Source organism: Verrucomicrobium sp. (genome assembly GCA_028283855.1).
In the GTDB taxonomy this organism is placed as follows: Bacteria; Verrucomicrobiota; Verrucomicrobiia; order Methylacidiphilales; family GAS474; genus GAS474.
In genome coordinates, this window is record JAPWJX010000005.1 from 222,738 (window position 1) to 273,148 (window position 50,411).

General features: G+C 66.1%; 48 protein-coding genes and 2 pseudogenes (1 of these 50 only partly in view). 28 read left to right on the forward strand and 22 right to left on the reverse strand.

Features of this window, described 5'->3' with window-relative positions:
• The 3 genes in view from PW734_10655 to PW734_10665 are tightly spaced (at most 2 nt apart) and all read left to right on the forward strand, a layout consistent with a single transcriptional unit that may run on beyond the window.
• A protein-coding gene (locus PW734_10655; protein ID MDE1171647.1) for a peptide ABC transporter substrate-binding protein crosses the window boundary here: on the forward strand, positions 1-30 show its final stretch. It extends 1,539 nt beyond the left edge of the window; only the last 30 of its 1,569 coding nucleotides appear in the window; the start codon falls outside the window, past its left edge; its stop codon occupies positions 28-30.
• The gene (locus tag PW734_10660) at positions 27-944 is read left to right on the forward strand and encodes an ABC transporter permease (protein MDE1171648.1); all 918 of its coding nucleotides are present in this window, start codon (positions 27-29) and stop codon (positions 942-944) included. Before PW734_10655 ends, PW734_10660 begins: the two co-directional genes overlap by 4 nt.
• A gap of 2 nt (positions 945-946) precedes the next feature.
• Entirely contained in the window at positions 947-1,831 is an 885-nt protein-coding gene (locus PW734_10665; GenBank protein ID MDE1171649.1) for an ABC transporter permease, read from the forward strand.
• On the opposite strand, the gene PW734_10670 is transcribed toward PW734_10665, so the two are convergent.
• Positions 1,773-2,459, reverse strand: coding sequence for an aminotransferase class IV (locus tag PW734_10670; protein MDE1171650.1), 687 nt, complete (start codon positions 2,457-2,459; stop codon positions 1,773-1,775). The two genes, PW734_10665 and PW734_10670, sit on opposite strands and share 59 nt — an antisense overlap.
• Before the next feature lie 35 nt (positions 2,460-2,494).
• Here PW734_10670 and PW734_10675 point away from each other — a divergent pair, with 35 nt between their 5' ends.
• Positions 2,495-3,046 (forward strand): pseudouridine synthase, encoded by a 552-nt coding sequence (locus PW734_10675; protein ID MDE1171651.1) that lies wholly within the window; start codon positions 2,495-2,497, stop codon positions 3,044-3,046.
• On the opposite strand, the gene PW734_10680 is transcribed toward PW734_10675, so the two are convergent.
• Genes PW734_10680 through lptB form a run of 6 tightly spaced genes read right to left on the reverse strand, consistent with a single transcriptional unit; the run spans position 3,027 to position 11,400 of the window.
• Positions 3,027-4,568 carry a hypothetical protein gene (locus tag PW734_10680; protein ID MDE1171652.1) on the reverse strand — a complete coding sequence of 514 codons (1,542 nt, stop codon included), beginning with the start codon at positions 4,566-4,568 and terminating at the stop codon, positions 3,027-3,029. The genes PW734_10675 and PW734_10680 overlap by 20 nt on opposite strands.
• A complete protein-coding gene (locus PW734_10685; protein ID MDE1171653.1) occupies positions 4,565-6,190 on the reverse strand; it encodes a glycosyltransferase in 1,626 nt (541 codons plus the stop codon). Before PW734_10685 ends, PW734_10680 begins: the two co-directional genes overlap by 4 nt.
• Positions 6,191-7,792 (reverse strand): glycosyltransferase, encoded by a 1,602-nt coding sequence (locus tag PW734_10690; GenBank protein MDE1171654.1) that lies wholly within the window; start codon positions 7,790-7,792, stop codon positions 6,191-6,193.
• 1 nt (position 7,793) lies between these two features.
• Positions 7,794-9,764: an ATP-dependent helicase gene (locus tag PW734_10695; GenBank protein MDE1171655.1), complete on the reverse strand. Its 1,971-nt coding sequence runs from the start codon at positions 9,762-9,764 to the stop codon at positions 7,794-7,796.
• Positions 9,765-9,781: 17 nt separating this feature from the next.
• Positions 9,782-10,648, reverse strand: a complete 867-nt coding sequence (locus PW734_10700; protein ID MDE1171656.1) for a 50S ribosomal protein L11 methyltransferase — start codon at positions 10,646-10,648, stop codon at positions 9,782-9,784.
• Positions 10,645-11,400, reverse strand: a complete 756-nt coding sequence (gene lptB, locus PW734_10705) for an LPS export ABC transporter ATP-binding protein (GenBank protein ID MDE1171657.1) — start codon at positions 11,398-11,400, stop codon at positions 10,645-10,647. The genes PW734_10700 and lptB overlap by 4 nt, the downstream gene beginning before the upstream one ends.
• A gap of 108 nt (positions 11,401-11,508) precedes the next feature.
• Between lptB and PW734_10710 the strand changes: the two genes are divergently transcribed.
• From PW734_10710 to PW734_10730, 5 genes are all read left to right on the forward strand, one after another.
• A complete protein-coding gene (locus tag PW734_10710; GenBank protein MDE1171658.1) occupies positions 11,509-12,330 on the forward strand; it encodes an MBL fold metallo-hydrolase in 822 nt (273 codons plus the stop codon).
• On the forward strand, positions 12,327-13,214 hold the full coding sequence (locus PW734_10715; GenBank protein MDE1171659.1) for an NAD(P)-dependent oxidoreductase: 888 nt from the start codon (positions 12,327-12,329) through the stop codon (positions 13,212-13,214). Before PW734_10710 ends, PW734_10715 begins: the two co-directional genes overlap by 4 nt.
• Positions 13,215-13,397: 183 nt before the next feature.
• Positions 13,398-13,787, forward strand: a complete 390-nt coding sequence (locus PW734_10720) for an RNA-binding protein (protein MDE1171660.1) — start codon at positions 13,398-13,400, stop codon at positions 13,785-13,787.
• 68 nt (positions 13,788-13,855) lie between these two features.
• Positions 13,856-15,028 (forward strand): NAD(P)/FAD-dependent oxidoreductase, encoded by a 1,173-nt coding sequence (locus PW734_10725; GenBank protein MDE1171661.1) that lies wholly within the window; start codon positions 13,856-13,858, stop codon positions 15,026-15,028.
• Positions 15,029-15,032: 4 nt separating this feature from the next.
• Positions 15,033-16,073 (forward strand): tRNA-dihydrouridine synthase family protein, encoded by a 1,041-nt coding sequence (locus PW734_10730; protein ID MDE1171662.1) that lies wholly within the window; start codon positions 15,033-15,035, stop codon positions 16,071-16,073.
• Positions 16,074-16,092: 19 nt separating this feature from the next.
• On the opposite strand, the pseudogene PW734_10735 reads toward PW734_10730, so the two are convergent.
• The 4 genes and pseudogenes from PW734_10735 to PW734_10750 form a co-directional block, all read right to left on the reverse strand.
• Positions 16,093-16,974, reverse strand: a pseudogene (locus tag PW734_10735) (RluA family pseudouridine synthase).
• Complete coding sequence (locus PW734_10740) at positions 16,971-17,699, reverse strand: polysaccharide deacetylase family protein (GenBank protein MDE1171663.1); 729 nt, start codon at positions 17,697-17,699, stop codon at positions 16,971-16,973. Before PW734_10740 ends, PW734_10735 begins: the two are co-directional and overlap by 4 nt.
• Complete coding sequence (locus PW734_10745) at positions 17,696-18,868, reverse strand: hypothetical protein (GenBank protein MDE1171664.1); 1,173 nt, start codon at positions 18,866-18,868, stop codon at positions 17,696-17,698. Before PW734_10745 ends, PW734_10740 begins: the two co-directional genes overlap by 4 nt.
• A gap of 3 nt (positions 18,869-18,871) precedes the next feature.
• A complete protein-coding gene (locus PW734_10750) occupies positions 18,872-19,972 on the reverse strand; it encodes an AI-2E family transporter (GenBank protein ID MDE1171665.1) in 1,101 nt (366 codons plus the stop codon).
• A gap of 120 nt (positions 19,973-20,092) precedes the next feature.
• On the opposite strand from PW734_10750, the gene PW734_10755 reads away from it, so the two are divergent.
• Positions 20,093-21,592 (forward strand): DUF1800 domain-containing protein, encoded by a 1,500-nt coding sequence (locus PW734_10755; GenBank protein ID MDE1171666.1) that lies wholly within the window; start codon positions 20,093-20,095, stop codon positions 21,590-21,592.
• A gap of 5 nt (positions 21,593-21,597) precedes the next feature.
• Positions 21,598-22,950 carry a DUF1501 domain-containing protein gene (locus tag PW734_10760; protein MDE1171667.1) on the forward strand — a complete coding sequence of 451 codons (1,353 nt, stop codon included), beginning with the start codon at positions 21,598-21,600 and terminating at the stop codon, positions 22,948-22,950.
• Here PW734_10760 and PW734_10765 read toward each other — a convergent pair.
• Genes PW734_10765 through PW734_10780 form a run of 4 tightly spaced genes read right to left on the reverse strand, consistent with a single transcriptional unit; the run spans position 22,947 to position 27,019 of the window.
• Positions 22,947-23,369, reverse strand: a complete 423-nt coding sequence (locus PW734_10765; GenBank protein ID MDE1171668.1) for a hypothetical protein — start codon at positions 23,367-23,369, stop codon at positions 22,947-22,949. The genes PW734_10760 and PW734_10765 overlap by 4 nt on opposite strands.
• Before the next feature lie 34 nt (positions 23,370-23,403).
• Positions 23,404-23,802 (reverse strand): hypothetical protein, encoded by a 399-nt coding sequence (locus tag PW734_10770; GenBank protein ID MDE1171669.1) that lies wholly within the window; start codon positions 23,800-23,802, stop codon positions 23,404-23,406.
• Positions 23,803-23,817: 15 nt separating this feature from the next.
• Complete coding sequence (locus PW734_10775; protein MDE1171670.1) at positions 23,818-24,942, reverse strand: glycoside hydrolase family 3 N-terminal domain-containing protein; 1,125 nt, start codon at positions 24,940-24,942, stop codon at positions 23,818-23,820.
• 22 nt (positions 24,943-24,964) lie between these two features.
• Positions 24,965-27,019, reverse strand: a complete 2,055-nt coding sequence (locus tag PW734_10780; GenBank protein MDE1171671.1) for a sodium-translocating pyrophosphatase — start codon at positions 27,017-27,019, stop codon at positions 24,965-24,967.
• A 75-nt stretch (positions 27,020-27,094) separates the two neighbouring features.
• On the opposite strand from PW734_10780, the gene PW734_10785 reads away from it, so the two are divergent.
• The 9 genes and pseudogenes from PW734_10785 (at position 27,095) to PW734_10825 (ending at position 35,123) form a co-directional block, all read left to right on the forward strand.
• Positions 27,095-28,765: a tetratricopeptide repeat protein gene (locus PW734_10785; GenBank protein ID MDE1171672.1), complete on the forward strand. Its 1,671-nt coding sequence runs from the start codon at positions 27,095-27,097 to the stop codon at positions 28,763-28,765.
• A 36-nt stretch (positions 28,766-28,801) separates the two neighbouring features.
• On the forward strand, positions 28,802-30,103 hold the full coding sequence (locus PW734_10790; protein MDE1171673.1) for a hypothetical protein: 1,302 nt from the start codon (positions 28,802-28,804) through the stop codon (positions 30,101-30,103).
• 56 nt (positions 30,104-30,159) lie between these two features.
• Positions 30,160-30,516, forward strand: a complete 357-nt coding sequence (locus tag PW734_10795; GenBank protein ID MDE1171674.1) for a hypothetical protein — start codon at positions 30,160-30,162, stop codon at positions 30,514-30,516.
• Between the two features lie 14 nt (positions 30,517-30,530).
• Positions 30,531-30,755, forward strand: a complete 225-nt coding sequence (locus tag PW734_10800; GenBank protein MDE1171675.1) for a hypothetical protein — start codon at positions 30,531-30,533, stop codon at positions 30,753-30,755.
• 123 nt (positions 30,756-30,878) lie between these two features.
• Positions 30,879-31,184, forward strand: a pseudogene (gene sucC, locus PW734_10805) (succinate--CoA ligase subunit beta).
• 73 nt (positions 31,185-31,257) lie between these two features.
• Entirely contained in the window at positions 31,258-32,028 is a 771-nt protein-coding gene (gene sucC, locus PW734_10810; protein ID MDE1171676.1) for an ADP-forming succinate--CoA ligase subunit beta, read from the forward strand.
• Between the two features lie 16 nt (positions 32,029-32,044).
• Positions 32,045-32,929 (forward strand): succinate--CoA ligase subunit alpha, encoded by an 885-nt coding sequence (sucD, locus tag PW734_10815; GenBank protein MDE1171677.1) that lies wholly within the window; start codon positions 32,045-32,047, stop codon positions 32,927-32,929.
• A gap of 18 nt (positions 32,930-32,947) precedes the next feature.
• Positions 32,948-34,069 carry a citrate synthase gene (locus PW734_10820; protein ID MDE1171678.1) on the forward strand — a complete coding sequence of 374 codons (1,122 nt, stop codon included), beginning with the start codon at positions 32,948-32,950 and terminating at the stop codon, positions 34,067-34,069.
• Between the two features lie 73 nt (positions 34,070-34,142).
• Positions 34,143-35,123 carry a DUF6268 family outer membrane beta-barrel protein gene (locus tag PW734_10825; GenBank protein ID MDE1171679.1) on the forward strand — a complete coding sequence of 327 codons (981 nt, stop codon included), beginning with the start codon at positions 34,143-34,145 and terminating at the stop codon, positions 35,121-35,123.
• 16 nt (positions 35,124-35,139) lie between these two features.
• Here the strand turns inward: PW734_10825 and PW734_10830 are convergent, their stop codons facing one another.
• Both PW734_10830 and PW734_10835 read right to left on the reverse strand, forming a co-directional pair.
• Complete coding sequence (locus tag PW734_10830) at positions 35,140-35,979, reverse strand: hypothetical protein (protein MDE1171680.1); 840 nt, start codon at positions 35,977-35,979, stop codon at positions 35,140-35,142.
• Positions 35,963-36,679: a YggS family pyridoxal phosphate-dependent enzyme gene (locus tag PW734_10835; protein ID MDE1171681.1), complete on the reverse strand. Its 717-nt coding sequence runs from the start codon at positions 36,677-36,679 to the stop codon at positions 35,963-35,965. Before PW734_10835 ends, PW734_10830 begins: the two co-directional genes overlap by 17 nt.
• A 34-nt stretch (positions 36,680-36,713) precedes the next feature.
• On the opposite strand from PW734_10835, the gene PW734_10840 reads away from it, so the two are divergent.
• From PW734_10840 to nadB, 3 genes are read left to right on the forward strand one after another with little or no spacing between them, the layout of a single operon-like run.
• Positions 36,714-37,604, forward strand: coding sequence for a LysR family transcriptional regulator (locus PW734_10840; GenBank protein ID MDE1171682.1), 891 nt, complete (start codon positions 36,714-36,716; stop codon positions 37,602-37,604).
• Between the two features lies 1 nt (position 37,605).
• The gene (locus PW734_10845) at positions 37,606-37,938 is read left to right on the forward strand and encodes a YkgJ family cysteine cluster protein (GenBank protein MDE1171683.1); all 333 of its coding nucleotides are present in this window, start codon (positions 37,606-37,608) and stop codon (positions 37,936-37,938) included.
• A complete protein-coding gene (gene nadB, locus PW734_10850; GenBank protein ID MDE1171684.1) occupies positions 37,925-39,511 on the forward strand; it encodes an L-aspartate oxidase in 1,587 nt (528 codons plus the stop codon). Before PW734_10845 ends, nadB begins: the two co-directional genes overlap by 14 nt.
• Here the strand turns inward: nadB and PW734_10855 are convergent.
• A complete protein-coding gene (locus tag PW734_10855; GenBank protein ID MDE1171685.1) occupies positions 39,501-41,147 on the reverse strand; it encodes a glycosyltransferase family 39 protein in 1,647 nt (548 codons plus the stop codon). The two genes, nadB and PW734_10855, sit on opposite strands and share 11 nt — an antisense overlap.
• Positions 41,148-41,192: 45 nt before the next feature.
• Between PW734_10855 and PW734_10860 the strand changes: the two genes are divergently transcribed.
• The 5 genes from PW734_10860 (at position 41,193) to PW734_10880 (ending at position 46,647) form a co-directional block, all read left to right on the forward strand.
• Positions 41,193-42,137, forward strand: coding sequence for a GDP-L-fucose synthase (locus tag PW734_10860; GenBank protein MDE1171686.1), 945 nt, complete (start codon positions 41,193-41,195; stop codon positions 42,135-42,137).
• A gap of 7 nt (positions 42,138-42,144) precedes the next feature.
• Positions 42,145-43,542, forward strand: coding sequence for a sugar transferase (locus tag PW734_10865; GenBank protein ID MDE1171687.1), 1,398 nt, complete (start codon positions 42,145-42,147; stop codon positions 43,540-43,542).
• A 60-nt stretch (positions 43,543-43,602) separates the two neighbouring features.
• Positions 43,603-43,866, forward strand: coding sequence for a 30S ribosomal protein S15 (gene rpsO / locus PW734_10870; GenBank protein ID MDE1171688.1), 264 nt, complete (start codon positions 43,603-43,605; stop codon positions 43,864-43,866).
• A gap of 164 nt (positions 43,867-44,030) precedes the next feature.
• The gene (locus PW734_10875) at positions 44,031-46,154 is read left to right on the forward strand and encodes a polyribonucleotide nucleotidyltransferase (protein ID MDE1171689.1); all 2,124 of its coding nucleotides are present in this window, start codon (positions 44,031-44,033) and stop codon (positions 46,152-46,154) included.
• Between the two features lie 13 nt (positions 46,155-46,167).
• Positions 46,168-46,647, forward strand: a complete 480-nt coding sequence (locus tag PW734_10880) for a redoxin domain-containing protein (GenBank protein MDE1171690.1) — start codon at positions 46,168-46,170, stop codon at positions 46,645-46,647.
• 68 nt (positions 46,648-46,715) lie between these two features.
• On the opposite strand, the gene tyrS is transcribed toward PW734_10880, so the two are convergent.
• From tyrS to PW734_10900, 4 genes are all read right to left on the reverse strand, one after another.
• Positions 46,716-47,870 carry a tyrosine--tRNA ligase gene (gene tyrS / locus PW734_10885; protein ID MDE1171691.1) on the reverse strand — a complete coding sequence of 385 codons (1,155 nt, stop codon included), beginning with the start codon at positions 47,868-47,870 and terminating at the stop codon, positions 46,716-46,718.
• 75 nt (positions 47,871-47,945) lie between these two features.
• Positions 47,946-49,742 (reverse strand): 30S ribosomal protein S1, encoded by a 1,797-nt coding sequence (locus tag PW734_10890; protein MDE1171692.1) that lies wholly within the window; start codon positions 49,740-49,742, stop codon positions 47,946-47,948.
• 46 nt (positions 49,743-49,788) lie between these two features.
• The gene (locus PW734_10895) at positions 49,789-50,199 is read right to left on the reverse strand and encodes a hypothetical protein (GenBank protein MDE1171693.1); all 411 of its coding nucleotides are present in this window, start codon (positions 50,197-50,199) and stop codon (positions 49,789-49,791) included.
• On the reverse strand, positions 50,196-50,411 hold a 216-nt coding region (locus PW734_10900), incomplete at its 5' end, for a 1-acyl-sn-glycerol-3-phosphate acyltransferase (GenBank protein ID MDE1171694.1). The genes PW734_10900 and PW734_10895, both read right to left, overlap by 4 nt.

Sequence of the window (50,411 nt, forward strand, 5' to 3'; positions counted from 1 at the left end):
GAGCTTTTTTGGAGGGAACCCGCGCCATGACCGGATTCCTCCTTCGCCGCATCCTGGCCGCCGTACCGGTCCTCCTGGCCGTGGTCACCTTGACCTTCCTCCTCATGCGCCTGGCGCCGGGCAGCCCCTTCAGCACGGAACGGTCCTTTCCTCCGGCCATTCTCCGCCAGCTGGAGGCCCGCTACCAGCTGGACGGGACGCCCGGCCAGCAATACCTCCACTACCTCGACCACCTCCGCCACGGCGACTTGGGCCTCTCCACCCGCTACCGGAACCGCACGGTCAACGAGGTGCTTAAGCAGACGCTGCCCGTCTCCCTCACGCTCGGCGCGGCGGCCTTCGTCGTCGCCCTCGGCATCGGCGTGGGGTTGGGATCGTTCGCGGCGGTCTTTCACAACCGGGCCGCCGACCGGCTGGCCATGTTCGCCGCCCTCCTGGGCATCTCCCTGCCGGTCTTCGTCCTGGCGCCGCTGTTCATCCTTCTCTTCGGCGTCGCCTGGAAGTGGGTGCCGGTGGCGGGCTGGGGCGGGTTCCGGGAATTGATCCTCCCGGCGGTCTGCCTGGCGCTGCCCTTTGCGGCGGCCATCGCCCGGCTCATGCGCGCCAGCCTGCTGGACGTGCTGGGGCAGGATTTCATCCGCACCGCGCGGGCAAAGGGTATGACGGAGGAGCGCGTCGTCCTGGTCCACGCGCTGAAGGTGGCGATCCTGCCGGTCGTCTCCTACGCAGGCCCCCTGGCGGCCAATCTTTTGACCGGCTCCCTCGTCATCGAGCAGCTTTTCGCGATTCCCGGCATCGGGCCGTTCTTCGTGAACAGCGTGCTGAACCGCGACCTCTTCATGGTCGGCGGCATCGTCCTCCTCTACAGCGTCCTGCTCATCGGCTTCAACATCGTGGTCGATATTCTCTACGCGTGGCTCGACCGCCGCATCCGCCTGACATGAAGATGAGCCGCCGCTTCTGGTCCGATCCGGCACTGGCCGCTTCCGCCGTCCTGCTGGTCCTCCTGGTCCTGGCCGCCGTCGCGGGGCCGCTCCTCACCGGCTACCGCTACGACCAGACCTCCGCCGCCCAGTTCCAGCCGCCCAGCGCCGCCCACTGGTTCGGCACCGACCTGCACGGGCGCGACCTTTTGACGCGCCTGCTTTACGGCGCGCGGATATCCTTCCTCGTCGGCCTTGTGGGTGCTTTCGTCAGCCTGGTCATCGGCGTCTCCTACGGGGCCATGGCGGGTTATCTGGGCGGGCGGATCGACAATTTCATGATGCGCGTCGTCGACACCCTCTACGCGCTGCCCAGCCTCATCTTCGTCATCGTCCTCATCGCGGCGCTGGAGCAGCCCGTGGCGCGGCTCTTTTCCCATGCCTCCGATCCCTCCCTGCGTGCGCAGGTGCGGTTGGCCCTTCTCTTCATCGGCCTCGGCTGCGTGGAGTGGCTGACCATGGCCCGCGTCGTCCGGGGACAGGTATTGGTCATCAAGGAGCTACCCTTCGTCCAGGCTTCCCGCACCCTGGGGCAGGGGCCGTGGCAAATCCTGATCCGCCACCTGCTGCCCAATGTCCTGGGCATCGTCCTGGTCTATCTGACGCTGAGCATCCCCGCGGTGATCCTTCAGGAATCGTTCCTCAGCTTCCTGGGATTGGGCGTGCAGGCCCCGGCGGCCTCTCTGGGCTCCCTCATGGCGGACGGCGCGCAGGTCATCAACCCGCTGCGCGTCTCCTGGTGGCTCCTCGTCTTCCCGGGCCTCTTCATGGCCCTGACGCTCCTCTCCCTCAATTTCCTGGGGGACGGCTTGCGCGACCTGCTCGATCCGCGATCAATCCGGCGGTAACCGGCCCGGTGGCCAGGGTGCGCCCATTCCAGGCGCAGACCGCGCGGATGCCGATCCAGCTGTTCGTGACGAAGATCTCGTCCGCCTCGTCGAGCGCCTGAGCGGGGTAATCGCCCTCTTCCACGGCGGCGTGCCGCAGCACCCATCCGCGCACCACGCCCGTGCGGCAGCCCGCTTCCGAGCGCGGCGTGTGGAGGCGGCCCGTTTTCACCCAAAAGAGATTGCTCATGGCCCCGGTGGCCAGCAGGCCGTGCTCGTTGAGGAGAACAGCCTCGTCCGCCTCCACGCTCCGGCGGGCCTGCCAATGGGTCAGGTAGCTGATCGTCTTGTGCCGGGCATCCCAATTCCGGCTGCCCAGCCGCTGCGGGGCCAGGGCCAGGCGATAGGGAACGGGGGCGGGATCGGCTTCCGGGGAAAAGAACTCGGAGAGGTTTCCCTCCGCGTCGACGATCCAGCGCCAGCGGCCCGTTTCCTGGGGCAGGGAGCGTTCCGGCCTCTCTCCACGCAGAGGAATGGCCAGGGCCGCCGCCGAGGCGCGGAGCGTTTCCCAATGCTCCGCCGCCTCCAGGGGGGCGCCGTCTTTCACGCGGAGCGTTTCAAAGAGGCCGAGCCAGGGCAGGAAGGACATTGCCCCGATCGTGCCGCACTTCTATTTTCGGCGCAATGGTCCTTGCCTTCCACAAGCCTTACGGCGTCCTAAGCCAGTTCACTCCGGACGGCTCGCCCAACCGGACGCTGGCCGAGTTCGGCTTCCCGAAAGGGGTCTATCCCCTGGGCCGTCTCGACTCCGACAGTGAGGGGCTCCTTCTCCTCAGCGACGAGCCGGGGCTGAACAACCGTCTCCTGGACCCTGCCCGGGGCCATCGCCGGACCTACTGGGCGCAGGTGGAGCGGCTGCCGGACGCCGCCGCGCTGGAAAAGCTCTCACGCGGCGTGACGATCCAAGACTATCGAACGCGCCCGTGCCACGCGTGGCTCCTGGACCCCCAGCCGGCGATTCCCCCGCGCGATCCGCCGGTCCGTTTCCGCAAGAACGTGCCGGACTGTTGGATCGGCCTGGAGCTGGTGGAGGGAAAGAACCGCCAAGTCCGGCGGATGACGGCCGCCATCGGCCATCCCACGCTGCGGCTCCTGCGGGTGGAGATTGAGGGGATCGCGTTGACGAACCTGGGCCTGGAGCCGGGCCGGTGGAAGCCTATTCCGGCAAAATGGTGAGATTGCCCGTGGCGGCGTAGGCGCGCCAGGCCTTCGGATCGGTGGTGAGGGGGAGCTTCTCCTCCCACAGCTGCTGGATTTCCCGCCCGTGCTGCTGGAATACCTCCAGCACCCGGTCCAGCCGTCCGGAAAGGTGGGCGTGGAGCGCCGGATGGGGCTGCGGCTGGATCTCCGGCGGATAAAGGCCCAGCTCCTGCCGCTGGGGCTGAAGGCATCCGGGCAGGACCCGGGAACGGAAGTGGGGCCATCCGGCCAGGAAGTGTTCCAGCCCCATGATGAGCGAGGCGGCGCCCAGATGGCGGTGTTTGAGGAGGTGGCCCATCGCCCGGCCCACATTGTTATGGAAAAGGGCGGTGCAGGCGGCCTGGCCGCGCCGCGCGTTGTGGAGTAGGAGGTTGTATTGCTCCAGGAAAAGAGTCTCCGGGGCCGCGCCGCGCCGCTCCAGGGAATAGAACTGCCACGTGCCGACGCCGGGCAGCATCCGCACGGAGTGGCCCGCCTCCGCCAGCCTCCGCCCGTAATCGAGGTCGTGGGAAAGGAAGAGAGGCAGGGGCAGCCCGATTTGGCGGACCACCGCCGCCGGGATAAGGCAAAAGGACCACGTCGGCACCTGGCCCGTTTTTGGCAGCGTGCAGACGTCCAGGCCGTCCGGCTTGCCCGCGTCGAGCCGGTGCAGGAGCGGGTAGCCTTGCCAGAAGTCCCGGTCGTTCTGGTGGAGGATCGACCCGGCGGAGGAAATCAGGTGCGGCTGGAGCGGGTCCAGGAAGATGCCGCCCAGGACAAAAGGCGCGCGGGCCAGCTGCGCCGCGCGCAAGGCCCGCAGGATGACGTCGACGTCGAACTCGACATCGTCGTCGAGCGTCAGGAAGTGGGTGGCGTCCCCGTCCCATTCCTCCAGGAAAGCGCGGCCGATGCCGCCCGCGCCGCCCAGGTTCCGCTGCGCGGTCACGCGGCAGCGCGGTCCGGCCAAGGGCGCCAGAACGGGGCGGGCGCTTTGCTCGACGATGTGAAGGCGCACCCCCTCCGCCTCCAGCAGGGGATCGGTCAGGACCTTTTCCAGGTAGCCGGTGGGCCGCCGGACGGCGGCGAGGACTGCCAGCTTTGCCGGGGGCAGGGGATCGGCAGTCCGCCAGGAACCTTCCCGCAGAGCGCCGCGCACGGTGAAACGGAGGCGCAGGGCGTGGCGGCAGGCTTCCGCATCCAGGTCAAACGCGTGGGAGAACTCCCCGGAAGCGGTGAAGGAGCCCAAGGAACGGGCCAGGCCCAGCGCGTCCTGGGAAAAGATTTCGATCCGGGCTTCCCCCTCCACGAGCAAGCTCAGGGAAAGCGTCCGCAGGGTGGTGAGGGATCTCCACGCGGCCAGCGGGAAGGAGTTGAAGAACGTGTCGCCGTCCAGGAGGCCGCCTTCCTCCTGCCAGTAGAGCCGGTTCCGTTTCCGCCGCCAGGCGGTTTGGCTAAAGAGCGTCGCCTCGACCTGCGGGTCTTCCGGGGCAAAGCGGATGCGTTGGAGGATGCCGCTCACGCCGCGAAGCCCTCCAGGCTGCCGTGGGCAAAGTAATGCTCCCACGCCGCCGGAGCGTAGGAGAGGGGAAGCTTTTGGGCCAAGGAAGTCCGGGCCGTTTCCCCTTCGGCATCGGCCAAGGCGGCGAGGCGGCGTTCCAGGGAGGAGGCCTGTTCCCCGCTGGGAACGGGGGTTTCCTCTTCATTCAAAAGGTAGACGTCCAGCTCGGTCCGGAGCGTTTCCAGGTGCTGCGGAAAACGGCGGGTGGAAAAGTGCCGCCAGCCCGCGAAGGCGTCTTCCATCGCGCCGAGGAGGGCCGCGGCGCGCCGGTATTGATGGCGGGAGAGCAGTGCCTCCGTTTCCTCCGCCAGATAGTCCAGGAAAGGCCGGAACGCCTCGGGATGATGGACGGCGTGGTAGACCAGCAGGCTGTAGACATTCAGCCGCATCATCCAGGGAGCCGTCTTCTTGCGGAAGGGCTGGTGCCAGACGCCGATGCCCGGGGGGACGTGAACGGCGTATCCTGCGGCCAGCGCGCGGGTGCTGTATTCGATGTCGTCCCAGCGGACGAAGAACGGCGCGGGCAGCCCGATTTGCTGCATGAGCGAGGCGGGGAACATGCAGAACCACCAGGCTGCGAAGTCGGAGGCGAAGGGGATCTGCGCCCCGTCGAGCGCGCCGGGGAGATCGACGGAGAGGCCGGAGAAGCGGGGATCGACTTCCCGGAACCCCTTGTCCGTGGCGGTGAGCCGGTCGCCGATGCCCTGCAGCACGTTCGGCTGAAGGAGGTCGAGCATCACGCCGCCGACGACCAGCGGCTGCCGGGAGAATTGGAAAAGTCGCAGCGCGCGCAGGACCGAATCGGTCTCCAGGAAGATGTCGTCGTCCAGGATCAGGAAGTGGGTCGGCGCGGGGGAGGATTTCCCCGCCTCATACAGGGCGCGGGTGACGCCGCCGCTGCAACCCAGATTGGGCTGGCGGACGATGCGGCAGCGTTCCGGATCGACGGGCTCCAGCTCTTCCCGGTCGCTCTGGTCGGTGACCCAGAGGATGACGCCTTCCCGCCGCAGGACCTCGTCCTCCATGAGGTGCCGGATGAGCCGCTGGGCGTAGCGGGCCCGGTTATGGGTGGGGAAGACCACGGCCAGGCGCGGGGCGGCGGCGGGCGCCTCGTCCCGGGTCGTCCATTCCCCGCCCAGGAGGCGGGCGCCGCCTTCCTGGCCGGTCAGGGAAAAGCTGAAGCGGAGCGCCTGGTCCAGGGCGCCGTCGAAGTCGTGCTGAAAGAGGCCCTGGGCAACGGCGGCGGCCAGGCGCCGCCGCTCCCCGCGCTCATCGTGGACGAAGACCTCCACCAAGGCGTTCCCCTCCATTTCCAGCCGCAGGGAAAGGGTCCGCAGCGGCGCGAGCCGCCGCCAGGTGGAAAAAAAGAAGGCGTTAAAAAAGGTGTCGAAGGAGGCCGTGGCCCCGGCGGCTATTTGGAGAAAGCTCTCCTCTTCCCGCACGTCCTGCCGGGGCGCGCTCCAATAGGCCGTCTGGCCTCGCCGCAGCCAGAGGGTGTCGTCGTGGGGGGTGAAGGAGGCGGCCTCGCCCGTCTCCTCCCGTTCCAGGCGGCAGAGGCGGACCCGCTGGAGAAGGAGGCTCATTCAGGAAGCGGAAGCGCGGCGGCCGGCCAGGTCCAGGCCCCGGTCGATGGCCTGGAACGCGCCGGTGCCCCACTTGTAGCGGCTCTTCATGCCGTTGCCCACCTGGCTGCCGCGGCTGCGGCGGCAGTGGTCCCGAAGGGGCTTCCACGGATGCTTCACGGCCACGCGGCCCTCATAGAGCACATCGTAGCCGGCGGCCCACAGGGCGATCTGATGGTCCAGGTCTTCCCAGGAGATGGGGCTCAGGGCAATGTCGAGCGGGCCCGCGGCGCGATAGGCCTTCTGCCGGTAAAGGATCATGCAGCCCATGTTCCCCAGGGTGCGGGAGAGATAGTCGTATTGCCCCCCGTCCTTTTCCGTCTGATGGTTGATGCCGTCCGGCCACATGCGGTAGTCGGCCCACAGGAGGGTGTCGGGCTTCTCGATGTCGACGACCTTTGTCCCCACGGCTCCGGCGTAGGGATTGGCCCGCAGGGCGGCGACGAGCTTGGCCAGCCAATCCGGCTCCATCTCGATGTCGTCGTCCAGCCGGGCGACCAGCGGCGCGTCGCTGAGGGAGGAGAGCCAGTTGAGTCCCGCCGTGAGGCCGACGTTCACGGGAGACTCGGCGATCTCGATGGGGAAGGGGAAGGAGTTCCGGAGTTCCTCCAGGTAGGCCTTGCTCCCGTCCGTGCTGCCGTTGAGGAGGATCTTCAGCCGCGCGGCGGGATAGGCGGTCTTGGCCACGCACTCGAGCGTGGTCTTGAGGAGCGCCAGGTTGTTCCGCGTCACCATGAGAAGGTCGACGGGTGGCTCCGGGGACTCCCACTCGTCCAGGAGCCGCTTGCCGATGCGCCAGCAGAGCGGCGTCTCCCCGTAGAGGGCGCGGATGGCGTGCAGGTCGGGATAGGCGGGATTCCACCGCCATTTCTTGTTCCAGAGGTTCACCATCGGCATGGCCATTTCCCCCATGGAGGGGACGTTCAGCGTCTGCTGCATGAAGGCGAAGGTGTCCGTGCGGGGGTGGTGGAGGGTGACGGAGGGCTCGGTCCAGACGGAGAAGCCTTTCTCGCGGAGGGAAAGGCAAAGGTCGTCGCTTTCCATCCAGGGGGGGCGCCCCGCGCCCTGGACCGCTGTCCATCCTTCCTCGAAAGGCGGACGGCCCAGGGTGTTGAGGGCGTCCCGGCGGATGAAGCATAGCCAGGGGATGACGGAATCGGCTTCCACGGGCTTGTCGTACAGCGCCATGTCCGACTGGCCGTAGCCGATGTTGGAAATGTGCTCGAACATGCCGAAGCGGTGGATCACCAGCCGTCCGCAGGAGTAGATGAGCCCCATGCGGTCGTAGAGCTTTGCTCCCACCACGCCGGCGTTCTTTTCCTCCGCCAACTTCCGTAGCGGGGCCAGCCAGCGGTCGGTCTCCAGGCTCACTTGATCGACGGCCAGCACCACGTCGTCCTCCGGGCAGGAGGCGATGGCCTGGTTGAGGGCGGCGAAGTTCCCCCACGGCACGGGCAGGGTGCGGCAGGGCTCCCCGGAGGATGCGGCGACGGCTTTCAGCCAGCCGTGCAGGTCGGAGGGGGCGGGACCGTGGAGGCCGATGAGGGTGACGGGGCGGCTCATGTCAGAATTGGGGGCGGACGATCTTCCACTCGTTGACCAGGTCGCGGTTCAGCTCCAGGAGAAAGCGGGAGGGGCTCTGCCAGGAATCGCGGTAGCCCGCGCTGGCGCGGATGACGGGGTAGGTGAGGTAGAGCTCGTCCCGGGCGCGGGTGACGGCGACGTAGAAGAGCCGCCGCTCCTCCTCCTCCCCGGAGGGGGTCTCCGCCGCGCGGGAGGAGGGGAAGAGGCCGTCGCAGAGCATCATGACGAAGACGGCCTTCCACTCCAGCCCCTTGGCCTGGTGGACGGTGCTGAGGCGGATGGCCTCCGCGTTGTCGTCGTTGCGGCGGCGGCCGCGGCGGTCGTCATCGACGTTGGTGAGAAGGGTGAGCTGGGCCAGGAACTCGGAGGTTGTCTCCATTTCCTCGGAGAAGGCGCGCAGCTGGCTGAGGTCTTCCAGGCGGGCGGGGTAGTTCGGGAACTTCACCTTCATGTAGTCCTCGTAGACCGCTTCGATGACCAGCTTGATCTGGTCGGAAGTGCGGTTTTCCATCTCCGGGGTCACGAGCTGGCGGTGGGTCTCCGCCCACTGTTTCCACGCGTCGGCGGCCTTGGCGGGGGGCTCGATGCGGTCCAGCGGCGTGCCGGCGGCGAATTTTTTCCAGAGCTTGTCGGCGGTCTTTTCCCCGATGCCCGGCAGCATCCCGGCGACGCGCTTGAAGGCAATCTCGTCCCGGGGATTGGAGGCCAGCTTCAGGTAGCTGCAGACGTCTTTCACGTGGGCCTGCTCGAAAAAGCGGATGCCGCTGGTGATCTGGAAGGGGATCTGCCGCCGCGTCAGCTCCATCTGCAGCTCCATGGCGTGAAAGTGGGCGCGGTAGAGGATGGCGATTTCCTTCAGCTCCACCCCTTCCTCGTGCAGTTCCCCGATGCGCTGGGCGATGAACTGCGCCTGCTGGTTGGCGTCCCCCAGGCAGATGAGGGCGGGCTTCACTCCCGGCGTGCGGACGGCGTGCAGGTCTTTCTTGAACTGCTGCGTGTTGGGGGCGATGGCCGCGTTGGCCAGGTTGAGGATCTCCGGCGTGCTGCGGTAATTGGTCTGGATGTAGATCGTCGTCGTCCCCGGGTAGCGGTCCGGGAAGGAGAGGATGTTCAGGAAGTTGGCCCCGCGCCAGGAGTAGATGCTCTGCGCGTCGTCGCCCACGGCCATGACCTGCTTGTGCCCCTCGGCCAGGAGGTCGATGAAGTCCGCCTGAAGCTTGTTGGTGTCCTGGTATTCGTCCACCAGGAGGTGCTGGAAGTGCTGCTGGTAGCGGGCGCGCAATCCCTCCTCCTGCTGGAGGAGTCCCAGGGCGTTGGTCAACAGGTCGTCATAGTCCATGACGTTGGCGCTGCGCTTGCGCTCCGTGAAGACCCGGTGCAGCCGCAGGAGGCCGTCCTGGTTTTCCAGCAGGTAGGGGTGGTGGCTTTCCAGGATGGAGCCGACGGTCTGGCGCATGTTGGCCGCCAGGCCGAAGATTTCCAGTGCCACGTCCCCCTTGGGAAACTGCTTGTCCTTGGGATTGATCCCGGCGTCCGCGTAGCAGCCGCCCAGGAGGTCCTTGGCGTCGTCCCGGTCCAGGATGGTGAAGTCCTGCCCGTAGCCCAGGGCGCCCGCGTGGCGGCGCAGGAGGCGGTTGGCCACGTGGTGGAAGGTGCCGCCCCACATGCGGGAGATGTCGTGCGGCAGCAGGTCGCCGACGCGCTGGAGCATCTCCCGGGCGGCCTTGTTCGTGAAGGTGGCCAGGAGGATGTTTTCCGGCTCCACGCCGTTCTCGATCAGGTAGGCGACGCGGTAGGTGAGGGTGCGCGTCTTGCCGCTGCCCGCCCCGGCAATGATAAGGAGCGGGCCGGGCGGCGCGGTGACGGCGGCGTATTGCTCCGGATTCAGCTCCCGGGCGTAGTCGATCCGCGGAGAATTGGCGGAGGGGACGGAGTGCAGGCGGTATTCCATGGCCGCGGTTCCTTCCACTATCGCCGCCCGCCCCGGCGGGGCAAGCCCGCCTTCCGTGCGGAGGCCATGGCCCATTTCCCGCGCTTCTTCCACGAAAGGGGCGGCAGGCCCGCTTTGGCGAAGGCGCGGTCGACGTCCGGGATCTGGTCCCGCAGGACGCCGCTCAAGAAAAGGGAGCCGCCCGGCTTGAGCGCGCCGGCCAGCCGGAGGGCGGCGGCCACCAGCAGCTCGCTGTAGAGATTGGCGCAGATCACGTCGTAGCCGTTTTGAGGCGCCTTCCAGCGCAGGACGTCCCGCTCCGCCCAGGCCACGGCGGGGTGGGGGAAATTGGCGTGCTCGTTCTCCCTGGCCACGCGCACGGCGGTCGGGTCGTAATCGAAGGCCTCCACCTTTCCCGCGCCCAGGCGGCGCATGGCCAGGGCCAGGATGCCGCTGCCGGTGCCCGCGTCCAGGACGCGCCGCTCCGGCCACGCGCCGGACAGGGAGGCCAGGGAACGCAGGAGCATCCCGGTGGTGGCGTGCTGCCCGGTGCCGAAGGCGATGCCCGCCGGGATGACGAGGGAGGGAACGGCTTCTTTTTTTGCGGCCTTCGGCTTTTCCGGATGGATGATGAGCTTCTTTCCGATGCGCAGCGGCGCGCCGGGGGCCGACTTCTTCAGCCAGTTCGTCGCGGAGGTGCGGCGCAGGCGGCCGCCGAAGCTGCGGGTGAGGAGATCGGCCGTCTTTTTGTCGGCGGGGTAGGCCTCCAGGCGGCCCAGTTTGGCGCCGGGCTTTTCGACGAGGACCACCCGGTCGAAGCCGACGAAGGCGATCCGTTCCAGCCAGGCGTCCGCCCAGCGGAGGGAGATGGGCCGGGTCCAGACCCAGGGGGCGGCCGCCTTCACATGCTGAAGCGGGGGCCCAGGTAGAGGTCCCGGGTGACGGGATCGTCGATGAGGAACTGGCTGGTGCCGTGGCTCTCCACCTTCCCCTCGCAGATGAGGTAGGCGCGGTCGACGACGCTGAGCGTCTCCCGCACGTTGTGGTCGGTGATGAGGACGCCGATGCCGCGCTCCCGCAGGCTGAGGATGATCTGCTGCAGGTCGAAGACGGCCAGGGGATCGACGCCGCTGAACGGCTCGTCGAGCAGGAGCAGGGAGGGCTCCGTGACCAGCGCGCGGGCGATGGCCAGGCGGCGCTTTTCACCGCCGGAGAGGGTCAGCGCCACGTTCCGGCGCAGCCCTTCCAGGCCGAAGTCGAGCAGCAGCTCCTGGCACCGCTGCTCGCGTTCCTCCTCCGTGATGGGGAGGAAGTCGAGGATCGCCATGAGGTTTTCCTCCACGGTCAGCTTGCGGAAAATCGACTCTTCCTGCGGCAGATAACCCAGGCCGCGGCGGGCGCGGCGGTACATGGGCATGTGGGTCACGTCCTCGCCGGCCAGATAGACCCGGCCTTCCGTGGGGGGTACGATGCCGACGATCATGTAGAAGGTCGTGGTCTTTCCGGCGCCGTTTGGCCCGAGCAGGCCGACGACCTCTCCTTGGCGGACGACGATGTCGACGCCGTTGACCACCCTGCGGCCATCGTAAGCCTTCGCCAGGCCTTCGCCGCGGATCAGGTCCTCCGCCTGGGTGGGGAGAGTGGGGATGGGGGGCATTTCGGGCATGTTCAAGAAAGCGTTTTAGCAGTTTGAAGGCGGACGCCAAATGAGAAAGCCCGAATTTTTGCGCTTGTTAGCCGCCTGTTTTGGATGATGGTAAGGGGCATGTTGCCTCTGGAAGACGGATTCGCGGACATCATCGGCAAAGCCCAGCGGGGCTTAAAGCTTTCGGACGAGGTGCTCTGCCGGGAAGCGGGAGTCTCCGGGGAGGATTTCCAGCGCGTCAAAGGAGGCGATTTTAACGAGGAGATCGTCCGCAAGCTGGCGGAGCCCCTCCGCCTGGCGCCGGACCGGCTGGTCGCCCTGGGCTCCTGGCATCCGAACATCGCCCATCCTTCCAATCTGGCCCGGGTCACCACCCCCTTCGACGGAGGCACGGTCAATGCCTACCTCATCTGGGACGAGGAGACGAAGGAAGCCGCCCTTTTCGACACCGGCATGGACGCGGGGCCGCTTCTCCAGGCCGTGCGGGACCGGGGCCTGACGCCCAAATACATCTTCGTCACCCACACCCATTCCGACCACATTGCCGAATTGCCCAACCTGGCCCGCGCCACCGGCCTGACGCCGCTGGTCCACGAGAGCCAGGACATCGGCGGCGTCCGCCTCTTCAAATGGGGGCAAACCTTCCCCCTGGGCAAGCTGAAGGTGGAAACCCGCCGCACCACCGGCCACGCGGAGGGGGGGACCACCTTCGTCGTCAGCGGTCCCGGCCTGGACGTGTCGATCGCCGTCGTGGGCGACGCCATCTTCGCCGGCTCCATGGGCCGGGGAAACATCTCCCATGAGGACGCGCTGGAGACCAACCGCCAAAGCATCTTCTCCCTGCCGGACCAGACCGTCCTTTGCCCCGGCCACGGCCCCCTGACCACCGTGGGACTGGAAAAGCGGCACAACCCCTTTTTTCCCGAATTTCATCACTCATGAGCTTAAACATCGGCATTGTCGGCGTCGGGCGGATGGGGGCCAACATGGCCCGCCGCCTGGCTGAAAAAGGATTCCACGTCACCGCCGTCTACGACGCGCGCCGGGAGGCCGCCCTGGCCCTGGCCGAGGAGCTGGGCAGCCACGCCGCCCTGGAGCTGGCCGAGGTGACCGCCGAGGCCGACGTGATCCTCACCGTCGTCACCGACGACAAGGCGATGGAGCAAATCTTCCTGGCCGGGGAAGGGGACCACCTCCTGCTCAACGCCCAGGGGAAAGTCTTCCTCAACTGCGCCACCGTCTCCCCGGAAGTCCACGCCCGCGTTTCCCAGGCGGCGGAAAAGGCGGGCGCCTCCGCCGTGGAAGCCTGCATGGCCTCCAGCATCACCCAGGCGCGGCAGGGGACCCTCTACCTCATCCTGGCCGGGGAAAAGAAAGCCGTCGACCGGGTGGAACCCGTCCTGGCCGCCCTCAGCTCCGCCCGCCGCTACGTGGGGGAGACCGGCCGCGCCGCACAGGTGAAGGCCCTGGTCAACATGGTCATGAACATGAACACCGCCGCCTTGGCGGAGGGACTGGCCGTCGGCGACGCGCTGGGTCTCGACCTGGCTATGCTGCGGGAGGTCTTTGCCCAGACGGGGGCCAATTCCCGCGTCCTGGAGACCGACGGGGCCGACATGCAGGCCCGGGAGCACGATTGTTACTTCTCCGCCGCCCATGCGGCCAAGGACTCCGGCATCGCCCTGGAACTGGGAAAAAAGGCCGGGCTCAAGCTCCCGCTGGGAGAGGCCACCCTGGCGCAATACCGCCTCATGGTGGAAAAAGGGCTGGGGGAATTGGACAAATCCGGCGTGGCCGAACTGACGTTCAAAGGAAGGGCGAAATAAGTCGCCTAAATATTTTCCCTTGCAATTTCAGGGAAATCTCTAACGTAACCGATTAAGCCGGTTGTTTGCAGTTCAAAGGCTTCAGATTGTCCGAAAGGGATGTTTCTGATGGTCCGAGGGTTCGGGCAAAGCCATTGAACGGAAAACCGGCCAAACCGCAAATCGAATAGCAGTCCGTAGATCATGAACACGAAATTGTACGTGGGAAACCTCCCGTTTAGCAGCACTGAACAAGACGTCCGGGAGCTCTTCTCCCAGCATGGGAACGTCACCGAAGCGACGCTCATCATTGACCGCATGACCGGTCGTTCCCGTGGCTTCGCCTTCGTCTCCTATGACAGCGAAGACGCCGCCCAGCGCGCCATCCAAAATCTCGACGGCCAGGACATCGACGGCCGCAAGCTGACCGTGAACATCGCCCGCCCGAAGGAAGACCGTCCTTATAGCGGTGGTGGTGGCGGCGGTGGCGGTGGCGGCGGCTACCGTGGCGGTGGCGGCGGCGGTGGATACCGCGGCGGCGGCGGTGGCGGCGGCGGCGGATACCGCGGCGGCCCCCGTGGCGATCGCCACTAAGCCTAGCCCTAACAGGTTTTAGAAAGCGAAAGCCCCCCGGAAACGGGGGGCTTTTTGTTTGTTTTTCCATGCACCAAGTCGACGTGGCCGTGATCGGCGGCGGAGCCGCCGGCCTTATGACGGCGCTGACCGCCGGGGGGCGCGCCCGCCGCGTGGCCGTCCTGGAAGGCCAGGAGCGTCTGGGGAAGAAGATCCTCATCTCCGGCGGCGGCCGCTGCAACTTCACCAACCTGGGCGCGCGGGCGGAAAACTACCTCTCCGCCCAGCCCGACTTCTGCAAGTCGGCCCTGGCCCGCTTCACCCCCTACCATTTCGTCGAGATGGTGGAGCGGCACGGCATCCCCTACCACGAGAAGAAGCTGGGCCAGCAGTTCTGCGACGGCAGCTCGAAGGAGATCGTCGCCCTGCTGGAGGCGGAGTGCGCGGAGGCCGGTGTCTCCATCTTTCTTAACCGGCGCGTCTCCGCCGTCGAGCCGCAGCCCGGCGGCGGCTTCCAGGTGGAGGCGGGCGGAGAGGCGTGGCGCGCGGAGAGCGTCGTCATCGCCACCGGCGGCCTTTCCTTTCCGAAGCTGGGCGCCACCGACTTTGCCTATGTCCTCTCCCGGCGGCTCGGCCTCAAAGTCGTCGATCCCCGGCCCGGCCTGGTTCCCTTCACGTGGAAGGAAGGAGGCTTCGCCGCCTCTTTAAGCGGCCTCTCTCTGCCGGTAGTCGCCCGCTGCGGCGGGACGGCGTTCGAGGAAAGCCTCCTCTTCACCCACTTCGGCCTAAGCGGGCCTGCCGTGCTCCAAATCTCCTCTTATTGGAAGCAGGGAGAGACCGTCTCCTTCGACCTCCTGCCCGGCCTGGACGCTGTCGCCTGGTTGCGGGAAAACCGAGGGGGCGCGCCCCTTTCCGGCATCCTGGCGGAAAAGCTGCCCCGCCGCCTGGCCCAGCAGTGGGCCGCCGCCCAGCATCCGGGGGCCAAGCCCCGCTGGGCGCAGGAGCCCGCCGCCGTCGTCCGGGAAATCGCCGGGCGGCTCAACGCCTGGCCGGTCCGCCCGGAAGGGACGGAAGGCTACGCCAAGGCGGAGGTCACCCTGGGCGGCGTCGCCACGGAAGGGCTCTCCTCCAAGACGATGGAATCGCGCGCCGTGCCGGGCCTCTTCTTCGTCGGGGAAGCCGTCGACGTCACCGGCTGGCTGGGCGGTTACAACTTCCAGTGGGCCTGGGCTTCCGGCCGGGCCGCCGGTCTGGCAGCCTAACTTCATGTCCTTGCGCCCGCTCTTGCCGCCCGACCGCCCCTGGCTGGCCCTGGCGCCGATGCAGGACGTCACCGACCTGACGTTCTGGAAGGCGATGCACCGCTACGGCGGGCCGGACGTCTATTACACCGAATACATCCGGGTCCATGAAAACTCCCGTCCGGACCGGGACGTCGTCCGCGCCGTGACGGAGAACCCGACGGGCCGCCCCGCCATCGTCCAGATGATCGGGCAGGACATTCCCTCCCTGGTCCGCGTGGCCCGGCAGCTCCAGCGCCTGCCCGTCTGCGCCATCGACCTGAACCTGGGCTGCCCCGCCCCGATCGTCTGCCGGAAGGAGGCGGGCGGCGGCCTCCTGCGGAACCTGCCGAAGATCGACGCCATCCTCCGCGCCCTGCGGGAGGCGATCGAGATCCCCTTCACGGTGAAGACGCGCATCGGCTTCGACCGGCCGGAGGAGTGTGACGCGCTCCTCGACCTCTTCGCCCGCCACCCCATCGACCTCTTGACCGTCCACGGCCGCACCGTGCGGGAGATGTACCGGACGGAGGTCCATTACGACCGGATCGCCCAGATCGTCCGCCGGATGCCGTGCCCCGTCCTGGCCAACGGCAACGTCCTTTCCGTCCGCCTGGCGCGGGAGATCGCGGCGGAGACGGGCGCGGCGGGCCTCATGATCGGCCGGGGGGCGATCCGCAATCCCTGGCTCTTCGAGCAGATCCGGGCGCAATGGGAGGGAAGGCCGGTCTTCCGGCCCACGCTGCGCGACGTGCGCGGCTACGTGGAGCACCTCTACGAGGCGACGGCACAGCCCGGATTCCGCGAGGCCGACCACGTTTCCAAGATGAAGAAGTATCTCAACTTCATCGGCCAGGGAATCGGGGAGGGGGAAGCCTTTCTTAAGGACGCCCGCGCCGCCGGCTCGGGGCGGGCTTTCTTTGCGGCGTGCGATCGCCACCTTTCGGACGACGCGCCGCTGCCGGACGAGCCTCCGGGCCGCTCTTTGCGCTGCGCTCGGAGCGAGCAGCTGGCGCAACTGGGATAGAGGCGGCCTTTTCCACCAGGGTAGTGAAGGTGGCGGGAGCGGGGCTTTGAAAGCGCATGGCCGCGCCGCCTTCCGGATGGGGGAAACGCAGGGCGGAGGCGTGCAGCGCCAGGCGCCGCAGGGGATCGTGGCTGACGCCGTATTTTTCGTCCCCGGCAATGGGGTGGCCCGCCTCGGAAAAGTGGACGCGGATCTGGTTGCGGCGGCCCGTTTCCAGCTTCACCTCCACCAGGCTGTAGGCGGGGCCGGTTTTCACGGTCTTGTAATGGGTCACGGCTTCGCGCGTGTGCTCGGACGGGGCCTTCTCGCTGAAGACCCGGTAGCCGCTCCGGTCCGGTCCGGTCGTCTCGTTCAGGTGGCTGCGAATCGTGCCGGAAGGGGGCTGGAAGGTCCCCTGCACCACGGCGGCGTAGGTCTTCTCCGCCTTCTCCCAGTTTTCCTGGAGACGGCGCTGGGCCTGCGGCGTCTTGGCGAAGACGAGGAGGCCGGAGGTCTCCCGGTCGAGCCGGTGGACGATGAAGACCCGCTCCCGCAGGCCGCGCCCGCGCAGGTAGGCGGTCAGCTGGAAATAGGCGGTCTGCCGCTCGCCCCGGTCGGTGGCGATGGAGAGGAGGCCGGGGGGCTTTTCGACGACGAGGATCTGTCCGTCCTCATGCAGGATGCGGAGGCCGGAGGGGAGCTTCGTCTCCGGCCCGGCGAATTTTCCGGCGCGCACGGCCACCTCGCTGCCGGGGCGGACCGGCGTGTCGTGGCGGGCGGGCGCGCCGTCCACCAGGATGGCGCGGTGGTGCAGCCAGAGCTTGGCCTGCTTGCGCTTGATCTCCGGCCAGCGGGCCAGGAGGAATTCGATGGGGCGTTCCGGGGCGCCCGCCTCGGCGCGGGCTTGGTAAAGGTAGGTCATGCGTGTTTAAATTCGGCGACGGCTTCCGCCAGGTCGGTGTCCATTCCCAGGCCGATGCGGCCCAGCTGGAAGAGGTTCTCCGGGGAAAAGGGCTTCGGCTCCGGCCCGTAGCGGAAGGCGGCGCGGTAGCCGGCCTCCTGCAGGAGTTCCTGGACGACATCGGCGGTGTCCGGCGTGCCGCCGTCCCCATAGGGGAAGGAGTAGGTAAGGACGGGACGGTGGAGATGCTCCTCCAGCACGGCCTTGGAGGTGACGATCTCCTCCTTGCACTCCTTGAGGGAAAGGCCGCTCAGGCCCCGGTGGGTGACGCCATGGGATTGCAGGGCGATGCCCCGCTTTTCCAGCTCGCGCATCTCGGCCCAGGAGAGGATTTCTTCCGAAGGCTCCTCGTGGAGGTCGAAGTCGTTGCGCCCGCCGACGTATTGGGTGGGGACGAAGATGACGCCCGGGCATCCGGCGGCCTCCATCTCCGGCAGGCCGTGGCGCAGGATGGAGCGGTAGCCGTCGTCGAAGGTGACGAGGGCCGATTTTTCCGGCAGGGAGGCCGGGTCCTCCGCGCCGCGCAGGAAAGACTCCAGGCTCAGGTAGGCGTAGCCTTCCTCCCGCAGCCATTCCAGGTGGCGGACGAAGAGGGCGGTGGGCGTGTAATACCAGCTCGTCCAGGTGTCGGGAGGCTGGGGGCCGATCTTGTGGTAGCCCAGGATGAGGACTTCCGGCTTTTTCATGAGGTGGCGGCGCGGGCGGGGACGGAAAGGGCGGTTTCGACGACTTTCCCGGCCACCGTGCGGGAGTCGAAGTAGGCCTCCGCCAATTCCCGCGCCTTGCGGGACTGCGCGGCGTAGTCGGCGGAGATCGCCTCCACGGCGGCGGCTGCTTCTTCCAGCGTCTCGTAGCGCCAGAGGCCGTCCCCCGTCCTGGAGGGAAGGTAGGAGCTGGGGCCGGTGTATTGGACCACGGCGGGTTTTCCGCTGGCCAGGTAGCAGAGGGTGCGGTCGCTCATCCAGGCGGCGTTGAAATGGAGGCAGGAGGGCTTGGCCGCGCTGAACTCCCCGTAGGACCGCTGGATGTAGCGTTGGTAGGCCTCCGGGGAACCGGCGACTTCGTGGGAGTGCTGGATGCGCCAGCCTTTGGCCTCCATGAGGCGGCGGTCCTCGGCGTCCTGGCCTTCGCCGGAGATGCAGAGGGCCAATTCCATCGGATGCCGCACGCGCTGCGGCAAGTCCAGGAAAGGGAGGAAGCCGCTGCGCTTGCTGTTGGAGTAGTAGGAGCCGCCCTCGCTCAGGACGTATTCCGGCGCGTCCCAGTGGGAGACGGTGGTGAAGGGCGCGTCAGGCCGGGAGGGGGTGGCGGGCCAAAGGTCGACGGCGACGCAGGGGCGAATGGGATGCCAGGCCAGGCCCAGGTCGGGCACCTTGGAGCCGGGGCCGCCGATCCGCTCGCCGGTGGTGAAGTAGGCGTCGTGCCGGGCGAAGTCCATCTGCTTGTGGTGGACCCAGTGCTGGAGCAGCCCGGGGTCGATGTCGATGAGGGCCGTACGCGGATACTGGTCCAGGATCTCCTGCGGCAGGCCGTAGCGGAAGTTGACCAGGAGGTCGGTCTCCCGCATTCGGGCGGGCGTCAGGGCCAGGACGGAAAGGGAAGGGGGGATATCCCCCGGCCGCAGGGAGAGAAGGGCCAGGTCCTGGTCGAAACCGTAAGGCTGGAGGGCCTTTTGCAGCTGGATGAACTGGGCGGCCACTTTGTCGTGGTCGGCCTTCGGGTCGATCGACTCGACCCAGGTGACCGCGTGGCCGCTCTTGCGCAGGCCCATGGCCCAGTTGAGGTAGACCCAGAAATGGCCGCCGCCTTCCAGGTAGCCCATCGTTTGGGCCAGGATATGAACGCGCGCGGACATGGATCAGGCGCGGTCGACGGTAGTCGCGTCGCCCGGGTGGATCAGTCCGTAGCGGGTGAGGAGCACCTTGAGCGTGGCGGTGAGGGGGATGGCCAGCAGGGCGCCCAGGAAGCCGCCCAGCAGGTTCGACCACACCAGGATGGAGACGATGATCGTCATCGGATGAAGGCCGATCCGTTGCTTCATCACCTGGGGGGAAATGACGGTGTTTTCCAGCGTCTGTACGATGGCGAAGACCGCCAGGGTTAAGAGGACCTGCTGCGCCCCGCCGCCCTGCTGGTAGAAGCTGACCAGCCCCGCCGCCAGGCCCACCGTGATGATGCCGAAGTAGGGAATGACGGTCAGCACCATAGCCGCCGCGCCCAAAGCCAGCCCGTAGTCGAGCCGCACGATGGTGAGGCCGATGGCGAGGAGGAGCCCGTCGGTCACCGCCACGACGATCTGGCCGCGGAAGAAGCTGACCAGGTATTTGTTCGTCTGCTCGATGATGACGACGGCCTCCTGCTTGAGGCGGGGATCCTTGATCGGAAGGTAATTGCGCCAGCCCTTCTCGATCCGCGGCTGGCAGACCAGGAAATAGAACAGGAAGAAAGGGATGAACACGAGCCCCAGCGCCAGGCCTACGGTATGGAAAATGGTTCCCATGCCTCCGGCCAGCTTGCTGGCGGCGGCGTCCAGATGGCTCTTGAGCGCCTCCCCCATGTTGCCCAGGGGGCCGCTGTTCTGCGTCAGGAAGTGGTAGAGCTGGTCCCAGAGGCGGGACAGGAGCTGGGGCGCGACGGTGACGAGGTGCTGCGTCTCGTTATAGAGCAGGGGGCCCAGGAAAAACCCCGCCGCCGTGAGAAGGCCCGCGATGAGGACGAAGAGAGCCGCCACCGCCCAAAAACGGGGGCGAATCACCCGCTGGACCAGGTTGACCACCGGATGCAGCAGGTAGGCCAGGATGCCCGCGATGGCCAACGGAATGAGAACGTCCTGCAGGACGTTGAGAAAATGGCCTAATATCCAAGCGGCGCCCACCGCGGCGGCGGCGATGAAAATGCGGGAAAGAAGGTCGAGGGCCTGCCGCTGGACTTTCGAGCGGGAGTCGGAAGGGGACGTCATAGGGTTTTTACGCCGTCTTCCCGGAATGAATGCAGGTCACCCGCCCAGATTAGAAAGGTTTCCGGAAGGCATCAATCCTCCTATTTGCAACTTTTCCGGGCTCAGGCGGTTCAATTGGACATGCTCGATCCCTTTCCCCCTTCCGCCTTCACCTGGGAGCATGCGGCCCATCTTCTGAACCGGGCCGGATTCGGCGGGACGCCGGAGGAGGTCGACTCCCTGCGCCGGATGGGTTTGCCGGACGCCGTCGACTTCCTGGTCGATTACCAGAAGACGCCTGATGACTATGCCGCCCCGGCTTGGAGCGTCCCCGATCCGGCGGAGGTGGAGCAGATCCGCCTTCTCCGCGGCATGAGGAAGGGGAGCCAGGAGCGGATCGACCTGCAGCGGAAGATCTACAAAACCTACTCCCAGCGGATGGTCCAGCTCCACGAGTGGTGGCTGGAGCGGATGCGTACCACCGGCCGCCCCCTCCAGGAAAAGATGACCCTTTTCTGGCATGGCCTCTTCGCCACCAGCCACACGAAGGTCCGCAACCCGCTTCTCATGTGGCAGCAGAACGAAGCCTTCCGCCAGCGCGCCGTCGGCCAGTGGAACGACCTCCTCCTGGCCATGGCGCAGAGCCCGGCCATGCTCCTGTGGCTGGACGGAAACCAGAGCAAGAAAGGCGCGCCGAACGAGAACTTCGCCCGGGAGGTCATGGAACTCTTCACCCTGGGGGAGGGGCACTACACGGAACAGGACATCAAGGAATCGGCCCGCGCCTTCACCGGCTGGCATACGGACGCCTTTACGGGAAAGTTCTACGCCATCCCCGCCCAATTCGATAAAGGACGGAAGACCTACCTGGGGCAGACCGGCAACTTCAGCGGGGAGGAGGTCATCGGCATCCTGGCCCGGGAGCCCCGCTCTTCCGAATACGTTTGGGAACGGCTTTGGCGCTATTTCGGCTCGGAGGAGCCCAATCCCGGCGTCTCCAGCGCCCTGGCGCTTCAGTTCCAGCAGAGCGGCTTGGAGTTCAAGCCTGTCCTGCGAACCCTTTTCCTGAGCCGGGAATTCTACGCACCCGGCGTCGTCCGCGCGCAGGTGAAGGGCCCGGTCCAGTGGCTCGTCGGCTCCTGCCGCAGCCTGGAGCGCACCTTGCCGCCCACCGGCCCCACCTACCAGATGATGAAGCGGCTGGGGCAGGTCGTCTTCGCCCCGCCCAGCGTGAAGGGGTGGGACAGCGGCGTCAGCTGGATCAGCACGAACACGCTGCTGGACCGCTACAACTTCGCCGCCTACCTAGTGCACGGGAGGCCCCTGGGATCGGGCGCGGGCGGCAAGCAGAACCCCGTCGAAAAGGCCGCCGCCAAAATGGGGATGGCGGAAGGCGGCGACCATCCCCAGCCGGTGGCCTTCCAGGGCGTCGACGTGCGGAAGCTCTTTTCCCCTGACGAGCTGGCAAACCCCGACGCCCTGCTGGCCGCGCTGGAGCGGCGCTGCATCCAGGCAAAGCTGCCGGACGACCGGCTCGCCTCCCTCAAGTCCTTCCTGTCCGCCCAGAAATCCTCCAACCCCGAAACGGTGCGCGGAGCGATCCGCCTCCTCATGAGCACCCCGGACTACCAACTCACCTAAAGCCTATGCACCACCCCTGCCTCCACACGCGCCGCGACTTCCTCCGCACCACGCTCCTGGGCGGGGCACTGACCTGGACCGTTCCCACCTTCCTGGCCGACACCTTTTCCACCCTGCACGCCGCCGCGTTCGACAGCGCCACCCAGATCGCCACGGGGAAGGACGCGCCCATCCTCGTCCTCCTCCAGCTGGCGGGCGGCAACGACGGCCTCAACACCCTGATCCCTTACGCCAACGACTTCTACTACCAGGCCCGGCCCACCCTGGCCGTAAAGCCGGGCGACGTCCTGAAATTGGACGGGCAGGTCGGCCTGCACCCCTCTCTTGTCGGCTTCAAGGCCCTCTACGATTCCGGCAACCTGGGCGTCATCCAGGGCGTCGGTTATCCGAATCCGAACCGTTCCCACTTCCGCTCCACCGAAATCTGGGAAACGGCCAGCGATTCCGGCCGGAACGTCCATTACGGCTGGATCGGCCGCTACTTCGACAACGCCTGTTCCGGTTCCGATCCCACCGTCGGCGTCAGCATCAGTTCGGAAATGCCGCAGGCTTTCTGGAGCCCGCTGCCGAAGGGCGTGGCCCTGCGGAATCCCGGTTCCTACCGCTTTGACAGCGGCCGCCGCGCGGGCATGAGCGACGACCTCACCGAGGCCTACTATAAGGAACTCAACCTTGCCGACGGCAGCAACGGCGATCATTCCCCGGGAGACATGGAAGGCGCCTCCATCGGCAAATTAAGCAGCGGCAGCATGACGGCGGGCGCTTCCGAATCCCCCTTGCGGTTCATCGAGCGGACCGCCCTCGACGCCCAGGTCAGTTCGGACAAGATCCTCTCCATCACCAAGGCGGGGCAGAACCGCGTCGTCTACCCCCAGTCGGCCCTGGCCAACGACCTGAAGCTCGTCGCCCGGCTGATCGACGGGGGGCTCTCCAGCCGCGTCTACTTCGTCTCCCAGGGTTCTTATGACACCCACCGCGGCCAGGCGGGAACCCATCCGCGCAACCTCAAGGACCTGGGGGACGCGCTCCTGGCCTTCTGCAACGACTTGAAAGCGCAGCGCAATTTCGACCGCGTCGTCGTCATGACCTTCAGCGAATTCGGCCGCCGCGTCCATGAGAACGGCAGCGGGGGAACCGATCACGGCACGGCCTCGCCGCAGTTTATCTTCGGCGGGCGGGTGAAGGCGGGCTTGGCGGGAGCGTACCCCTCCCTCGATCCGGCGGGGCTCGACCACGGGGACCTGGTCCACACGGTCGATTTCCGCAGCGTCTACGCGGGGCTCTTGGAAAACTGGCTTAAGACCGACAGCCAGCCGGTGCTGCAAGGGCGCTTCCAGCCCCTGAGCATGGTGGTCTAGCGGTGGTGGACGGCGGCGGGGACGGTTTCCGTGAGCGTCCCGGCACGGGAAGCCTTGGAAAAATCGACCGCGCAGAGGGCGGTGACCGTCTCGGTCGCGGCCTCGGGATCCTTGTCGCGCGTCAGCTTGCAGGGGAGGGTGAAATCGCCCGCGCCGCCCTTGAAGGTGAGGGAAAGGGTTTCGCCCTTGGCCGGGACGGCCACGGGAACGGTCTCATAAAAGGGGGCGTTGCTGCTCTGGGCCTGGAGGAACTGGACCTTGTTGGCCTTTCCCAGCGCGTCGCCATCGACCACGATCGTCCCGCGCCCCTGGGCGTCCAGGTTGACGAGGTTGTAGCCCTCATTGCCGGCTTTGCAGGCGGCCATGCCCAGGGCAAGCGTGGTGGCGAGAAGAGAGGTGGCGGCGGGATTGGGCTTCATGGTTTGTAATTCGGCTATTTTTTGAGGAGGGCGATCAAATCGTTTTCTGGGGCGGGAGCGGGCGCGCTTCCGGCGGCGCGGGGCGGAAAGGGCGCAGGACGCAGGCGAAGTCCTTGCCCAGCTCTGCCTTGCACTCGGCCAGGCCGCTGCCGAAGGGCGTCGTCAAATTGACCGCGAAATTCTGGGAACCCGGATGGGCGGGAAGGTAGGCGCTGGAACAGCGGTCCGGGGCCTCGGCGGCGCAGAGGCGGACTTCCGTGCCGGAATGCATCTGGCCCTGGGTGACGGTGAACGCGCCGTCCCCGTGCTTGTCGACCCGGGCGGTCGGCAGGGTTTGCTCATGGAGCTGGGCCATTTGAACGCCTGTATGATAGGCCCCGGCGGCGACGCCGATTCCCAGGGCTCCGTGAAGGGCGAGATGCTTGAGCTTCATCCCCCCTTAATTCGGCTATTTTAAGGCGGCGGTGCCGTGCGTCGTATCCCCGATGTTCTCGACCGGGGAGCGCTTCCCGTCGTCGGCGGAACGCTGGCGGGCGCCTTCCTTGCCCAGAACGGCTTCCCGGAGCTGGTAGACCTGCTCGTCGAGTTCCTGGAAGGCGCAGAGGGACCATTCATGGGCGGGGGCCAGCCCGGCCTGGAACTTCGCGATGCGGGCGCGCGCCGGGGCGGTGGCGGCCTCCGGCAGTTTGGCCAGAACCTCGGCGGCCTGGCGGGCCATCTCGACGCGGTGGCAAAGGAGGATGTAGTCGTTCCCGGCCAGGATCGACATGCGGACGGCCTCGTCGAAGCCGTACTCGTTGATGATCGCGCCCATGTCCAGGTCGTCGGTCATGACGATGCCGTCATAGGCCCAGTCCCGCCGGATGATGTCCAGGAAGGGCTTGGAAAGGGAGGAGGCGGTGCCGGTGGGGTCCAGGTGGGGATTGCGGACGTGGCCGATCATGAGGCTGTCCATCTCCGGCAGGAGGTCGCGGTAGGGGATCCACTCGTGGGCTTCCAATTCCGCCCGGGTGCGGGCGATGGTGGGGAGGCCGTGGTGGGGGTCGATGACGGCGGCGGAGTAGCCGGGGAAGTGCTTGCCGCAGGCCAGGATGCCCTCCTTCCGCATGGCGCGGGTGAAGGTCCCGGCGAAGTCGGTCACCTGCGCGGGGGTCAGGCCCCAGGTGCGGTTCTTGAGGGAGTTGTCCTGGTCCCCGTTCTGGGAGACGTCCAGGACGGGGCAGAGGTCCAGGTTGAAGCCGAAGAGGCGCAGGAGACGGCCGGTGAGCCGCCCGTGCTCGGCGATGAGGGCGCGGTCCCCCTTGTCCCGGAGCTGGACGGCGCTGGGCGGCTCCGCGCCGATTTCCTTGATGCGGGAGACGCGGCCCCCTTCCTGGTCGATGCAGATGACGGCCTTGCCGCCGGTTTCGCCCTGCAGGTCGTCGATCAGGGCGCGGAGCTGGTCCGGGGTTTTGATATTCCGGCCAAAGAGGATGAAACCGCCCGGGCCGATATCCCGGACGGCCTGGCGGGTCTCCCCGTCCAGCTCCGGACCGGGGACGCCCATGATGAGGAACGGTCCACCGGCGCGCATGAATGGGAGTCTATATCCTAAATCAGACCAAATGCCACCACTTGATGAAGATGGGGATGATGAGAATGGCGACGACGTTGACGACCTTGATCATCGGGTTGATGGCGGGGCCGGAGGTGTCCTTGTAGGGATCGCCCACGGTGTCGCCGGTGACGGAGGCGGCGTGCGCCTCGGAACCTTTGCCGCCGTGGTGGCCTTCCTCGATGAACTTTTTGGCGTTGTCCCACGCGCCGCCGGAGGAGGTCATGGAGATGGCCACGAAGAGGCCGGTGACGATGGTGCCGACCAGGACGCCGCCCAGGACGACGGGGCCCAGCTGCGGGATGAGGGCCACCCCCAGCACCACGATGAGCGGCAGGAGGGCGGGCAGGATCATCTGGCGCAGGGCCGCCTTGGTGACGATGTCGACGCAGGTGGCGTAGGAGGGTTTCTCCGTGCCCAGCAGGATGCCGGGCTTCTCCGCCACCTGGCGGCGCACCTCGCGCACGACGGCGCCCGCCGCCGTCCCCACCGCGTCCATGCTGTAGGCGGTGAAGAGGAAGGGCAGGAGGCCGCCGATGAAGAGGCCGATGATGATCTTCGGCTGCTCCAGGGAGAACTGGATCTGGCTGAGGAATTCCGGGGAGCTGTGGCTCTTTAGCTCCTGGACGTAGGAGCCGAAGAGGACGAGCGCCGCCAGGCCCGCGGAGGCGATGGCGTAGCCCTTCGTCACGGCCTTCATCGTGTTGCCCACGGCGTCCAGCTCGTCGGTGATGTGGCGGACTTCCTTCGGCAGCTCGCTCATGACGGCGATGCCGCCGGCGTTGTCCGTGATGGGGCCGAAGGCGTCCAGGGAGATGACGATGCCCGACATGGAGAGCATGCTCACCACCGCGATGGCAATGCCGTAGAGCCCGGCGAAGTGGTGGGAGAGCAGGATAGCCAGGCCGATGCAGAGCACCGGCAGGCCGGTGGCGCGCATGCCCGTGGCCAGGCCGGCGATGATGTTCGTGGCGTGTCCGGTCTCGGACGCTTTGGCGATCCGCCGCACCGGCGGCATGTCCGTGGCGGTGTAGTAATTGGTGATGAGGACGACCAGCGCCGTCATGACCAGGCCGATGAGGGAGGCGCCGTAGATCGGAGCCCACTCCGTGAGGAAGAGGGCCTGGCAGACCGGCACGAAGAGGATGGCGGAGACCAGCGCGCTAATGACCACGCCGCCGACGAGGGCACGGGTAGGCGAGGTCTTCCGCATGCTGACGGAGAAGATGCCCAGGATGCCGCCGATGACGGAGATGCCGCCGACCAGAAAGGGATAGACGACCGCCGCCGCGTGGCCCGGCAGGGTGATGACGGCGATGAGAACCGCGCCGATGAGGCTGACGGCGTAGGTTTCGAAGACGTCGGCCGCCATGCCCGCGCAGTCGCCGACGTTGTCGCCCACATTGTCCGCGATGGTGGCGGGGTTGCGCGGGTCGTCCTCGTCCAGGTTCTGCTCGATCTTGCCGACCAGGTCGGCGCCGACGTCGGCGGCCTTCGTGTAGATGCCGCCGCCGAGGCGGGCGAAGACGCTGATGAGGCTGCTGCCCAGCGCCAGGCCGACCAGGGCGCTGATGACCTCCCCCTGCGGCAGGTAGCGGGAGGCCACCGTGTAAAAGACCCCCACGGAGAGGAGCGCCAGGCCGACGACCAAGAGGCCCGTGACCGCGCCGCCGTTGAAGGCGATGGAGAGGGCGGCGTGGCGGCTGCGCGTGGCGCCCTGGGTGGTGCGGACGTTGGCCAGCACGGCCACCCGCATGCCGACGTAGCCTGCCAGCATGGAAAAGGCCGCGCCCAGGAGGAAGCCTCCGGCCGTCCACCAGCCCTTGAAAAAGCCGATGAGGAGGAAGATGACGGCGGCGATCGCGCTGATCGTCTCCACCTGGCGGCGCAGGTAGGCCTTGGCGCCTTCCTGGATCGCCTGGGCGATTTCCCGCATGCGCGCGTTCCCCGCGTCGCTGCCGCGGACGTGCAGCCCCAGCCCCACGGCGACCGAAACCGACAGCGCGGCGAGGATTAAAGTAATCAGGATCCCGTTGTGTAAGAGCCAGTATTCCATAAAAGGTTGGTTACAGTGGCGAACATTAAGTTATGACGGTGGGAGCGCAACCTAAAAAACGCCTAAGCAACATTTATGGCAAAAGCATTTAAGCATCCGCTTTTCTGGCTCGCGCTCCTCCTTGCGGGGGGAATCGCCGCCTATGCGAACGCCTTTTCCGTTCCCTTTCTTTTCGACGATCTCCACTCGATCCGGGAGAACCAGTCGATCCGTCATCTCTGGCCGTTGTGGGGTCCGCTCTCGCCGCCGCACGGGGGGCTGACGTTCAGCGGGCGGCCGTTGGCCAATCTCACCCTGGCGGTGAATTACGCCTTGGGCGGATGGAACGTGCGCGGCTACCACGCCTTCAACCTGGCCGTTCACCTCCTGGCCGGGCTGGCGCTTTACGGTATCGCGCGGCGGACGCTCCTCCGCACGCCGTTCGGGGAAGAGGCGGCGCTGTTGGCGGGCGTGATCGCGCTGCTTTGGACGCTCCATCCCCTGCAAACGGAATCGGTCACCTATCTTTCCCAGCGGGTCGAGTCGATGGCCGGACTCTGCGCGTTCTGGACCCTCTACGGATTCATACGGGGGGTGGAGGCGCCGGGCTGGCGGGTTTTCTCCGTCCTGGCCTGCGCCTGCGGCATGGCGTGCAAGGAGACGATGGCGGCGCTCCCTTTGCTGGTTTTGTTTTACGATCGGGCGTTCGTCCTGGGTTCCGTGCAAAAGGCGATCGAGCTGCGGCTCGGCTACTACGTTGCCCTGGTTCTGACATGGGTGATCCTGGGAAAGGAAGTGGCCTGGGAGCAGATGCGCAGCGGCACCGCCGGGGAGGGGACCATCACCGCCGGCAACTATCTGGTCACGCAGGGCTACGCCATCGCCCATTACGTGCGGCTGGCTTTCTGGCCGTTCCCGCAGATTTTCGATTACGGCACGGCGGCGGTGCCGTGGGGCCGGGCCTGGCCGGGCTTTCTTTTCGTCGCGGCGGGCGTGGCGGCGACGGGCTGGGCGTTTTTCCGCCATCCGCGCGCGGGTTTCCTGGGGCTGTGGTTCTTCGCCATCCTGGCGCCGTCCTCCAGCGTCGTCCCGGTGGCTACACAGGTCATGGCGGAGCACCGGCTCTATCTCTCCCTGGCGGCTTTGGTCGCGGGAGCGGTTCTCCTTTTGCGGCGGGGGACGGGCTTCCGGACGATCCTGTTCGTCGGGCTGGCCGCCGCCGTCGGTCTGGGCGGCGCCACCTGGCGGCGCAATGCCGATTACAGGAGCGGCGAGGCGATCTGGCGGGACACCGCGCGGAAGCTCCCTGCCAACGGCCGGGCCTGGAGCAACTGGGGCTGTCTGGTTTACGAGGACGGCCGGCTCGAGGAGGCCCTACCTCTTTGGCGCAAGGCCCTGGAGGTGAATCCGAGGGATGGGGACGCCTGGCTGAACATCGGCCTCTATTATTATCTCAAAGGGAATTTCCCGGAATCCGTCGTCGCTTACCGCCGGGCGCTGGCCTTGCTGCCGTACAGCGCTGCGGCCCACTCCAATCTGGGTAAGGCTCTCTTCGACATGGGCAACCGGGAGGGAGCGTGGGCGGAATATTTCACGGCGTTGCGGTTTCGCCCGGAATTCGTCCCGGCCTGGAACAACCTGGGCTTCTATTATGAAGCGGCGGGGAAGAAGCCGGAAGCACGGCACGCCTATGAAAAGGCCCTCCAGCTCGACCCCGGCAACGCCTACGCCCGTGACGGCATGAAGCGGCTGGATACCGCCCGTTGACTTGTGTCCGTCCGGGAGCGTGCCTAAGGTAATCCCGTGAGCTGTACCGCGCCCGTCCCCGTTCCCGCCGATCCGGCCTCCCGCGTCGCCGCCCTGCGCGCCAAGATTCCCTCCGAAGGCCTCTTTGCCGAGAAGCGCTGGCGTCTTAGCCCGGAGGCTTTTCCTTTAAGCCCCCTGCACCTGGAAAAGCTGGAGAAACTAGGCCCTCTCCTGCACCGCTTCAACCAAGCCTGCAACCTCCTTTACCGGCAAAGCGTCCGGGGCAAGCAGCCCGCCTGGATCGCTGACCTCCTGGACCGGGGCAAGCCCGCCGACCTCGTCGAAGCCTCCCGGGCCGACGCCGCGGCCCAGCAGGTCCCCGCCGTCATCCGTCCCGACCTGATCGTGACCGAAAAAGGCTTCTGCCTGTGCGAGCTCGATTCGGTCCCCGGCGGCATCGGCCTGACGGCCTGGATGGCCCAGGCCTACACGGAGCTGGGGGAAAATGTCCTGGGCGGCCCGGACGGCATGCGGACCGGCTTCGCCTCCATCCTGCCGGAGGGCGACGTCGTCATCTCCGAGGAAGCCGCCACCTACCGCCCGGAAATGGAATACCTTCTGGGCCGGGACCGCGTGAAGGCGGCGGAAACCTACCAGCCGGACGGTAGGCCGATCTACCGTTTCTTCGAATGCTTCGACTGGGAGAACACCGCCCTTTCCAACCTGCGGCAGAACTGGAGCCAGATGGGCCCCGTCACCCCGCCGCTCAAGCCCTACCTGGAGGAAAAGCTTTGGCTGGCCCTTTTCTGGCTCCGCCCGCTCCTGCCCTTCTGGCGCCGGGAATTGAGCGACAAGGGCGTCGCCCTCCTCCAGGAAACCATCCCCTATAGCTGGCTCGTCGATCCCACGCCCCTGCCGCCCCACGGCGTCATCCCCGGCTTGGAGATCCACGACTGGAAAGAAATGGGCCAATTCAGCCAGGCCCAGCGGGAGCTGATCCTGAAAGTCTCCGGCTATTCCCCGCTGGCCTGGGGCTCCCGGGGCGTCCACCTGGGCTCCGACCTGGCCGCCGGAGCCTGGCAGCAGGAGATCGACCAGGCGCTGGCCTCCTACGGAAAGACCCCCTACGTCCTGCAACGCTTCGTAAAAGGGGCCCTCTTCGACCACCCCTTCGTCGACGAAGCCGGGGCGGTTCACGTCATGAAGGGGCGCGTCCGCCTCTGCCCCTACTACTTCGCCTCGAAACCGGAAACCCGGCCCACAGTCAGCGGCGCCCTGGCCACCATCTGTCCGGCGGACAAAAAGCTCATCCACGGGATGAAGGACGCCATCCTGGTCCCGGCGAAGGCGGCGGCGTAATTGCGACAATTGGGGGAAAGCGGCATTCAAATTGCTTAACCTCTAAAAAATACCTCATGCATTTCCCCCCTCCGCCTCAGCCGGTGCCCGTCCTCACCGCTGCCGCGCCCCAGGCCCCCGTGGTGACGAACACCGTCATCCTCCAAAAGGCGCCTGCGCCCAATCCACTTTTGCCGGGAAAGCCCGTCGTACAGGGCATTCAGCTGGGCAATCCCCGCTTGGCGGAGGAACAAGAAGCCCTCCGGCAGCGCCAAGGCCCCGCCGTCCCCGTCACCATGCAGGAAATCAAAGAAGCGGACATCCGCTGCCGCATTCCGGTGGAGGGAATTCCCAAGCTTTTCCGGCGCTCCACTGATCCGGCCTGTAAGGCTTTCAACGAATCCCCGCGCGGGGTGCAGGTGCAGAACCGTTAAAAAAGGGGGGCTGCATGTTCCGCCTTTTCGTCTTCTGCCTCCTGGTATTCGGCCTCTACGTCCTTCTCTACGGCACGCCCCCGGTCGCCTCGATCGACGCCTCCCTGCCGCCCGCGCTGCGGGAGATCATGGCCAACCTCCACAATTCCGCCCTGACCAGCATCGGCCAGGCCTTCGCGCAGGGACGCGTGGCCCTGGGGCAATTGGGCGACGCCATCGCCTCCTCCCTCCGGCATTAGGCCGCGTCCGTTCTCCATTAGAAAACATCGCCGGTTTTCTTTTTGACGCCTTCTCTCTTATGCGAGTAAGGTGCGCCGTCCCTTTTCCTAATGAACATTCACGAATACCAAGCCAAAGAATTGATGGAAAAATTCGGCGTGGCGACCCCGCAAGGAAAAGTCGCCTCCACTCCTGCCGAAGCCGAAGCCGCCGCCGAATCCCTGGGCGGCAAAAACCTGGTCGTCAAATCCCAGATTCACGCCGGGGGCCGCGGGAAGGGGACCTTCAAGAACGGCTATAAGGGCGGCGTCCACTTGGTGGGCAGCTCCAAGGAAGCCGGCGAAGTCGCCGGGAAGATGCTGGGCCAGACCCTCGTCACCGTGCAGACGGGCGAGGCGGGCCGCCTCGTCCGCAAAGTCCTCATCGCCCAGTCGAAGGAAATCGCCCGGGAACTTTACTTCGCCATCGTCATGGACCGCGGCGTCTCCGGCCCCGTCGTCATCGCCAGCACGCAAGGGCGGCGTGAACATCGAGGAAGTCGCCGAGAAAAACCCCGAGCTGCTCGTGAAAGAGCCGGTCGACCCGCTCCTGGGCCTCCAGCCCTACCAGGCCCGCAAGCTGGCCAAGGCCCTCGCCTTCAAGGGCAAGTCGGTCAAGGCCGCCTGCGCCATCTTCCACAGCCTCTACAACCTCTTCCTGGAATCGGACTGCTCCCTCCTGGAAATCAACCCCCTGATCGAAACGCCGGAAGGCGAGGTGCTGGCCCTCGACGCGAAGTTCAACTTCGACGACAACGCCCTCTTCCGCCACCCCGACATCGTCGCCTACCGCGACGTGGAGGAGGAAGACCCGCGCGAGGTCGAGGCCTCCAAGTTCAACCTCAACTACGTCGGCCTGGACGGGAACATCGCCTGCATGGTCAACGGCGCGGGCCTGGCGATGGCCACCATGGACATCATCAAGTTCTACGGCGGCGAGCCGGCCAACTTCCTGGACGTCGGCGGCGGCGCCAGCGAGCAGCAGGTCACGGAGGCCTTCAAGATCCTCGTCGCCGACAAGAACGTGAAGGCCATCCTGGTCAACATCTTCGGCGGCATCATGAAGTGTGACGTCATCGCCCAGGGCATCATCAACGCGGCCAAGGTCACCGGCCTCCAGATCCCCCTCGTCGTCCGCCTGGAGGGGACCAACGTCGCCCTCGGCAAAGAGCTGCTGGAAAAGTCCGGCCTCGCCATCACCACCGCCGACAACCTCGGCCAGGCGGCCCAGAAGGCCGTCGCCGCCGTCAAGTAACGCTTACCACAAACATATGTCCGTACTCGTTGGAAAGAACACGCGCCTGCTCGTGCAGGGCATCACTGGAAAAGCCGGCGGCTTCCACGCCAAAAGCTGCATGGAATACGGCACCAACGTCGTCGCCGGGGTCACCCCGGGCCGCGGCGGGGAGAAGTTCGAGGAAAAAGTCCCCGTCTTCGACACCGTCCTGGAAGCCCGCGAGCAGACCCAGTGCAACGCGACGATGATCTTCGTCCCCGCGCCCGCCGCCGCCGACTCCATCCTGGAAGCCCTCGACGCCGACATCGAGCTGATCGTCTGCATCACGGAAGGCATCCCCGTCGTCGACATGATGCGCGTGAAGGCCGCCCTGGAGAAAAAGCCGCAGAGCCGCCTCATCGGTCCCAACTGTCCCGGCGTCATCACCCCCGGCGCGTGCAAGATCGGCATCATGCCCGGCTACATCCACAAGCCCGGCCGCTACGGCATCGTCTCTCGCTCCGGCACCCTGACCTATGAGGCCGTCTGGCAGCTGACCAACCTCGGCTTCGGCCAGAGCACCTGCATCGGCATCGGCGGGGACCCGATCAACGGCACCTCCCAGACCGACGCCGTCCGCCTCTTCAACGAAGATCCGGACACCGACGCCATCCTCATGATCGGCGAGATCGGCGGCAGCGCGGAAGAGGAAGCCGCCGCCTACATCAAGTCTTACGTCAAAAAGCCCGTCGCCGCCTTCATTGCCGGCGCCAGCGCGCCTCCGGGCCGCCGCATGGGCCACGCCGGAGCCATCATCTCCGGCGGGAAGGGGACCGCGGCCGCCAAGATCGAGGCGCTCAAGGAGGCCGGCATCGCCATCTCCCCGACCCCCGCCGAGATGGGCCAGACCCTCGTCGATCACGTCAAAAAATCGAAATAATCGAAAGGAGAACGGAAGATGACTTTGGCTTCTCGCGGATTGGAAGGTGTGGTGGCGGCGGAAACCCGCCTGAGCGACGTGCGGGGCGCCGAAGGGCAGCTCATCTACGCCGGCTACGACATCAACGAACTGGCGGGCAAAGTCACCTTCGAGGAGATCGTCTACCTCCTCTGGCACCTGGAGCTGCCCACCCGCGCCCAGCTCAACGAGCTGAAGCAGGACCTGGCCGCCGCCCGCACGCTGCCGGAAGGCCTCCTCTCCTACCTTAAGACCATCCCACACGACGCCCAGCCGATGGACGTCCTGCGCACGGCCATCTCCATGCTCGGCCTCTACGATCCCGAGCACGGCGAGTCCCTGGAACTCAACCGCCGCCGGGCCGTTTCCATCACGGCCAAGATCAGCGTCATCGCCGCCTACTTCCACCGCCTGCGGCAGAACCTGCCGCTGCCTCCGGTCCGTACCGACTTGGGAGAAGCCGCCCACTTCCTCTACCTGCTCAGCGGCAAGGAACCCGGCCCCGAGGCGGTGAAGACCCTGGACATCGCCTACGTTCTCCACGCCGACCACGGCTTCAACGCCTCCACGTTCAGCGCCCGCGTCACCATCTCCACCCTGACCGACATCTACTCCGCCATCACCGCGGCGATCGGCACCCTCAAGGGCCCCCTGCACGGCGGCGCCAACGAGGGGGTCATCCACATGCTCGAAGAGATCGGCGGCGTCGACAAGGTCGACGCCTGGGTCCACGAGCGTCTGGCCAAGAAGGAAAAGATCATGGGCATGGGCCACCGCGTCTACAAGACCCTGGACCCCCGCGCCCCCCACCTGAAGGAAATGGCCATCCGCCTCACCAAGGAACTGGGCGAGCCGAAGTGGATCGAGATGAGCGAGAAGATCGCCGAGATCATGCTCCGCGAGAAGCACCTCAACGCCAACGTCGATTTCTACTCCGCCACCGTCTACTACAGCCTGGGCCTGCCCACGGACCTCTTTACCCCCATCTTCGCCATCGCCCGCACAGCCGGGTGGACCGGGCACATCCTGGAGCAGCTGGCTGAAAACCGGCTCTTCCGCCCCCAGAGCGAATACATCGGCCCCGAGGTCGGACGCAAGGTCGTCCCCCTCGACGAGCGGTAAAACCGGCATGATTTGGGGATTGCGTCGTCCCGGCGCTTCCTCTTCTATCATCCCCCCAACCCTTTTTATCCCTATGAAGCGCCATACCCTCAGCGTCCTCCTCTTCCTGGCCGCCGCCCTTTCCGGTTTTGCCCAAGGCGATGCCAGCATGCCGTCCGGCGGCGCGGGCGATTCCTTTTCCTCCAGCCCGGCCGTCCCTGTCTACCTGGCGGTCCCTAGCACCCAGAAGCAGGCCCAGCAGATCCACCAGGAATTGGCCGTCGACTACTCTTACGTCGGCGGTTCCCAGGCCCGCAACGGCGGCACCCACTACGGCGACAGCGACGCGCAGGAGCACGACGTCCGTTACAGCGCCCTCGTTCCCTTTGACGAAACCTGGGGCATGTCCTTCGGCGTCGACTACTCCCGCTTCGATTTCGGCAACCCCTCCACCGCCGCGGGCCTGCCCCAGAACATCGAGGCCGTCGTCCCCAACATCGGCGTCCGCTACAAGGTCGACGACCAGTGGGCTCTCTTCGGCCGTTTCGCCCCGGAGATCGAGAACCTCAACAATTGGAGCCAGTCCCAATACATCCGCTACACCGGCGCCTTGGGGGCTTTTTATGACGTGAACCCGGCCCTCCAGTTCACCTTCGGCTTGGCCATCAACCCCGGCACCATCAAGATTCCGGTCATGCCCCTGGTCGGCATGCGCTGGAAGTTTGCCGACTCTTGGACCCTCTTCGTCGGCTTCCCCAAATCCTCCGTCGAATACCGCATCAACCCCAAGTGGGTTGTCGGCGCCGGCCCCTCTTTCAAAGGCGGCGTCTTTCGCACGGACGGGGATTACGGCACCGCTTCAGGCCGTCCCGACCTGAACAACCAGCATTTCTACTACCGGGAAATCCGCGTCGGCGTGAACACGGAATACCAGTTCACCCCGTGGATGGCCCTCGACGCCGAGGTGGGCGGCTCCCTCTACCGCGAGTTCGACTTTGATGACGTCGGCTCCGGCTACAAGGTCAAGAATCAGCCCGCCCCCTACGGCCAGATCGGCCTGAAGTTCCGGCTTTAAAGCCTGGCCCGATACGTCATGGCGTGGGCATCAGCTCCTCGCCCGTATTGTAAGGGGCTAGGTTCTCTCCCTTGATCGGCTCCGGCGGCGGAGCGGCTTCCTTCAGGATGCCGTCCAGCGCGTCCAGATCAGTGATGCGGTAACTCTTCGGGATCTCAAAGCGGCTCGCCTTCAAAGGCGCATCGGCGCGGAATTCGGCCAGCGCCATCGTATTCCGCGCGCTGCCGTGCTCCATCCAGGTGAGGGCGGCCGGGCACCCGGCGTCCGCGGGCAGGGAGTTGAAGAGCGGCTCGATCCCGTCCGGGGCCACTTCCCGCATGGCGACGAGCCGCACCACGTCGGAGACCAGGGCAAAGCGCTTCCACAGGGCCAGCTTCGCCCCCGCCTGGGGGTCGGCCTTGTTCAGGAACGGAATATGGGCCTCCACGGCGCGCGTCCCTTCGCCAGCCGCCTCCCAGGTCTTCTCCTTCCCGTCGCCGCCCTCGAAGTGCCAAAGCCACCGGCCGTCGTCGCCGCCCTGGCGGGAGGCGGCGGGGAAACCGGGCAGGTTCTCGTCCAGGATGTTCTGCCCCCGGCGCTGCTTGCGGACGGCGGCGGCCACCTCCGGCCAGTTGAATTTCCAGTAGTAGGCGTCCCGTTCCTCCAAGCCCACCAGATCGCCCGTCTTCGTGTCGTAAAGGATGCCGAAGCGGCGGGAAGGCTGCTCGATCCGCAGCCGCGCACCGTCCCAGAAAAGCTCCAGCGTCTCCCGCGAGTCGGGGTAACGGCATTCCACGGAGGCCGTCGTCATGAGCGGCGCGGCGCAGCCAGCGCCCGCCAGCAAAATGAAAAGCAGGCCGCTAAACGTCGACCGCATCGTCTTTCGCCTTTTTGGCCCGGGCGCCGAAGAGGATCGTGCCAAGCCGGACGATGGTGCTCCCTTCCTCGATGGCGACTTCGAAATCGGCGCTCATCCCCATGGAAAGCTCCGGCAGATGCAACCCGGTCTCCTTCTCCACGCGGTCCCGCGTTTCCCGCAGCCCGGCGAAGACGGGGCGGACCCGCTCCACCTCCTCGTAATAGGGGGCCAGCGTCATCAAGCCGCAAAGCTCCAGGGAGGAAAGGGCGTTGATCTGTTTCGCCAGGGCGGAAGCCTGCGCGGGCGCGACGCCGAATTTCTGCGATTCCCCCGCCTGGTTCACCTGGAGGAGGACCTTCAGCCGCCGCCCTTCCTCCTTCGCCCGCGCGTCGAGCGCGGAGGCGATTTCGATGGAGTCGAGGGACTGAACCCAGTCGAAAAGCGCCGGGACATACTTCACCTTGTTCGACTGCAAGTGGCCGATGAGGTGCCAGGTGCCGCGCGGGCCGCAGTCCTCCTTTTTCGCCCGGGCTTCCTGGACCTTGTTCTCGCCGATCTGGTCCAGCCCGGCGGCGACCGCCTCCCGGACCGTCTCGGCAGGGTGATTCTTCGTCACGGCGATGAGGGTGACCTCCTCCGCCTTTCGGCCCGCCTTTTGGGCCGCGGCGGCGATCCGCGCCTGGATCACCGGATATTGTCGGTTGAAAAAACTGTTCATCTGAAAAAAGCTCTATAAGTTCTACTTATTCCGCATGCAAATCGAGTCGCTCAAGGTTTTCCGTGATCTTGTCGAGACGTCCAGTTTTAGCAAGGCCGCCCGCTCCAATTCGATCACCCAGTCCGCGGTGAGCCAGCAGGTGCGCGGATGGGAAGAGCGCTTCGGCCTGCCGCTCATCGACCGCAGCGGCAAGCAATTCGCCCTCACGCGGGAAGGGGTCCTCTTCTACCAGACGGCCAAGAAGATGATCGACGATTTCGACGCCTTCCAGCACGGCCTGGCGGAAATGCGCAACGTCGTCGCCGGCCCGATCCGCGTCTCCGCCGTCTACAGCGTCGGCCTGCACGAGCTGCCGCCCTACCTCAGCGCCTTCCTGCGCGCCTATCCCTCCGTCAACGTCCACGTGGAATACCGCCGTGCCAACCAGGTCTACGAGGACGTCGCCGAAGGAGCCAGCGACCTGGGCCTCGTCGCCTTTCCCGTCACGCGGAAGGGATTGCGCGTCGAGTCGTTCCGGCAGGACCGCCTGGTCTTGATTTGCAGCGCGCGCCATCGCCTGGCCGGGCAGAAGGAAATCCCCATTGCCTCCGTGGCGAAGGAGAAGTTCATCGGTTTCGAGCCCGACATCCCCACGCGCAAGGCGCTCGACAAGATCTTCAAGGAAAACGGGGTCGAGGTGAACCCCGTGATGGAATACGACAATGTCGAGACGGTGAAGCGCGCCGTGGAGGTCGACGCGGGCGTCGCCATCGTGCCGCTGGCCAGCGTTGAGCAGGAGCTGAAGCGGCAGACCCTCCGCACCGTCGAGTTCAAGGAGGAGAAGCTCTACCGCCCGCTGGGCATCCTATACAAGGGCGGCCGCATCCTTTCCCCCGCCGTCCGCCGCTTCCTGGACGCGCTCAAGGAAGAGCCGCCCTCATTTTGATATGGCGTCCTATTACCAATGCCAGCGCTGCGGCAACTGCTGCCGCTGGCCGGGAACGGTGCGCGTGAGCGCGGAGGAGACGGACGCCATCGCAGCCCATCTCCGTTTGGCGCCGGACGAATTCATCTCCCGCTACACGGAGCTGCTACCGGACCGCCGGGGCCTGACCCTTCGCTCCACGCCGGACGGCGCCTGCATTTTCCTGGAGGGAAAGAATCACTGCGCCATCCAGGGGGCCAAGCCGCGCCAGTGCTCCGGTTTCCCCAACACCTGGAACTTCCCCGGCTGGCGGGACGTTTGCGAGGCCACGGAGATCGCCGATGCGGCGCTTTGACACCGTCATCCTGGGCAGCGGCATCGCGGGGCTTTCCCTGGCCCTGCGCGCGGCCCGCGCCGGCACCGTCGCCATCCTGACGAAGAAAGGCTCCGCCGAGTCGAACACCAACTACGCCCAGGGGGGCATCGCCTGCGTCACCTCGGAGGAGGATTCCTTCGAGATGCACGTCCGCGACACCCTGGAGGCGGGCGCGGGCCTGTGCCATGAGGACGTCGTCCGCCGCATCGTGGAGGAAGGTCCGGAGCGGGTGCAGGAGCTGATCGACCTGGGGATGCAATTTACCGGGCGGGGCAACGGCGTCCGCGGGGAGTTCGACTTGGGGAAGGAAGGCGGCCATTCCAAGCGGCGCATCCTCCACGCCAAGGACGTCACGGGCCGGGAGATCGAGCGGACGCTTTTGGCTGCCGTCGCGGCGGAGCCGAACATCCGGATATTCGAGAACTTCACCGGCATCGACCTCATCACCCGGCGCAAGCTCGGCTTCGGCGGACCGGACCGCTGCCTGGGCGTCTACGCCTTGGACAACCAGAGCGGGGAGGTGGAGACCTTCGGCGCGGGTCACGTCGTCCTGGCCACGGGCGGCTGCGGAAAAGTCTATCTCTATACCACCAACCCGGACATCGCCACCGGCGACGGCGTCGCCATGGCCTTTCGCGCCGGCGTGCCGGTGGCCGACATGGAATTCGTCCAGTTCCATCCCACCTGCCTCTTCCACCCGCAGGCGAAGAACTTCCTCGTCAGCGAGGCGGTGCGCGGGGAGGGCGGCCTCCTGCGCGACGCCAGGGGCCGCCGTTTCATGGAAGGAACGCACCCGATGGCGGAGCTGGCCCCGCGCGACATCGTGGCCCGCGCCATCGACGCGGAGATCAAGCGCAGCGGCCTGCCCTGCGTCTACCTGGACATCACCCACAAGGGGGCCGATTGGGTGAAGGAACGCTTCCCCTTCATCTACGAGAAGTGCTTCTCCTTCGGCATCGACATCACGAAGGAGCCGATCCCCGTCGTCCCCGCCGCGCATTACCAATGCGGCGGCGTGCAGAGCGGCATCGACGGGCGGACCTCCCTGCCGGGCCTTTGGGTCGCCGGGGAGACCGCCTGCACCGGCCTGCACGGGGCCAACCGCCTGGCCAGCAACTCCCTCTTGGAGGCGCTGGTCGTCGCCCACGGCGCGGCCTTGGCCATGGAGAATGAGGGCAAGCCTGCCGAGGTGCCCCCTCTGCCGGAATGGGAAAGCGGCTCCGCCTCCGATCCGGACGAACTGGTCGTCGTCACCCACAACTGGCGGGAGATCCGCCAGCTCATGTGGGACTACGTCGGCATCGTGCGCACCACCAAGCGGCTGCGCCGCGCCGGAGCGCGCCTCCGCAACCTGACGGAAGAGGTAAGGGAATACTTCTGGAATTACAACGTGACGGCCGATCTTCTGGAACTGCGCAACCTGGTTTTGGTGGCCTCCCTCATCGTCGATTCGGCCCTCTCCCGGCAGGAGAGCCGCGGCCTCCACTACAATACCGACTTCCCGTTGCCGGACGATTCCCGCCCCCCGCGGGACACCGTCCTCACTCCTTGACGGAGTAGGCGATCGTCACCCAGCTGGCGCGGGCGAAGTCGATGCCGGACGCCTCCCGCACCGGTCCGGTGAGGACCGGCGGCAAGACGCGGACCTTTGGCTCCCGGCGCTTCCAGATCGCCTCCAGCGCAGGCCCGATGCCGATTTCCCGCTCCAGCGCCACGGAAAGTAGCGGCCCCGGCCCGTTCAGCGCGGCGGGATTTTCCGGGAAGGCCCAGCGGCGGCCGGTATAGAAAATGAGGCTCCCCTCGGTAAAGCCGTAGGCCAGGCACGCGGCGTCGGCGGGAAGGGTGGCGGAAGCCTCCGCCACGGCCAGGGCGGGCAGGAGCGGCCGAAGGGAGGTGCCCAGGATGAGGAACCCGGCGGAGACGGCGAGCACGGGTACCCAGGCCAGGCGGAAGAGATTCCCCCGCCAGAGCAGGGCCAGGAACATGAGCCCGCCCAGCACGGTCCAGAGGCCCAGCAGGGCTGCGCGCAGGTGGCGCAGCTCCGGTGTCCACGGCGCGGCGACGATCACGGCGCCCAGAGCCAGGAGAATTATTCCCCAGAGAGCCAGGACGCCTCCGGCAAAGACGCGGGCCCAGCGCGGCAGCGGCCCGTGCAGCCCGGGCGCCTGGGCCAGGAGGAGGAAAAAGGCGGGGAAAGCGGGCAGGATGTAGTGGGGCAGCTGCGTGGCGTAGGCGGTGAAGATGAGATAGGGAGCCACCAGCCAGGCGACCAGGAAGGCGTTCCGCGCATTCCAATGCCGCCGCGCGGCGACCGCCGCCGCCCCGGCGAAGGCGATCCACGGGAAGAAGCTGAGCAGGGAGGTGACCAGATAGTAGGGCAGGAAGTAATGGCGGCTGTTGAGCGGCTCCATGCCGCGCGCCACCACATGTTCCCCGATGCCCACATGCCACCACCGCCCGTCGGTGACCAGCAGGCAGGGGACGCCCCATAGCGCGGTGAGGGCCAGCAGGCCCAAGAGGCCCCGGACCAGCCGCAGGTTTCGCCAAGGCAGGGGCCGCCGCCAGAAGACGAAGCGGTAAAGGAGCGCCGTCACGACCGGCACGGCCAGGGTGATCGGCCCCTTGGCCAGGAAGCCGACAGCCAGCGAGCCGTAGAGGAGGAGCCGCTTGCGCGTGCCGTTCTCCGCCGTATCCAGCAGGTCGAAGAGAGCCACCTGGGCCACAGCCACTGCCAGCACCATCGGCATGTCGGCCACGGAGAGCCGTCCGTGGAGGAGGACCTGGAAGGAGGTCAGAAAGGCGAAGCCCGCGACGAACCCGGCCGCCGCCGTGAACCACCGCGCTCCCGTGGCATAGAGAAAGAGCGCCAGGACAATGGCGGAAAGGATCGAGTGGAGGCGGGCCATCAGTTCCGTCACCCCGCCCAGCTGGTAGAAAACGGACATCACCCAGTAGGTGAGGGGGGGTTTGTCGAACCGTTCGTGCCCGTTGAAGGTCGGCACCAGCCAGGAATGGCGTTGGAGCATCTCCCGCGTCGCCTCGGCAAAGCGGGGCTCATCCCGGTCAATAAGGGGCAGCTCCGCGCTGCCCAGGACCAGGAGGAGAATGCCCGCCGCCACCAGGAGCCAGACATGGGCGCGCGGAGAAAGGGAGGGGACCTGCATGAGGGGCCAAATTTGTAACTGCATTTCCTCCTTTTGGCCAGAGGCCCCTTTTGATATTCCTGAAGGAGCTTGAACAGCGATTCGCGCATTTTTATCGCCGGGCATCGCGGCTTGGTCGGCTCGGCTTGCTGCCGGGTCTTTCAAAATCACGGATTCCGGAACCTCGTCACCCGGACGCGGCAGGAGGTCGATCTTCAGGACCGGCAGGCCGTGGACCGTTTCTACAAAGAGGCGAGGCCGGAGTACGTCATCGTCGCGGCGGCAAAAGTCGGCGGCATCGGGGCCAACTCCCGCTACCCGGTCGAGTTCCTCGTCGATAACCTGGAGATCGAGATCAACCTGATCCGCGGCGCCTACGAGGCGGGGGTAAAGAAGCTCCTCTTCCTGGGCAGCTCCTGCATCTATCCGAAGATGGCGGAGCAGCCCATCGCGGAAGAATCGCTCCTGGGCGGCCACCTGGAGCCGACCAACGCCCCCTACGCCATCGCCAAAATCGCCGGCATCTCCCTTTGCCAGGCCTACGCCCGCCAATACGGGGCCAAGTTCATCTCCGCCATGCCGACGAACCTCTACGGCATCGGCGACAACTTCCACCCGGAAAACTCCCACGTCCTGCCCGCCCTCCTGCGCCGCTTTGACGAAGCCGCGCGCCGGGGCGATGCCGAAGTCGTCGTCTGGGGCAGCGGCGCGCCCCTGCGGGAATTCCTCTTCGCGGACGACCTGGCGGAGGCCTGCCTCTTCCTCCTCCAGAATTACGAGAGTCCGGAGATCCTCAACGTCGGCTACGGGGAGGATCTCCCCATCAAGGAACTGGCGGAAAAAATCGCCGCCTTGGTCGGCTTTAAGGGGAAGATCGTCTGGGATCGGAGCCGTCCGGACGGAACGCCGCGCAAGCTGATCGATTCGGCCAAGATCCGCGGTCTGGGCTGGAAGCCCCGCACCTCCCTGGACGAGGGGCTGGCGCAGACTTACGCCTGGTGGCGTTCCCAGGAACCCGCTCCGGCTTCCGCTTAAGGCTCTTATGCTGCGCAAGCGCCAGCAGTTCTACTACCAGATCCTCCAGTGCATCGACGCCGCCGTCCTGACCGGCGCGCTGGCCCTGGCCCATTGGCTCCGCCTTCATCTGCCGAACATCTCCGGCATGGAGCCGACGTGGGAGCTGGGCCCGCTGGGAAACTACCTGTGGCTCCTGGGCATCATCCTGCCCGCCGGGCCGCTCCTCCTGGAAGTGCAGGACTTTTACCGCATCCCGTTTCCGCAAAGCCGGTGGGTCGTCCTGGGCCGCGTGGTGCGGGCCGTCTTCTACCTCTGGCTTCTGCTCCTGGGCGTCATCGTCTTCCTGCGCATCCCGGCGGAGAACGTCAGCCGCGGCGTTCTCCTTCTCTTCATTCCGGTGGCCGTCTGCCTCATGATGGTCCGGGACGCCGCCTTCCGGCTTTGGTACGTTCGCCAGGGCCTCGTTCGAGCCAAGCGGATCATGCTCTGCGGCTCCACCAGCCAGCGGGCCCACTGGCGGAAAATGATCGAGACTCACCCGGACCACAATCTGGCCATCTATGCCGAGATCGACCTCCATCAGGACACCTCCAGCCAGTTCATGGAGGCCCTCCACCGGCACAGCATTGAGATCGTCCTCTTTGAGATCAATCCGGCCATCCTTTCCGAGATCAACGGCGCCATGAAAGTCTGCGAGTCCGAGGGGATCGAGTCCTGGGTCTCCGCCGACTTCATCACCACCACGCTGGCCCGCCGGGAATTCGACGAATTCCTGGGACAGCCCCTCATCGTCTTCCGCACCGCCCCGAACGCCGCCTGGCAACTCCTCCTCAAGGGAATGATGGACCGTTGCGGGGCCTTTCTCCTCCTGTTGATTACCGGGCCTTTCCTCCTCCTGATCGCCTTGGCCATCCGGGTTAGTTACGGTTCCCCCGTCCTGTTCACGCAAATGCGGAGCGGGCGCCATGGCAGACCCTTCGTCATGTATAAGTTCCGTACGATGGTGAACACGGCGGAACAGAAGCAGGAAGAACTGGCCGCCTTCAACGAAATGGGGGGGCCCGTCTTTAAAATGAGCAACGATCCCCGGGTAACTCCATTGGGCAAGTGGCTCCGCCGCACAAGCTTGGACGAGTTTCCCCAGCTCTGGAATGTCTTGAGGGGGGAAATGAGCCTCGTCGGCCCCCGGCCCTTGCCGGTCCGGGAAACCGAAAAATTCAGCGACTACACCCAGCGCCGCCGGTTGAGCGTCAAACCGGGGCTAACCTGCCTCTGGCAGATTGCCGGGCGCAACGAGATCAAGGACTTCTCTGATTGGGTGCGCCTGGATCTGGAATACATCGACCACTGGAGCTTCTGGGGGGACCTCCGCATCCTTCTGAAGACCATCCCCGTCGTCCTTTGGGGGAGGGGGGCCAAGTAGGCAAAATTCTGCTTGTCACGGCGGTTGGCTTCTCTACGCTAGCCCCCTCACACAAAGAATATGGAAAAGAACGAAAAGACCGCTGTGGTCAATGAGTTGAAGCTCCACGAGTCCGACACCGGGTCGGCCGACGTGCAGATCGCCCTCCTCACCCACCGTATCAACGACCTGACCTCCCACCTTCAGCAGTTTAAGAAGGATCACAGCTCCCGCCGTGGCCTCCTTCGCATGGTCAATCGCCGGCGCAAGCTGCTCGATTACCTTAACGGGACCAATCCGTCCCGTTATAAGCAGGTGCTGGCCAAGCTGAGCCTGCGCAAGTAACCGTCGCGCCAGTCCTTCGGGACTGGCGTTTTCGTTTACAGACAGCGCGCGTGGCGCCCTTGGGGGGCGCTCCGCTCAGTTTAAGTCACTTCTCTCTGCGGATCGGTCACGCTCCCCGTGCCCAGGCCCGCATCCACTCATACAAAAATAAGGAAATAATACATATGGATACCGCAACCCGCCTCTCGACCCAGTTCGGGGCCAATCAGATCACCTTCGAAACCGGCAAGCTCGCCAAACTGGCCGACGGCGCCGTCACCGTCACCTACGGCGAGACCATGGTCATCGTCACGGCCGTCTCCGCCACCACCATCAAGCAGGGCCAGGACTTCTTCCCCCTGACCGTCGAATACCGCGAGCGCGCCGCCGCCGTCGGCCGCATCCCCGGCGGCTACTTCCGCCGTGAGGGCCGCCCCTCCGAGAAGGAAATCCTCACCTGCCGCATGACGGACCGCCCGCTCCGCCCCCTCTTCCCGAAGGGCTACCTCTACGACACCCAGATCATCACCACCCTCCTCTCCGCGGACGGCGTGAATGACCCCGACATCCTGAGCATCAACGGCGCCTCCGCCGCCCTCATGGTCTCCGACATTCCCTTCGCCGGCCCCATCGGCGCCACGCGCGTCGGCCGCGTCGACGGCAAGCTCGTCATCAACCCCACCCATGAGCAGCGCTCCATGAGCGACCTGGACCTCGTCTACGTCGGCACGGAGAAGGAAGTCCTCATGATCGAAGGCAGCGCCGAAGAGCTGCCCGAGGAAGAGTTCAACGCCGCCCTGGAATTCGCCCAGAAGGAAATCCAGGCCGTCGTCTCCCTGCAGAAGGAACTGGCCGCCAAGGCCGGCAAGGCCAAGCGCCAGGTGCCCCTCTTCACCGTCGGCCAGGAACTGCTGGAAATCGCCTACTCCGTCGCGGGCGACCGCATCGAAGGGGCCATCTACACCCCCCGCAAGGTCGAGCGCCAGAAGAACGTCGACGCCCTCAAGGCCGAGGTGAAAGCCAAGATCCTGGAAGCCCATCCCACGGCCACCGACTTTGAGATCAGCTCCGCCTTCGACTACCTGCAGAAGAAGGCCTTCCGCAAGAGCGTCCTGGAAGGCGGCAAGCGCGCCGACGGGCGCGGCGCCAATGACATCCGCCAGCTCTCCGGCGAGACCGGCATCCTGCCGCGCTCCCACGGTTCCTCCCTCTTCGCCCGCGGCGAGACCCAGGCCGTCTGTCTGGCCACCCTGGCCTCCGTCAGCGAAGCCCAGGAGCTCGACGGCTACACCGGCGGCGAGACCAGCAAGCGCTTCATCCTCCACTACAACTTCCCGCCGTTCAGCGTGGGCGAGACGGGCCGCGTCGGCGGCCTGAACCGCCGCGAGATCGGCCACGGCGCGCTCGCCGAGCGCTCCATCCTGGCCGCCCTCCCCAGCGAGAGCGACTTCCCCTACGCCATCCGCGTCAGCTCCGAGGTGATGGAGTCCAACGGCTCCACCTCCATGGCCTCCGTCTGCGGCGGCGTCCTGGCCCTCCTGGACGCGGGCGTGCCCCTGAAGGCCCCCGTCGCCGGCATCTCCGTCGGCCTCGTCACCGAGTTCCAGAACGACCAGATGGTGAAGCACCTCCTGCTCGACGACATCATCGGCAGCGAAGACCACTTCGGCGACATGGACTTCAAGCTCTGCGGCACCGGCACCGGCGTCACCGGCTTCCAGCTGGACCTCAAGCTCCCCGGCATCCCGCTCTCCCTCCTGAAGGACGCCGTGGCCCGCGCGAAGACCTCCCGCACCAAGATCCTGGCCTTCATGGACACCGTCATCAAGGGGCCGAAGGAGCTGTCCAAGTACGCTCCGCGCATCCACACCCTGCGCATCGACCCGGACAAGATCGGCCTCCTCATCGGGCCCGGCGGCAAGACCATCAAGAGCATCACCGCGGAAAGCGGCGCCGAAATCAACATCGAGGACGACGGCACCGTCATGATCTACTGCAACAACGCCGAGGGCATGGAAGTGGCCCAGCAGATGATCAGCGACCTGACCGGCGAGGTCGAGGTGGGCAAGCTCTACCGCGGCCGCGTTACCGGCATCAAGGAATTCGGCTGCTTCGTCGAGATCATGCCCGGCCGCGAAGGCCTGGTCCACATCTCCGAGCTTTCCGACACGAACGTGCGCCGCACCGAGGACGCCGTGAAGATGGGCGAGGAAGTCTGGGTCAAGTGCATCGGCGTGGACGACCGCAACCGCGTGAAGCTCAGCCGCAAGGCCGCCCTCAAGGAACGCGCCGCCACGGCCGCCAACTAAGGAACCGGTAGCCATGCCTCTTCCCGTCGGCAGCAAGGCCCCGGACTTCGTCCTCAAGACGAAGACGGCCGAGGGCCTCGTGGACGTCCGCCTTTCCGACTTTGCCGGAAAGCAGAACGTGGTGCTGGTCTTCTTCCCGCTGGCCTTCACCAGCGTCTGCACGCAGGAGCTGTGCGACCTCTCCTCCGGCCTGGCGTCCTACAAGGACGTCAACGCCCAGGTCCTCGGCATCAGCGTGGACAGCCCGTTCACCCAGGAAATCTTCGCGCAGAAGGAGAAGATCGCCTTCCCCCTCCTGAGCGACCTGAACAAGGAAACGGCCAAGGCCTACGACGTCGTCTTCCGCAACCTGGCCGGCATCGGCGACACCTCGGCCCGCGCGGCCTTCGTCGTCGACAAGGAGGGAACCATCGCCTACAGCGAGCAGACCCCCACGCCCAAGGACCTGCCGAACTTCGCCGCGGTCAAAGAGACCCTGGCCAAGCTGAAGTAAGGGATTCCTTAGCAAAGAAAAAGGCGCTCCGGATACCGGAGCGCCTTTTTTTGTGCCGTCTTTGACGGCTACGCCTTCACCTTGGCGAAGAAGCGCTTGCCGCACTTCACCACCGTCTCGGTGGAGCAATCGATCGGGGCCATGGGGTCGACGACTTTCTCTCCCGCCACGGTGACGCCGCCCTGGGTGATGAGGCGGCGCGCCTCGCTGCCGCTGGAGGCGGCCTTGATCTCCTGCAGGAGCTTCGCCAGCGGGAGCTTGTTCTCGGAAAGGGTGAAGGACGGGATCTCGTCCGGCAGCTGGTGCTGGGAGAAAACCTTCTCAAACCCCTCGCGCGCCTGGCGGGCGGCTTCCCCGTTGTGGAAGCGGGTGACGAGGCGGGCGGCCAGCTGTTTTTTGGCTTCCATGGGATGCAGGGACTTGTCCAGCTCCTCGCCCAGGAGGATCGGGTACCAGCGGGCCATCAGCTCGTCGGAGATGCCCATCACCTTTCCGAACATGTCGGCGGGCGTGTCGTTGACGGCGATGTAGTTGCCCAGCGATTTGCTCATCTTGTTCACCCCGTCTGTCCCTTCCAGAAGGGGCAGGGTCAGGACGACCTGCGGCGGCTGGCCGGTCTGCTCCTGCATGTCGCGGCCGATGAGGAGGTTGAAAAGCTGCTCGCTGCCGCCCAGCTCCACGTCGGCGCGGACCTCCACGGAGTCCCAGCCTTGGAGGAGGGGGTAGGTCAGCTCGTGCATGGCGATGGGCTTGCCCGCCTCCCGGCGCTCCTGGAAGTCGCGCCGCTGAAGCATCTGGGTGGCGCTGCCGCGCCGCTGGAGCTGGAGTAGGTCGACGGCGGTCATCTTGTTGAACCAGGTGCCGTTGTAGACCACCTCCGTCTTGGCGGGGTCCAGGACCTTGAAGGCCTGGTCCTGGTAGGTGGCGGCGTTGGCGGCGATGGCTTCCCGGGAAAGTTCCGGGCGGGTGGAATCGCGGCCCGTGGGGTCGCCGATGGAAGCGGTGAAGTCGCCGATGATGAGGACGGCGTGGTGGCCGAGGTCCTGGAACGCGCGCAGCTTCAGGAGCGGCACGGTGTGGCCCAGGTGGATGTCCGGCGCGGTCGGGTCGACGCCGAATTTCACCCGCAGGGGGCGGCCCAGGGCCAGCTTCTTGGCCAGCTCCTCCTTGGAGTGGACGTGTTCGGTGCCGCGGGTGAGGGCGGCGAGGGGGTCTTGGGTCATGAAAGGGGGGATAAAGAAAAAAGGGCGGGCGGATGATCCGCCCGCCCTTTTGGGGATGGTCCGAAAGGACGAGCCTTACTTCTTGCTCTCGCCGGGGCGGTAGTCTTCCTGCGCCTGGGCGAAGGCGTCCTCGAGGGAGCCGAGGTCCTCGCCGGGACGGATGGTGTCCAGGCGCTCGCGCTCCTTCTCGAACTGTTCGTCGCTGTAGTCCATGGTCTTCAAGGAGAGGCCGATGCGGCGCTCCGCCTTGTCGATGCGGATGATGCGGGCCGTGACGTCCTGGCCGATCTTGAGCACGTCCTTGACCTTGGCAACGCGCTCGTTGCTGATCTGGGAGATGTGCACCAGGCCGTCGATGTCGTCGGCCAGCTGGACGAAGGCGCCGAAGCTGGCGACCTTGGTGACCTTGCCGCTGACGGTCTCGCCGACCTTGTAACGCTCTTCGATGGACTTCCAGGGATCGTCACCCAGCTGCTTAAGGCCGAGGGAGATGCGCTGGTTGGTCTTGTCGATCTCGATGACCTTGGCCTCGATCTCGTCGCCCTTCTTGAGCATTTCGGAGGGGTGGTTGATCTTGCGGGTCCAGCAGAGGTCGTTGACGTGGATGAAGCCGTCGATGCCCTCGTCCAGCTCCACGAAGGCGCCGTAGGCGGTGAAGCTGCGGACGGTGCCCTTCACGGTCATGCCGGCCGGGTACTTGAGGGAAACCTCTTCCCACGGGTTCGGGTCGAGCGCGCGGACGGAGAGGGAGATCTTCTGGTCGTCCTTGTTGACGTCCAGGACCACCGCTTCCAGCTCCTGGCCGACGGTGAGCACGTCCGCCGGACGCGCCACGCGCTTGGTCCAGGAGAGCTCGGAGACGTGGACCAGGCCTTCGATGCCGGGTTCCAGTTCCACGAAGGCGCCGTAGGGGGCCAGGTTCGTGACCTTGCCCTTGACCTTGCTCTGGATGGGGAACTTGTCGGCGATCTTGTCCCAGGGGTTGTCGCTCTTCTGCTTGAGGCCGAGGGAGACGCGCTCCTTCTCGCGGTCGACGTCGATGACCATGACTTCCAGCTCCTGGCCGACGCGCAGCAGCTCGGAAGGATGGGTCAGGCGGCTCCAGCTCATGTCGGTGATGTGGAGCAGGCCGTCGATGCCGTCCAGGTCGATGAAGGCGCCGAACTCGGTGATGTTCTTCACCGTGCCGTTGACCAGGCTGTTCTTCTTGACGCTCTCCAGGAACTTGGAGCGCTTCTCGGCGCGCTCCGCCTCGACGATCTCGCGGCGGGAGAGGACGACGTTCTTGCGCTCTTCGTTGATCTTGACGATCTTGCAGGTCAGGCTCTTGCCTTCGTATTCGCGCAGGTTCTTCGGCGCGATGACGTCCACCTGGGAGGAGGGGAGGAATGCCTCGACGCCCACGTTGAGCATCAGGCCGCCCTTGACCGCGGCCTTCACCTTGCCGGTGATGACGCCGCCTTCGTTGTAGGTCTTCAGGATCTTGTCCCAGTTCTGCTTCTGGGAGGCCTTTTCCTTGGAGAGGACGACGGTGCCGTCCTCGTTCTCCAGCTCTTCGAGCAGGACTTCGACCTCGTCGCCGACGTTCAGCTCGGCGGGTTCTTCAAATTCGTTGAGGGAGATGACCCCTTCGGACTTGTAGCCGATATCGACCAGGATTTCCTTGCTGCGCTTCTCGATGATGCGGCCCTTGACGATGCTGCCTTCCTCGAAGGTCTTCATCGACTTAGCCAACAGTTCCAACATTGCTGCCATGGATATGTCTTTCCTCCCCTTTTTGCGTTCATTTTCCGGCTTTTGGGGAAAAGGCCGCCCGCGCGCCGGAGGGAGATGAAAGAGATAGGACCGGCGTCCTGCGGGCTGGAACCTGATCCAGCCGGAAGGGCGATCCTACGCGTTCCGCAAAACCCCGCAAGCCTTAATCATCAACCGGTAAACGCATCTCCACGACGGCCCGCTGGGCCCCGTCCCCGTTGGTGGCGTCAAAGGGGATGAATTTGTCCATGGGCAGGACGACGCTTTGCCAGGGGGACTCGTAGAGGACGGCGTTTTCCTCTCCCAGGAAGCGGACGCGGACCTGGACGGTCAGGGGCCGCTCCGTGAGGTTGCGGATCTGGCAGGTCACTTTCAGGCTGCCCTGGCCGTCGGAATAGGCGTGGAAGTCGCCGATGTCGATTTTCTTTCCCAGGGCGGCGTCTAAGGCCTGGAAGGAGGCGGCGTTATCGGTGGGCAGCGGGGTCCAGCCTTCGCCCGGGCCCTTGCGCATGGCGGGGCCGGGGGCGCTGGAGCAGGCGGCCAGGAGGAGGGCGATGAGGAGCAGGCCCCTCATGAGATCTTGGCGATTTCCGCCATGATCAGATGGGCCAGCTCGGCGTAGCCTTCCTTCCCTTTGGCCGCGAGTTCCTCATAGGGCGGGGTGAAGGGCTTGCCGATGGAGACGCGCAGGGGGTGGCGGTTGAGTTTTTTCCCGCCCATGGGCAGTGCCTCGTAGGAGCCGAAGAGGCGGACGGGCAGGATGGGCACCCCGGCCTTGGCCGCGAC

Bases quoted from the DNA above. Each gene is read 5' to 3' on its own strand.
- PW734_10660 (MDE1171648.1), top strand. From the start codon at position 27: ATGACCGGATTCCTCCTTCGCCGCATCCTGGCCGCCGTACCGGTCCTC.
- PW734_10665 (MDE1171649.1), top strand. From the start codon at position 947: ATGAGCCGCCGCTTCTGGTCCGATCCGGCACTGGCCGCTTCCGCCGTC.
- PW734_10670 (MDE1171650.1), bottom strand. From the start codon at position 2,459: ATGTCCTTCCTGCCCTGGCTCGGCCTCTTTGAAACGCTCCGCGTGAAA.
- PW734_10675 (MDE1171651.1), top strand. From the start codon at position 2,495: ATGGTCCTTGCCTTCCACAAGCCTTACGGCGTCCTAAGCCAGTTCACT.
- PW734_10685 (MDE1171653.1), bottom strand. From the start codon at position 6,190: ATGAGCCTCCTTCTCCAGCGGGTCCGCCTCTGCCGCCTGGAACGGGAG.
- PW734_10690 (MDE1171654.1), bottom strand. From the start codon at position 7,792: ATGAGCCGCCCCGTCACCCTCATCGGCCTCCACGGTCCCGCCCCCTCC.
- PW734_10695 (MDE1171655.1), bottom strand. From the start codon at position 9,764: ATGGAATACCGCCTGCACTCCGTCCCCTCCGCCAATTCTCCGCGGATC.
- lptB (MDE1171657.1), bottom strand. From the start codon at position 11,400: ATGCCCCCCATCCCCACTCTCCCCACCCAGGCGGAGGACCTGATCCGC.
- PW734_10710 (MDE1171658.1), top strand. From the start codon at position 11,509: ATGTTGCCTCTGGAAGACGGATTCGCGGACATCATCGGCAAAGCCCAG.
- PW734_10715 (MDE1171659.1), top strand. From the start codon at position 12,327: ATGAGCTTAAACATCGGCATTGTCGGCGTCGGGCGGATGGGGGCCAAC.
- PW734_10720 (MDE1171660.1), top strand. From the start codon at position 13,398: ATGAACACGAAATTGTACGTGGGAAACCTCCCGTTTAGCAGCACTGAA.
- PW734_10725 (MDE1171661.1), top strand. From the start codon at position 13,856: ATGCACCAAGTCGACGTGGCCGTGATCGGCGGCGGAGCCGCCGGCCTT.
- PW734_10730 (MDE1171662.1), top strand. From the start codon at position 15,033: ATGTCCTTGCGCCCGCTCTTGCCGCCCGACCGCCCCTGGCTGGCCCTG.
- PW734_10740 (MDE1171663.1), bottom strand. From the start codon at position 17,699: ATGAAAAAGCCGGAAGTCCTCATCCTGGGCTACCACAAGATCGGCCCC.
- PW734_10745 (MDE1171664.1), bottom strand. From the start codon at position 18,868: ATGTCCGCGCGCGTTCATATCCTGGCCCAAACGATGGGCTACCTGGAA.
- PW734_10750 (MDE1171665.1), bottom strand. From the start codon at position 19,972: ATGACGTCCCCTTCCGACTCCCGCTCGAAAGTCCAGCGGCAGGCCCTC.
- PW734_10755 (MDE1171666.1), top strand. From the start codon at position 20,093: ATGCTCGATCCCTTTCCCCCTTCCGCCTTCACCTGGGAGCATGCGGCC.
- PW734_10760 (MDE1171667.1), top strand. From the start codon at position 21,598: ATGCACCACCCCTGCCTCCACACGCGCCGCGACTTCCTCCGCACCACG.
- PW734_10765 (MDE1171668.1), bottom strand. From the start codon at position 23,369: ATGAAGCCCAATCCCGCCGCCACCTCTCTTCTCGCCACCACGCTTGCC.
- PW734_10770 (MDE1171669.1), bottom strand. From the start codon at position 23,802: ATGAAGCTCAAGCATCTCGCCCTTCACGGAGCCCTGGGAATCGGCGTC.
- PW734_10775 (MDE1171670.1), bottom strand. From the start codon at position 24,942: ATGCGCGCCGGTGGACCGTTCCTCATCATGGGCGTCCCCGGTCCGGAG.
- PW734_10780 (MDE1171671.1), bottom strand. From the start codon at position 27,019: ATGGAATACTGGCTCTTACACAACGGGATCCTGATTACTTTAATCCTC.
- PW734_10785 (MDE1171672.1), top strand. From the start codon at position 27,095: ATGGCAAAAGCATTTAAGCATCCGCTTTTCTGGCTCGCGCTCCTCCTT.
- PW734_10795 (MDE1171674.1), top strand. From the start codon at position 30,160: ATGCATTTCCCCCCTCCGCCTCAGCCGGTGCCCGTCCTCACCGCTGCC.
- PW734_10800 (MDE1171675.1), top strand. From the start codon at position 30,531: ATGTTCCGCCTTTTCGTCTTCTGCCTCCTGGTATTCGGCCTCTACGTC.
- sucD (MDE1171677.1), top strand. From the start codon at position 32,045: ATGTCCGTACTCGTTGGAAAGAACACGCGCCTGCTCGTGCAGGGCATC.
- PW734_10820 (MDE1171678.1), top strand. From the start codon at position 32,948: ATGACTTTGGCTTCTCGCGGATTGGAAGGTGTGGTGGCGGCGGAAACC.
- PW734_10825 (MDE1171679.1), top strand. From the start codon at position 34,143: ATGAAGCGCCATACCCTCAGCGTCCTCCTCTTCCTGGCCGCCGCCCTT.
- PW734_10830 (MDE1171680.1), bottom strand. From the start codon at position 35,979: ATGCGGTCGACGTTTAGCGGCCTGCTTTTCATTTTGCTGGCGGGCGCT.
- PW734_10835 (MDE1171681.1), bottom strand. From the start codon at position 36,679: ATGAACAGTTTTTTCAACCGACAATATCCGGTGATCCAGGCGCGGATC.
- PW734_10840 (MDE1171682.1), top strand. From the start codon at position 36,714: ATGCAAATCGAGTCGCTCAAGGTTTTCCGTGATCTTGTCGAGACGTCC.
- PW734_10845 (MDE1171683.1), top strand. From the start codon at position 37,606: ATGGCGTCCTATTACCAATGCCAGCGCTGCGGCAACTGCTGCCGCTGG.
- nadB (MDE1171684.1), top strand. From the start codon at position 37,925: ATGCGGCGCTTTGACACCGTCATCCTGGGCAGCGGCATCGCGGGGCTT.
- PW734_10855 (MDE1171685.1), bottom strand. From the start codon at position 41,147: ATGCAGTTACAAATTTGGCCCCTCATGCAGGTCCCCTCCCTTTCTCCG.
- PW734_10865 (MDE1171687.1), top strand. From the start codon at position 42,145: ATGCTGCGCAAGCGCCAGCAGTTCTACTACCAGATCCTCCAGTGCATC.
- rpsO (MDE1171688.1), top strand. From the start codon at position 43,603: ATGGAAAAGAACGAAAAGACCGCTGTGGTCAATGAGTTGAAGCTCCAC.
- PW734_10875 (MDE1171689.1), top strand. From the start codon at position 44,031: ATGGATACCGCAACCCGCCTCTCGACCCAGTTCGGGGCCAATCAGATC.
- PW734_10880 (MDE1171690.1), top strand. From the start codon at position 46,168: ATGCCTCTTCCCGTCGGCAGCAAGGCCCCGGACTTCGTCCTCAAGACG.
- tyrS (MDE1171691.1), bottom strand. From the start codon at position 47,870: ATGACCCAAGACCCCCTCGCCGCCCTCACCCGCGGCACCGAACACGTC.
- PW734_10895 (MDE1171693.1), bottom strand. From the start codon at position 50,199: ATGAGGGGCCTGCTCCTCATCGCCCTCCTCCTGGCCGCCTGCTCCAGC.